This is a genomic window from Corynebacterium sp. HMSC074A01, from assembly GCF_001831515.1.
Classification (GTDB): Bacteria; Actinomycetota; Actinomycetes; order Mycobacteriales; family Mycobacteriaceae; genus Corynebacterium.
In genome coordinates this window covers 1-44654 of record NZ_KV825596.1, presented here as the reverse complement: position 1 = coordinate 44654, position 44654 = coordinate 1, and the positions used below count along the sequence as shown (strand labels likewise).

40 protein-coding genes, 1 other RNA gene, 2 pseudogenes and 1 riboswitch are annotated in these 44654 nt (G+C 63.5%); of the genes and pseudogenes, 24 read left to right on the top strand and 19 right to left on the bottom strand.

Annotated features, from left to right (window positions below; translation table 11 throughout):
- Window positions 1-160 precede the first annotated feature (160 nt).
- Window positions 161-589 (bottom strand): annotated as a pseudogene (locus HMPREF2550_RS00275) (ATP-binding protein); the annotation flags it as partial.
- Window positions 583-892: pseudogene (locus HMPREF2550_RS11715) on the bottom strand (glutathione S-transferase family protein); the annotation flags it as partial. The pseudogenes HMPREF2550_RS00275 and HMPREF2550_RS11715, both read right to left, overlap by 7 nt.
- Window positions 893-2151: 1259 nt before the next feature.
- On the opposite strand from HMPREF2550_RS11715, the gene HMPREF2550_RS12410 reads away from it, so the two are divergent.
- Genes HMPREF2550_RS12410 through HMPREF2550_RS00255 form a run of 3 tightly spaced genes read left to right on the top strand, consistent with a single transcriptional unit; the run spans window position 2152 to window position 5863 of the window.
- The gene (locus tag HMPREF2550_RS12410; RefSeq protein ID WP_246819706.1) at window positions 2152-2358 is read left to right on the top strand and encodes a hypothetical protein; all 207 of its coding nucleotides are present in this window, start codon (window positions 2152-2154) and stop codon (window positions 2356-2358) included.
- A complete protein-coding gene (locus tag HMPREF2550_RS00260; protein WP_070788954.1) occupies window positions 2355-4133 on the top strand; it encodes an ABC transporter ATP-binding protein in 1779 nt (592 codons plus the stop codon). The genes HMPREF2550_RS12410 and HMPREF2550_RS00260 overlap by 4 nt, the downstream gene beginning before the upstream one ends.
- Window positions 4130-5863 carry an ABC transporter ATP-binding protein gene (locus tag HMPREF2550_RS00255; RefSeq protein WP_070788953.1) on the top strand — a complete coding sequence of 578 codons (1734 nt, stop codon included), beginning with the start codon at window positions 4130-4132 and terminating at the stop codon, window positions 5861-5863. Before HMPREF2550_RS00260 ends, HMPREF2550_RS00255 begins: the two co-directional genes overlap by 4 nt.
- 60 nt (window positions 5864-5923) lie before the next feature.
- On the opposite strand, the gene HMPREF2550_RS00250 is transcribed toward HMPREF2550_RS00255, so the two are convergent.
- The 7 genes from HMPREF2550_RS00250 to HMPREF2550_RS00220 all read right to left on the bottom strand — a co-directional run bounded on the left by HMPREF2550_RS00250 (window position 5924) and on the right by HMPREF2550_RS00220 (window position 13782).
- Entirely contained in the window at window positions 5924-6667 is a 744-nt protein-coding gene (locus HMPREF2550_RS00250) for a TDT family transporter (protein WP_246819705.1), read from the bottom strand.
- Window positions 6668-6759: 92 nt separating this feature from the next.
- A complete protein-coding gene (locus tag HMPREF2550_RS00245; protein WP_070788952.1) occupies window positions 6760-7236 on the bottom strand; it encodes a response regulator in 477 nt (158 codons plus the stop codon).
- Window positions 7233-9146, bottom strand: coding sequence for a sensor histidine kinase (locus HMPREF2550_RS00240; protein WP_083319693.1), 1914 nt, complete (start codon window positions 9144-9146; stop codon window positions 7233-7235). Before HMPREF2550_RS00240 ends, HMPREF2550_RS00245 begins: the two co-directional genes overlap by 4 nt.
- The gene (locus tag HMPREF2550_RS00235) at window positions 9147-10607 is read right to left on the bottom strand and encodes an SLC13 family permease (RefSeq protein ID WP_070788951.1); all 1461 of its coding nucleotides are present in this window, start codon (window positions 10605-10607) and stop codon (window positions 9147-9149) included.
- Between the two features lie 39 nt (window positions 10608-10646).
- Window positions 10647-12428, bottom strand: a complete 1782-nt coding sequence (gene thiC, locus HMPREF2550_RS00230) for a phosphomethylpyrimidine synthase ThiC (protein ID WP_070788950.1) — start codon at window positions 12426-12428, stop codon at window positions 10647-10649.
- Window positions 12426-12538: riboswitch (TPP riboswitch) on the bottom strand. It overlaps the preceding gene by 3 nt.
- A gap of 18 nt (window positions 12539-12556) precedes the next feature.
- Window positions 12557-12793, bottom strand: a complete 237-nt coding sequence (locus HMPREF2550_RS00225; RefSeq protein ID WP_070788948.1) for a hypothetical protein — start codon at window positions 12791-12793, stop codon at window positions 12557-12559.
- A gap of 44 nt (window positions 12794-12837) precedes the next feature.
- Window positions 12838-13782 (bottom strand): cation diffusion facilitator family transporter, encoded by a 945-nt coding sequence (locus HMPREF2550_RS00220; protein WP_246819704.1) that lies wholly within the window; start codon window positions 13780-13782, stop codon window positions 12838-12840.
- A gap of 239 nt (window positions 13783-14021) precedes the next feature.
- Between HMPREF2550_RS00220 and HMPREF2550_RS00215 the strand changes: the two genes are divergently transcribed.
- Window positions 14022-15794 carry a BCCT family transporter gene (locus tag HMPREF2550_RS00215; protein ID WP_070788947.1) on the top strand — a complete coding sequence of 591 codons (1773 nt, stop codon included), beginning with the start codon at window positions 14022-14024 and terminating at the stop codon, window positions 15792-15794.
- 3 nt (window positions 15795-15797) lie between these two features.
- On the opposite strand, the gene HMPREF2550_RS00210 is transcribed toward HMPREF2550_RS00215, so the two are convergent.
- From HMPREF2550_RS00210 to HMPREF2550_RS00190, 5 genes are read right to left on the bottom strand one after another with little or no spacing between them, the layout of a single operon-like run.
- Complete coding sequence (locus HMPREF2550_RS00210; RefSeq protein WP_083319692.1) at window positions 15798-16658, bottom strand: GDSL-type esterase/lipase family protein; 861 nt, start codon at window positions 16656-16658, stop codon at window positions 15798-15800.
- 33 nt (window positions 16659-16691) lie between these two features.
- Entirely contained in the window at window positions 16692-16973 is a 282-nt protein-coding gene (locus tag HMPREF2550_RS00205; protein ID WP_070788944.1) for a hypothetical protein, read from the bottom strand.
- 24 nt (window positions 16974-16997) lie between these two features.
- Window positions 16998-17435 carry a GNAT family N-acetyltransferase gene (locus tag HMPREF2550_RS00200; RefSeq protein ID WP_083319691.1) on the bottom strand — a complete coding sequence of 146 codons (438 nt, stop codon included), beginning with the start codon at window positions 17433-17435 and terminating at the stop codon, window positions 16998-17000.
- Window positions 17410-18630, bottom strand: coding sequence for a DUF418 domain-containing protein (locus HMPREF2550_RS00195; protein ID WP_070788942.1), 1221 nt, complete (start codon window positions 18628-18630; stop codon window positions 17410-17412). The genes HMPREF2550_RS00200 and HMPREF2550_RS00195 overlap by 26 nt, the downstream gene beginning before the upstream one ends.
- A 22-nt stretch (window positions 18631-18652) precedes the next feature.
- The gene (locus HMPREF2550_RS00190; RefSeq protein ID WP_070788941.1) at window positions 18653-19864 is read right to left on the bottom strand and encodes an amidohydrolase; all 1212 of its coding nucleotides are present in this window, start codon (window positions 19862-19864) and stop codon (window positions 18653-18655) included.
- 107 nt (window positions 19865-19971) lie between these two features.
- Here HMPREF2550_RS00190 and HMPREF2550_RS00185 point away from each other — a divergent pair, with 107 nt between their 5' ends.
- On the top strand, window positions 19972-20796 hold the full coding sequence (locus HMPREF2550_RS00185; RefSeq protein ID WP_070788939.1) for a S1 family peptidase: 825 nt from the start codon (window positions 19972-19974) through the stop codon (window positions 20794-20796).
- Window positions 20797-20801: 5 nt separating this feature from the next.
- Here the strand turns inward: HMPREF2550_RS00185 and hisN are convergent, their stop codons facing one another.
- The 3 genes from hisN to HMPREF2550_RS00170 are packed head-to-tail and all read right to left on the bottom strand — an operon-like array spanning window position 20802 to window position 22716.
- A complete protein-coding gene (gene hisN / locus HMPREF2550_RS00180; RefSeq protein WP_070788937.1) occupies window positions 20802-21584 on the bottom strand; it encodes a histidinol-phosphatase in 783 nt (260 codons plus the stop codon).
- The gene (locus HMPREF2550_RS00175; protein ID WP_246819703.1) at window positions 21577-22383 is read right to left on the bottom strand and encodes an inositol monophosphatase family protein; all 807 of its coding nucleotides are present in this window, start codon (window positions 22381-22383) and stop codon (window positions 21577-21579) included. Before HMPREF2550_RS00175 ends, hisN begins: the two co-directional genes overlap by 8 nt.
- Before the next feature lie 18 nt (window positions 22384-22401).
- Entirely contained in the window at window positions 22402-22716 is a 315-nt protein-coding gene (locus tag HMPREF2550_RS00170; RefSeq protein WP_070762307.1) for a DMT family transporter, read from the bottom strand.
- 66 nt (window positions 22717-22782) lie between these two features.
- On the opposite strand from HMPREF2550_RS00170, the gene prfB reads away from it, so the two are divergent.
- Window positions 22783-23886, top strand: coding sequence for a peptide chain release factor 2 (gene prfB / locus HMPREF2550_RS00165; RefSeq protein ID WP_038588965.1), 1104 nt, complete (start codon window positions 22783-22785; stop codon window positions 23884-23886).
- 46 nt (window positions 23887-23932) lie between these two features.
- Here the strand turns inward: prfB and HMPREF2550_RS00160 are convergent, their stop codons facing one another.
- The gene (locus tag HMPREF2550_RS00160) at window positions 23933-25267 is read right to left on the bottom strand and encodes an MFS transporter (RefSeq protein WP_070788934.1); all 1335 of its coding nucleotides are present in this window, start codon (window positions 25265-25267) and stop codon (window positions 23933-23935) included.
- Window positions 25268-25656: 389 nt separating this feature from the next.
- On the opposite strand from HMPREF2550_RS00160, the gene HMPREF2550_RS00155 reads away from it, so the two are divergent.
- The 5 genes from HMPREF2550_RS00155 (at window position 25657) to HMPREF2550_RS00135 (ending at window position 30674) form a co-directional block, all read left to right on the top strand.
- Window positions 25657-27219, top strand: coding sequence for a pyruvate carboxylase subunit B (locus tag HMPREF2550_RS00155; protein WP_070788932.1), 1563 nt, complete (start codon window positions 25657-25659; stop codon window positions 27217-27219).
- Between the two features lie 2 nt (window positions 27220-27221).
- Window positions 27222-27764 (top strand): acetyl-CoA carboxylase biotin carboxyl carrier protein, encoded by a 543-nt coding sequence (gene accB, locus HMPREF2550_RS00150; RefSeq protein WP_070788930.1) that lies wholly within the window; start codon window positions 27222-27224, stop codon window positions 27762-27764.
- Window positions 27765-27803: 39 nt separating this feature from the next.
- Window positions 27804-29180: an acetyl-CoA carboxylase biotin carboxylase subunit gene (accC, locus tag HMPREF2550_RS00145; protein ID WP_070788928.1), complete on the top strand. Its 1377-nt coding sequence runs from the start codon at window positions 27804-27806 to the stop codon at window positions 29178-29180.
- Between the two features lie 31 nt (window positions 29181-29211).
- Window positions 29212-30132 carry a DMT family transporter gene (locus HMPREF2550_RS00140; protein ID WP_070788927.1) on the top strand — a complete coding sequence of 307 codons (921 nt, stop codon included), beginning with the start codon at window positions 29212-29214 and terminating at the stop codon, window positions 30130-30132.
- A 101-nt stretch (window positions 30133-30233) separates the two neighbouring features.
- Complete coding sequence (locus tag HMPREF2550_RS00135) at window positions 30234-30674, top strand: hypothetical protein (RefSeq protein WP_070788925.1); 441 nt, start codon at window positions 30234-30236, stop codon at window positions 30672-30674.
- A 75-nt stretch (window positions 30675-30749) separates the two neighbouring features.
- On the opposite strand, the gene HMPREF2550_RS00130 is transcribed toward HMPREF2550_RS00135, so the two are convergent.
- Window positions 30750-31952, bottom strand: a complete 1203-nt coding sequence (locus HMPREF2550_RS00130; RefSeq protein WP_083319689.1) for a PDR/VanB family oxidoreductase — start codon at window positions 31950-31952, stop codon at window positions 30750-30752.
- A gap of 204 nt (window positions 31953-32156) precedes the next feature.
- Here HMPREF2550_RS00130 and HMPREF2550_RS00125 point away from each other — a divergent pair, with 204 nt between their 5' ends.
- The 13 genes from HMPREF2550_RS00125 (at window position 32157) to HMPREF2550_RS00065 (ending at window position 44558) form a co-directional block, all read left to right on the top strand.
- Window positions 32157-33536: an oxygenase MpaB family protein gene (locus HMPREF2550_RS00125; protein WP_246819702.1), complete on the top strand. Its 1380-nt coding sequence runs from the start codon at window positions 32157-32159 to the stop codon at window positions 33534-33536.
- Between the two features lie 72 nt (window positions 33537-33608).
- On the top strand, window positions 33609-34835 hold the full coding sequence (locus HMPREF2550_RS00120; protein WP_070788923.1) for an oxygenase MpaB family protein: 1227 nt from the start codon (window positions 33609-33611) through the stop codon (window positions 34833-34835).
- A 43-nt stretch (window positions 34836-34878) separates the two neighbouring features.
- Window positions 34879-36252 carry an NAD-dependent succinate-semialdehyde dehydrogenase gene (locus HMPREF2550_RS00115; RefSeq protein WP_070788921.1) on the top strand — a complete coding sequence of 458 codons (1374 nt, stop codon included), beginning with the start codon at window positions 34879-34881 and terminating at the stop codon, window positions 36250-36252.
- Between the two features lie 139 nt (window positions 36253-36391).
- Complete coding sequence (gene ftsE / locus HMPREF2550_RS00110; RefSeq protein ID WP_038588990.1) at window positions 36392-37084, top strand: cell division ATP-binding protein FtsE; 693 nt, start codon at window positions 36392-36394, stop codon at window positions 37082-37084.
- Between the two features lie 2 nt (window positions 37085-37086).
- Window positions 37087-37989 (top strand): permease-like cell division protein FtsX, encoded by a 903-nt coding sequence (gene ftsX / locus HMPREF2550_RS00105; RefSeq protein ID WP_070762297.1) that lies wholly within the window; start codon window positions 37087-37089, stop codon window positions 37987-37989.
- 16 nt (window positions 37990-38005) lie between these two features.
- Window positions 38006-38503 (top strand): SsrA-binding protein SmpB, encoded by a 498-nt coding sequence (smpB, locus tag HMPREF2550_RS00100; protein WP_070788920.1) that lies wholly within the window; start codon window positions 38006-38008, stop codon window positions 38501-38503.
- 26 nt (window positions 38504-38529) lie between these two features.
- Entirely contained in the window at window positions 38530-39186 is a 657-nt protein-coding gene (locus HMPREF2550_RS00095; protein ID WP_070788918.1) for an SDR family oxidoreductase, read from the top strand.
- A gap of 69 nt (window positions 39187-39255) precedes the next feature.
- Window positions 39256-39639, top strand: a transfer-messenger RNA (tmRNA) gene (gene ssrA, locus HMPREF2550_RS00090).
- A 241-nt stretch (window positions 39640-39880) separates the two neighbouring features.
- Entirely contained in the window at window positions 39881-40201 is a 321-nt protein-coding gene (locus HMPREF2550_RS00085) for a hypothetical protein (RefSeq protein ID WP_070788916.1), read from the top strand.
- A gap of 577 nt (window positions 40202-40778) precedes the next feature.
- On the top strand, window positions 40779-41795 hold the full coding sequence (locus HMPREF2550_RS00080; RefSeq protein WP_070788915.1) for a siderophore ABC transporter substrate-binding protein: 1017 nt from the start codon (window positions 40779-40781) through the stop codon (window positions 41793-41795).
- A gap of 3 nt (window positions 41796-41798) precedes the next feature.
- On the top strand, window positions 41799-42782 hold the full coding sequence (locus tag HMPREF2550_RS00075) for an ABC transporter permease (RefSeq protein WP_070788913.1): 984 nt from the start codon (window positions 41799-41801) through the stop codon (window positions 42780-42782).
- The gene (locus HMPREF2550_RS00070; RefSeq protein WP_070788911.1) at window positions 42775-43806 is read left to right on the top strand and encodes an iron chelate uptake ABC transporter family permease subunit; all 1032 of its coding nucleotides are present in this window, start codon (window positions 42775-42777) and stop codon (window positions 43804-43806) included. The genes HMPREF2550_RS00075 and HMPREF2550_RS00070 overlap by 8 nt, the downstream gene beginning before the upstream one ends.
- Complete coding sequence (locus tag HMPREF2550_RS00065) at window positions 43803-44558, top strand: iron ABC transporter ATP-binding protein (protein ID WP_070788909.1); 756 nt, start codon at window positions 43803-43805, stop codon at window positions 44556-44558. Before HMPREF2550_RS00070 ends, HMPREF2550_RS00065 begins: the two co-directional genes overlap by 4 nt.
- Window positions 44559-44654: the final 96 nt, after the last annotated feature.

Here is a 44654-nt window from a genome sequence, read left to right as displayed (position 1 = left end):
TTGGCGGGGTTGGTGATGACATGGGCTTTAGTTTCCGCTACCGCCCACTGGCGTTGTCAGATGCGGGTTTTTGGTACAGGTGTTCCGGAGACCCGGTACTGCCGTGTTCCGGGTAGTTGGTACTGGGGCCGGGTCGACGGAGTCGGCCCGGTTGTTTGCTTTATTCGTCCGGTTCTATTGGGGTGGTGGCCTTGCGCATATCGAAGTCTCCGATGCGGATTCGGTGGCCGTTGTTGAGGCGGCTAACGAGTGAATCGGCTCCGACTCTGTCGGGGAGGGCTTCGACCCAATAGGCGGCGGCCGATTGGGAGGAGATCAGTGTTGGGAGCCGACCGTCGCGGTCGAATATGATCTTGCTCAGGTCTTCTTGCCCGCGCTGGTTGATGCTCATGGTCATAAAATCGTCGATGATAAGGACATCGACATTGATCAGTTTCCGCATCTTATCGAGGTAGTTTTGGTCAGTCGGTGAGAAGACCGCCAACATGTCTACGAGTTGGTCTAGCCGGTAGTAGGCCACGGAGTATCCGGCTTGACATGCGGCGACGCCGATGGCGCAGACTATGTATGTTTTCCCTGTTCCGGTAGGGTGCCGCCCGGATCCAGGTCGAAGGTCTCAGGAGCGCTTGTCGTGGGTCGGGGCAGCCAAGCCCATGGAGATTACATCTTCCAGCCCTATCGGACGCCGCACGATGACAGCGCGATGTGCCCAGGGGTAGGCACGTGCTGCGATGAGGCGGTAGCGGTGCGGTTGCACGGGCTAGTGCAGAGCCTCGTTGCTTATCGACGCAAAAATGCGGTCACCGACGTAGTTCGTATCCCGCTTGAACTCGCCGTCCTTTGACGCATTCTGGGCGTCGCCTGCCCAATCCTTCTGTGTCTCTGCAGTCATCGTGTCCTCCCTTATCGCGTAAAAAATTTATGACACGTCAACTATAGGCCGTTTCTGATTATGAGCGCAGAAATCAGCTGGGCTGCCTCACGTCATGGCGAAACCTAGGATGCGGTGCATAAACGACCGGGATGTCCGCCTCAACTCCGTCGCGGCGCTTGTCTTGGGCCTGTTGGGCGTGGCGTTCTTTGCCCTGGAGTGGGTCATGTTTGGGGTGGTCGGACGGCGGGAATCCTGGGCTTTCTTTGCGGTAGCCATGTTTCTCTTCCCGGCTGGCTTCTTTATGGTCGATGGCGGTGAAAGGGTGCCGGAGTCCCTTGACCGAGCGCCGGATCCATAGCTGTGCCATTTTGGGACACGCCCGCACCTTCGGTTTCGGGCCATTGCCAGAGCGCTTATCCGGAGAAGCCTTCTGCTCCCACTCCAACGGGATAGTGATCGTCCCCTGAGTACGGGGATTTCCCGGTTTTACAGGCTGATTCACCGAGAAGATTGTTAACAACGCCTACGGATTCTTACGCCCATCCTTGGTTTTCGTCCACGCGCCACTCAATGGTGTGCTGGTTTTGCGCGATCTCGGTTTCAGCAATGTCCATCAAACGCACGAGACGGGACTTGAGCCGCAAGAGAGGTTAGGCTAACCTAACGCACGAATGGTTATTATCTTCTGAGAGGGCAACACAGTGCCGCTTGTGACTGATGAACCCACCACAGCGACCGATGAGTCGACGAGTCGGCCGAGAGGGGGCGACGCGAACGCGGGAACCCCGTTTGGCACATCCTCCGGCCGGTGTCCGTCCCCTCCTGCGCGGAATCGCCGGGCACACCCCGTATCCGCAGCCGGCGAGGCCGTCAACGGCGCCGGAGCTGCGGGTTTGGTGGTCTGCGCGGCCTGGTTCTTAGGCATCGCCGTGAAAACGAGGCCGGGGGAGTCTGCATGACAGGTACGTCCACGGGGGCGGCACCGCCGACGACGGCCCGCGAACCCGATCACCTAACCCGAAACCGCCGCGTGGACGCGGCCCACACACCCGGAGACAGAACCAGATGAAGTCGATTGCCCAGATCGTCCAGAACAACCGCAGACTCCTCGCGGCCTACGAGGACAAGGTCCAGCTGAGGTTCCCCAGTCGCTATGCGCGTGAACCGATGGACGCCGCCGTCGAAGGGCTCGGGGCCGGACGGAATTCCACGTCGCCGACGTCCTCGCGCCGCTCGGCAGGGTCGCCGGGCTGCTCGCCGATGGAGGCATCGCTTACGTGCAGACGTTCGCCGAGGATCCCGACGTGAACGAGCAGGTGGACATGACCGTCGTTGCGAAGATGGGCCACCGGGTGCTCCCGGGCAGCGAGGTCGAGGACCTCGCCGAAGCCAACGGACTGAAGCTGGGCGGAGCCTCACACGCCGGCATGGTGTACTTCTGCACTCTCACGAAGAAAAGCGCGATCGGGGAGGCGGGCAAGTGAGCGCCGTGGACGAGACCGTAGGCCCGTGGTCGTTGCTCGCCCCGATTCGGACCCGGATGCGTGCGGTGGTCGCGTTATCCGTCCTGTCGTCGGTGGCTACCGTCGCTTCGCTGGTCGGCATCATCGACATCGCGATGACGTACCCGGAGGCCCCGGAGCATCGGACGTGGTTGGCCGTGGTTATCATCGTCGTCGCCGCAACGGTGCGCATGGCCGCGGACGGCGCCGCCGGCATGCTCTCGCACCGGGCGGATAACGACCTGCAGCTCCACCTCCGGCGCCGGCTGGTCGCCCAAATCCGGAAGTTACCGCTGGGCTGGCTGGACGCCCGGCGCTCGTCGGGAATCATCGAGTCGGTTGAGAAGGACGTCGCGGCTGTCCACCAGCTCATGGGCCACACCGTCGGTGAGACCGTGGTGGCGGTGCTGGTTCCCCTGCTTTCCCTCATCGCGCTCGTCGCGGTGGATTGGCGGATCGCGGCGGTGGCGGTCGTCCCCGTGCTGGTCACCTTCGCCCTGATGGGCGTGATGATTTCGCGCGGAGCCGGTCTTCAGCGCGACTACGAGCGAGCCTCCGAAGGAGTGACGGCCGCGGTCATCGAGTTGGTGCGCGGTATCCCGGTGATGAAGTCCTTCGGACGCGCCAACCAGGGCGCGGGTCGCTACGATGCCGCGGCGTTGTCGTTCGTCCGCGCGTGGTCCGCCTGGTCCCGGCAGTCGAACATCTATCTCGGGCTCATCGACGTGGTGACGTCCCCGACCACAGTCCTCGCAGTGGTGTGCGGGGCCGGCCTCGCTCTGAGAGACGCCGCGGGCGGCATACCGGAGGGGCTCGTCGCCGGGCTGGTTCTCAGCCTTGGACTCTCCGCGGCGATCGTGCGGGTGGCTATGAACTCCGAACCCATCATCGCGGGGATCGCCGCCCTGAAGTCCATCGCGGAGGTGCTGAGCACGCCGCCGATCGCCGAGCCCGCCGATCCGGTGCCCGCACGCGAAGGCGCGCTCGAGGTCCGGAACCTGGTCTTCTCCTACGGCGATGGGCCGCGGGTTCTCGACGGGATGTGCGCGACGTTCGAACCAGGGACCCTCACTGCGCTGGTGGGGTCCTCCGGTTCCGGAAAGTCCACCGTCGCCCGGCTGTTGGCGCGTTTCCACGACCCCGTTGAAGGCTCGGTGCTGCTGGGCGGCGTCGATCTTCGCGACATCGCCGTGCGCGACGTGCACCGCTCGGTGTCGGTGGTGTTCCAAGATCCGCAGTTGTTCACGCTGCCGTTGCGGGAGAACATCCGGCTGGCCAGGAGAGACGCCACCGACGACGAAATCATGGCGGCCGCGAAGCTCGCGAACCTCGATGCGGTCATCGCGGCGCTGCCGAAGCGCCTGGATTCGGTGGTCAACGTCGATGTGACCTTTTCCGGTGGTGAGGCGCAGCGCGTAGCCATCGCGAGGTCGATCGTCACGGACGCGCCGGTGCTCATCTTCGACGAGGCAACCGCTTACGCGGATCCGGCTTCCGAGGCCCTCATCCAGTCCGCAATCGAGCGTTTGGCCCGTTCGCGGACGGTGATTGTGATCGCGCACAGGTTGAGCACGATCCGCAACGCCGACCGCATCCTCGTTCTCGATGGGGGAGCGGTCGCGGAGGCGGGTACCCACGACGAGTTGCTTGCGCGCGGTGGCCGCTACCGGGATTTGTGGCGCGCGTTCGCGCTCGACGACGAACCATCCGCCCCGCGGGGCGCTGAATCAGACGATGAAAAGGCGGGGAACCGATGATTCGAGACTTGTGGTCGATGACGGATCGGCGCTCGAGAATGACGCTGGTGTGGCTCATTGCGTTGGCCACGCTTGCCGCGCTGGCCCAGGGAGCGGCGTTCGTCGCGCTGCTGCCGCTGTTGTCGGCTCTGGCCGAGGGAGATGATGCGACGGCGTGGCGTTTCACCGGCGTCATCGCCGGTCTCGCGGCCGCCCATGCGGTGCTGTCCCTCGCCGCGGGGACGGTCGGCAGGGTGAATTCCGCAGCGGTGCTGTCGTCCCTGCTGCGTTCCCTGGGCGAACGCGTGCTGACGTTGCCACTCGGGTACGTCACCAAGTCCACGGCCGGCCGCTTTTCGGAGATGGCGTCGTCGGGTATCGCGTTCGCGGCGTCCGTGCCGCACGTGATCCTGCGGCCCGTCATCGCCGCGGTGGTTACGCCGACCGTCATCGCCTTCGGAATTCTGGCGGTGGATTGGCGCGTCGGTTTGGTTCTTGTCGCGTCGGCGCCGGTGCTCTTCTTCGCCTACCGGGCCATTGGCCGGGTCGGCGGGGAGTCGGACGAAGCGCATGCTGAGGCCGTCGCTGCCGTCTCCGGCAGGCTGATCGAGTTCACCCACGGTCAGCAGGCGATTCGCGCCGCGGGCGACGGTTCGGCGGCGGACGTGATGGTGGATGAGGCTATCCAGGCCCAACACGATGCGTTCGCGAAGGCGACGTCGACGCAGGGGGCGGCCATTGGACGGTTGGGTTCGATCGTCCATGCGGTGTTCACGGCGGCGGTGATCGTCGCCGTGGCAGTCGCCGCGACGGGCGGGATGGCGCCGGCGCATTTGGTGCCGATACTCATCGTGCTCGTCCAGTTCACCGGACCGATCACCACGGCGGGAGCGTTGTCCGGCGGTTTCGGTGCGGGCCGCAACACGTTAGCCGCGTTGCGTGACCTGCGGGCAATCCCCGCCCTTCCCGAACCTGTCGCACCGGAGCTGCCCGACGGGCATGACGTGGAGTTCCGCGGCGTGAGCTTCGGGTACGGAGATAAGAAGGTTCTCGACGGCGTCAGCTTCCGTGCACCTCAGGGAGCGCTGGTTGCCGTAGTGGGACCGTCGGGGGCGGGCAAGACGACGGTCATGCGGCTGCTGTCGCGTTTTCATGATCCGGACTCGGGGGAGATCCTCATCGGCGGGGTGCCCTTGCCTCGGATCGGCACCGACGGCGTGAACTTGCTGGTGACCCCGGTGTTCCAGGAGACGTTCCTTTTCGACGCGTCCGTGCGGGACAACGTGGTCTTCGCCGACCCCGGATTCGGTTCCAGGCCCGGTGACGGGGACCGCTTGCGCGAGGCCGCCCGGCGTTCCGGGGTGGACCGCATCGTGGAGCTGCTGCCTTCCGGGTGGGATACCCCGGTGGGGGAGGAGGGGACGCTGCTGTCGGGAGGTGAGCGGCAGCGCCTCGCCATCGCCCGGGCGCTTCTGAAGGATTCCCCGGTGGTGCTTCTCGACGAGCCGACGTCCTCGCTGGATGCGGCCACTGAGCGGGCGATCGTCGGCACGATTGAGGCGTTGCGCGGCGATCACACTGTGATCGTCGTCGCCCATCGCTTGCACACCATCCGCGATGCCGACCTCATCGTCGTGCTTTCGGAGGACGGGACGGTCGCAGAACGGGGCACGCACGATGAATTGCTGGCGAAGGGCGGCCGCTATGCCGAGTCGTGGGCGTGCCGGACGGGGAGTTCCCCGGGCGCCTGATCCAGCTTGTCGTGGACCACCACGACGACGGCATCGGAGAAGCGCGGATAGCTAGTTCATCTAGCACCAGATTGGCTTAGTTCCCAGGCTTAGTTCCCAGGTGTTAGTTCCCAGGCTTAGTTCCCAGGAGCCAAAGCGCACCGCGCAGACACCCCAGCGGAGGACAGCCTCGTAGAAGCAGTACATGGCGTAGAGGACGCACGGTACGCCGAGGGTGAACATGATGAGGCCGTACAGGTGGGCGTCGAAAAGCAATGTCGATGCTGCCGTCGACTGGCCGACAACACCGAGGGGAATCCACGCTGTACCCGCGGCGGTGCCACGCGGGCGCGTGCGGGACCAGTAGCAGTAGAGGAAGAGTGGGATCGCGGTGAAGAACGTGAGGAAGAAGCACAGCTCACCCGCGTAGTGATAAAACTCGCCGTGATGGGTGGCCAGCTGCTCGCCGGATGTCGCGGCGACCATCGGGGACACGAGCGCCAAGCCCCACGGGAACGCTGGCTCGGTGTAGTGCCACAAACCCCAGAGTTGCCACACGCACACGATGATGGTCAGTGGCGCGCCGATCCACCAGCTGATCAGCTGGAACGCATCGTTGCCCGTGAGTGCCGTCCACGCCGAGCCGCACGCGAGAAGCCCCATCGTGTACATGCCCCACGCCGCCATGTTCTGGTGCTGGGGAGGCGCATTGCGCGCGCCTGCGGTGAAGATCAGCAGCAACAATGCCGCGATGAGGGCGAACACGAGCTGGCCTACGTGCAGACCGTGGAGGCGATAGAAGTGCCCATCAAGGCGCCGGCCCACGCGGGGCCAAACTTTGGCAACTGCATAGCCACCACGCTAGGCTTGTCACCAGCGATTTTGACAATCTCACCCCGTATGGGGTGGAACGTCCCCTAGCGTCGGCGGACAAGCTCCATCGCGCGCGCGGTGTCGAGCACGTCGAGGTAGGGTAGGGGGTCGATGTCCATGTCCTCGACGTAGTCCGTGAGCATGGTGCGCACCACGTCGTGCAGCTCGTCGACGTCCCAGGGCTTGGCAATGTAGTGGTCCAGGTGGGCCTCGTTGACCGCGCGCACCGTGTCGCGTAGCTGCGCCTGGCCGGTGACCAGGACTTTGCGGGTGGCGGCGGTGCGGTCGTCGTCCATCATCTGGACTAGGAATTCGACGCCGGTGGTGCCGGGCATGCGGTGGTCGCACAGCGCGAGCGCGAGCACGTCGCCGTCTTCGGTGAGCTCGTCGATCACCTCCCACGCTTCCCCCACGTCGGAGGCCACCTCCACTCGGATGAGCTCGGCAAAGGGCAAAAGGTCGCGCTCGACGGCGGCGCGGACTTCCGCCTCGTCCTCAAGGATCAGGATGGCAAGGTTCATGGTGTGTCTCCTTCGTCGTGTGCGTGCGGGCCGTCGATGGGCAGGCCCACGGTGGCGCAGGTGCCGTTGGTAGAAGAGGTCAGTTCGATCGTGCCGTGGTGCGCGCTGACGATGCCGCGGCAGATACTCAGCCCGATGCCCATGCCGAAGCGGACCTCCCCGTTTTTCGTGGTGAAGCGGGGCTCGAAGAGCTTATCGATGCGCTCAGGCGGGATGCCCGGTCCGTCGTCGATGACCTCGACGCGCACCCACCCGGTCTTCGGCACGCTCGTGCGAATGGTGATGGTGGAGCCTTTCCCGGACTCCTCGATCGCCTCGGCGGCGTTGGTGATCAGGTTTGTCCACACCTGCGCGATCTGCCCTGGCGTACACGTCACGTGCGGTAGTTCGGCGAAGTCCCGTTTGACCTCCACGCCGCGCAGTTTGTGGGCGATCAGCTGCAGGGTGTCTTCGATGCTCTGGTGCACGTCCACGTCGGTGACCGGGTCGCCGTCAGGCCGCGCGTAGGCGCGCAGGGAGGCCACCAGCTGCGTAATGCGCGTCGATGCGGTGGAGAGGTTGCGTAGGGCAGTGCCTATCGACGCCGCGTGCTCCACCGTCTCGTAGTCCAAGCGTCGATTCGCGCGCACCTGCTTGGCAAAGTCCACGTCGTGCAAGCCCGCAAGCACCCAGCGCTGGGCGAGCGCCCTATCGCCGGTGACTTCGGTCAGCTCGCGCCGCAGCGCACGGGCCTCCTTGGTGCTCACCGCATGCGAGCTGCGCGCCGCCTCCAGTGCGTGGCTGGTCGCCTCCCGCCACCTGCGGTTTGGGCTGGAGGTGATGAGTCCTTCGACGTCTTCGGCGAGGTGGTCCGCGGTGCGCTCGATCGCCGCCATTGGGTTGTTCAGCTCGTGGGCCACACCGGCAGCCAGCTCGCCGAGCGAGGCGAAGCGCGCCTGGCTCATCAGCTCGCGGCGCGCCGCCTCGAGGTTGTGCAGCGCCGTGGTCAGCCGCGCCCGTTCTTCTTCCAACTGCGCAGTGAGCTCGTGCTGCTCGATCTGGATGTCCTCGGCACGGCGCAGGCGGCGGTCGTAGGAGCGCACAAACAGGATATTGAACAGGCGCGAAAGCTCCGGTTCCTGCCGGATCAGGTAGTCCACCTGCTCGGTGGGCAACTGGACTGCGACCACCTCGGTGGTGGTACGGGCGGTGAAGAAGCCGACCCTGTTGCTCGCAAGCGCGAGCAGACCGATGACGTGGCCGGTGGAGGCGTGGTGCATGACGATATCGCCGGCGTCGGTAAAGCGCTGCAGCAGCACTTGACCGGAGAGCGCGAAGATGACCTCTTCGACGTAGTGGCCCTCCTTCGTCAGGTACACCCCGGGCGGGAAGGTCAGGCGCGGTTGGTAGCCCAAGTGCTTGTCTGCGGCCTCGATGATGCGGGTGATGATCTCCTGGTCCGTCAGCCCGACGTCCAGCTCGGTGACCTCTGGCAAGTCGAAGGTGCCGGCGATCGAGGGGTCGCGCTTGGCGCGCATGTACCAGTAGCGGTTGAGCTGCTGCTGGATGTTGTGCAGGAGTGCTTCTGGCTTGATCGCCGGGGTGAACACGAGCATGTCGAGCCGACCCATGTCCGTGAGCGCGTCCAGGCCCGCGATCTCGGGTGCGGTGGTGAGCACCATCACGCGGGTGTACTCAAAACCGGGCTCGGAGATTAGCTCGAGCAGCGGGTGGTCGGCGGCCAGGCCGTCCTCGTGGACGGTGACGGTGACAAGGGCGAGCGGGTCGCCGTCGAGAAGCGAGCGCAGGTGCTCCACATTATCGGCGGCGAGGATGTCGTGCGTGCCGCCGAGCGCCTCGTTGACCACCTGCTGCACGGCGCGTGTGGCCTGGGACTTGCCCACGATGGCGAGGGTGGAGCGTGGCAGCATTTAGGACACCAGCCCCATCAGCTGCCAGACGGGCGGCAGGGCGAAGATCAGCAATAGGGTGGCCGCGGTGCCGACCACGAGCCCGACCAGCGCCATCTGTGGGATGGAGATTTCCTTGGTGGCGTACGCAATCGCGTTCGGTGGCGTGGAGATCGGCAGTGCCATGCCCAGCGAGCAGGCGATCGCCACCACCGCGGCGACAACGAGCGCGTTGATGCCGTCGAGTGAGAGCGCGAGCGAGACCGCCAGCGGGACGAGTAGGTTGGCCGCCGCGGAGTGCGAGATGACGTTCGCCATGCCGAAGCCGATCAGGCCGAGGACCGCGAGGATCGCAAGCGCGCCCATAACCTCCCAGCTGACAGAGCCGACCAGCCACTCGTCCAACCCGCTGGCACCCACGCCCGTGCCGAGTGCGATACCGCCGGAGACCAGCCACAGCACCGGCCAGTCGAGCGCCTGGACGTCCTTGCCCTTCATCACCTGCAGACAGAGCAGCGCCACGACGGGGATGAAACCGACCGTGTTGGAGGAAATCCCGTGGAGCGGCTCGCTCATCCACAAAAGGATGGTGAGACCGGCGACGGCGTAGAAGAGCTTCGCGTCGGTAGAGGTGTTCCACTTCGAGCGCATCTCGATGGAAATGCGGGTTTCGGCGGGGATGAAGACCAGGCAGAGGAACACCCAGGCAAAGGCCAAAACAACAAACATGAAGGGCACCGCCATGAGCATCCAGTCGGTAAAGGAGACGCGGATGCCGTGCTCGGCGAGCGCGCCGATCGCGATCGCGTTCGGGGGTGTGCCAACCGGCGTGCCGATCCCGCCGACGTTTGCGGCGAGCGGGATTGAGAGTGCCACGCCGGCGCGTGTCTTGCCCGCGGGCAGCGTCTTCAGGATTGGGATGACCACCGCGAACATCGTCGCTGTGGTGGCTGTATTCGACATGAACATGCTGAGCACAGCGGTAATGAGCATGATCCCCAGCACCGTGAGCCGTGCCTTGTCCGGGAAGGGGCGCAGCATAATGGCCGCAAGGTTGCGGTCCAGGCCGAACTTCTCCGCCCCGTGCGCAATCATGAACCCGCCCAAGAAGAGAATGATCACCGGGTGGGCCAGCGCGGAGAAATAGGCGGAGGCAGGCAAAAGCTGCTCGGCAAGCGTGGGGTCCCCGCCGGTGGGGTCGACCAGCGCGCCGTCGGAAAGCAAAAGGACTTCGAGCAGGATGACCAGCACCGCCGTCGCCGTCAGCGGGACCGGCTCAAGCACCCAGAAGACGATGGCGAGCAAGAAGATCGACAGCATCCGGTGCCCGGGGGTGGACAAGGCCGGAATCTGCACGAAGAAGGGGATGAGAAAACAGATGAGGCCCAGGCCCAGGCCCACCAGCTGCTTTGTGCTCAGCTGGGGGCCTTTGGCTGCGAGCGCGGGCGGGCGTTGTTTCGAGCGGCGTTGTGTCTCCACCATGTGTCGAAGTCTACCCGGTCTCACCTGGTATTACTTGCCTTATTCTGCGGAGTCGGCGCGTAGATAGACTTGGGAGCCTTCCTCGCGGAACTTCTCCGCCATCTGCTCCTCCCCGACGGCGAGCGAGGGGATACCGAGGTTCTGGATGGTCTGCTGCGTGTTCGCATCTAGGGCCGCATCAATCTTGTCACCGAACTCGTCGCGGATGTCTTGGGAGATGCGCATGGAGCAGAACTTCGGCCCGCACATCGAGCAGAAATGCGCCGTCTTCGCGGGCTCTGCGGGCAGCGTCTCGTCGTGGAAGGTCTGCGCCGTGTCCGGGTCGAGCGAGAGCGCGAACTGATCCTCCCAGCGGAACTCGAAGCGGGCCTTACTCATCGCGTCGTCCCAGTCGCTCGCGCCCGGGTGGCCCTTCGCCACGTCGGCGGCGTGTGCGGCAACCTTGTAGGTAATCACACCGGTCTTCACGTCGTCCTTGTTCGGCAGCCCCAGGTGCTCCTTCGGGGTGACGTAGCACAGCATCGCGGTGCCGCCGGCGGCGATGTGGGCCGCGCCGATCGCGGAAGTGATGTGGTCGTAGCCGGGCGCGATGTCGGTCACCAGGGGGCCAAGCGTGTAGAAGGGCGCGCCGCCGCACCACTGTTCTTCCTTCTCGTTGTTCAGCTGGATCTTGTCCAGCGGCACGTGGCCGGGGCCCTCGATCATCACTTGCACGTCATAGTCCCAGGCGCGCTTGCACAGCTCGCCGATGGTCTTCAGCTCGGCGAACTGCGCGGCGTCGTTCGCGTCGGCGATGGAGCCGGGGCGCAGGCCGTCGCCAAGCGAGAAGGCGACATCGTATTGGGCAAAGATCTCGCACAACTCGTCGAAGTTCTCGTAGAGGAAGCTCTCCTTGTGATGCGCCAGGCACCAGCCTGCCATGATCGAGCCGCCGCGGGAGACGATACCGGTCACGCGCTTGGAGGTCAGCGGCACGAACGGCAGGCGTACGCCGGCGTGTACGGTCATGTAGTCCACGCCCTGCTCGCACTGCTCGATGACCGTGTCGCGGAAGATCTCCCAGGTCAGGTCCTCGGCGATGCCGTTTACCTTCTCCAGTGCCTGGTAGATCGGCACCGTGCCGATGGGCACAGGGGAGTTGCGCAGGATCCACTCGCGGGTGGTGTGGATGTCGTTGCCGGTGGACAAGTCCATCACGGTGTCCGCGCCCCAGCGGGTGGCCCAACGCAGCTTGTCCACCTCCTCGCGGATGGAGGAGGTGACCGCGGAGTTGCCGATGTTGGCGTTGATCTTGGTCAAAAACGCGTTGCCGATGATCATCGGCTCGCTCTCCGGGTGGTTGATGTTGTTGGGGATGATCGCGCGGCCCGCGGCGACCTCGGCGCGGACTTTTTCCACGTCGCAGTGCTCGCGCAGGGCTACGAACTCCATCTCGCGGGTGATCTCGCCGCGCCGGGCGTAGGCCATCTGGGTGACGCGTTTGCCAGCCTTTGCGCGCAGCGGCGTGCGGCTTTCGCCGCGCCACTCCTCGGAGGCAGCGCCGCGCTTGGCGGCACGCGTGCCGTCGTCAAGCAGATTGCGCTGGCGGCCTGAGTACTCCTCAACGTCGCCGCGGGAGTGGACCCACTCGCTGCGCAGCGCGGGTAGGCCCTCCTCCGGTTCGGCCCAGGGGCCGCGCGTGCGGTAGAGCTTGAACGGCGCGTTCGGGCCGGTGGGGGAGTCATCCAGGTGGACTGCGGTTTCGGGGACCTCGAGCCCGTTCTTCCGCAGCGGCGCGTATGTGTGTTTGCGGTGGATTTCTTGCGCGTAGGCGTCAGTCATGACACTCCTTCAACTTCCTTCGCTGGTGCTAACCAGACAGGTTCGGACGGTGCCCGCGCGGCGTACAGCGCGGTCTCAGCCCCTACCGTGGGGCGCCCGTGTGGGATTGCGTCACAAAGTGTAGTGGCTTACAGTGCCGCCCCGCCATTGAGGTAGTTCACGTACCGGACTGCGTCGTCTTTTGCGTAGAGGTAGCAGAAATCGGGGTCGCTGGCGTCCTCGTCAACGTTGCGTGGATTGAGCCTTAAGGACTCGGGAGGCAGCGGTGCATCGCGCCACGTCCCGTTCGGGGTGAAAAACCCGACAACGTAACCGCGGCAGTGGTTGCCCTGGGGGTAGGTGTCCATCGATTGCGTGACCCACATGATCGGTCATCCTTTCACTGACTACACCCTCAAGAATATCGCGTTTACCTGGGCTTTGTCAGCGATTCGTCAAAGAGGGGGCCCGTGCGGGTGGTGTATCCGAAGGGCTCGACGTGGATGATGGTTTCCGCCGCGCCAAGTGTGTTCGCGATGCCGGCTTCCACCTCGTCGGCGTGCGCATGCGCATAGGAGACGGTCCACTCGCCCGGCACCTGCATGACCAGGCTGATCAGGCGTTCACGCCCGAAAGCTGCGGTGCGCACGGAGGTAAACGTCACCCCGTTTTTGGCGGCAAAGTCATCGAGGAAGGCGTTGAGTTTGCTCAGCTCATCATCGGGCAGCACCTCCGCCAGCAGGCTCAAAATGGCGCTGCGAAGCAACTTGAAGCCGGTGAACAAAATGTTGGCACCAACAAGCAGCGCCACGATCGGGTCCAGGATCTCCCACCCGGTGATGGCTACGAGCGCCATGCCCACGATGACACCTACGGTGGTCAGCACGTCGGTAAGCAGGTGCTTGCCGTCAGCCTCGAGCGTGATGGAGCGGTAGCGCTTGCCCGCGCGCACCAGGGCGTAGCCGACGGCGGCGTTGAGCAGCGCGGCAATCACGGAGAACACCAGGCCGATGCCGAGCTGCTCCAGCGGCTGTGGGTTGAGCAACCGGTCGATAGAGGTGTAAATGATGGCCACCGCTGCCACCAAAATAAGCGAGCCCTCCACTTGTGCGGAAAAATATTCAGCCTTAGAGTGGCCAAAATTGTGGTTCTCGTCCGCTGGTTTTGCCGACAGCTTCAGGGCCCACAGGCCCACCACCGCGGCGACGAAGTTGATCACCGTCTCGATGGCGTCGGAAAGAAAGCCCACCGAGCCAGTGACCCAGGCGGCGATCATCTTCAGCACGATGGTGGCCACGGAAACAGCGATGGACAGCCACATGAAGCGTTCCAGAATCTGCTGCTCTTTGCGGAGTGACGGGGGCATGTCAGACATGCAAACCTCCCAAAATAGGGGCGCTTCGGCGCCGCGTGTAGATACGGTCCGAAGGTCTCGCTCACTCGGCCAGCGAAGTGTTGAAATGGTCGAGCCGGTTGCCCGGGCGCAGGCGCCAGTATGTCGAACAACCGATTGCGGGCTACTCCCCTTCAAGTGCTACCTGATTGTAGCAGGTCAAAGATTGTCGGAATGTCACGTAGACTGGCAATCATTTTGTCCCCAAGGATTGGATATCAATGGCGCGCAAACGCAGCCTGCAAACCGACCCGCTCATCTTCGGCGCCTCGCTTGGCTTCGTCGTAGTCTTCGTGGCCGCGACGATCGCATTCGGCGACCGCGCGCGAGCCCTCTACGCGGATGTTTCCGGCTTCCTCATGGATAACTTCGCCTGGATGTACATCGGCGGCATCTCGGCGGTGCTCATCTTCCTCATCGTCATCTTCGTCTCCCGCTACGGCAACATGCGGCTTGGCGACGACGAGGACGAGCCCGAATACAGCTACCCAGTCTGGTTCGCCATGCTCTTCGCGGCCGGGATGGGCGCGACCCTGCTGTTCTGGGGCGCGGCCGAGCCACTGCACCACGCCTACAACCCGCCCCGTGGCGACATGGACTCGATGAGCCGCGAGGCCATCATCCAGGCCTTCGAATACACCTACTACCACTTCGGCATTCACATGTGGGTGATCTTCACCCTGCCCGGCCTGGCCATCGGCTACTTCGTCTACAAACGGAAGATGCCCGCGCGCATGTCGTCCATGTTCGCCCCGCTGCTCGGCCGCCGCGTCTACGAGACGCCCGGCAAGCTTCTCGACGCCCTTGGCATCATCGGCACTATCTTCGGCCTCGGCGTCTCCGTGGGGCTCGGTGTACTGCAGATCTCCGCAGGCCTGAACATCCTGTGGGACGTGCCGCTGATTACCCCGGTTCAGCTGGGCATCATCCTGTTCATCACCGTCGCAGCGTCGATCTCCGTGGCCACTGGCCTGGACAAGGGCGTGAAAATCCTGTCCAATCTCAACATCGCCGGGACGATCCTGTTGATGCTCTTCGTCCTGATCACCGGACCAACGCTCGCGCTGATGGGGCAGATCACCGAATCCTTCGGTATCTACGCCAACTCGCTTCCCGAGCTGATGTTCTGGGTGGACTCCTACAACGACAACCCGGGCTGGCACGCCACCTGGACCGCCTTCTACTGGGCCTGGACCATTTGCTGGTCGCCCTTTGTTGGCATGTTCTTCGCCCGCATCTCCCGCGGCCGCACCGTCCGCGAATTCATCGGGGGCACCATCATGCTGCCCACCGCGTTCGACCTCATCTGGTTCTCCATCTTCGGCCGCGCGGCCATGGAGATGGAGGCAGAAAAGCCCGGCGTGCTGACCCGGCCGGTGGTGGAGGAGGGCGACACTCCGCGCGCCCTGTTCACTCTGCTCGGCGAGTACCCGCTTTATGCCATCACCGGCGCGGTCGCCCTCTTCGTCATCGTCATGTACTTCGTCACCTCGATGGACTCCGCGGCACTCGTCATGGACATGTTCGCCAGCGGTGAGGAAAACAAGTCGCCCGTGTACTACCGCATCGGCTGGGTAGTCGCCGTCGGCCTGGTCACCGCCGCGCTGCTGTTTATCAACGACTCCGGCATCGCCGCCCTGCAGGAGGTGGTGATCATCATCGCCTTCCCGTTCTTCATCACCTACTTCATCATGATGTGGTCGTTGGTCAAGGCGATGACTGACGACTCCGCCGCCGCGCGCCGCTACCGCTCCCGCCAGTGGGAGAAGACCGACACCGCCGAGAAGCTGGAGGAGGGCGAGAACAAGCCCGCGCCGGGCTACGACTCGGAGGGCAACCCGGTCGACCGCCCCGAGCTGGAGTACGACGCGGAGGAGGGCACTTGGCGCCTGGAAGACTCGGTCATCCTGGGCGAGGACGTGCAGGTCTCCAGCGACGGCCAGCCCAGGGCCGGCTCCAAGGTCAACTGGGTGGAACAGGAAGACCCGAAGTAGGCGCTAGAGCACTCGTGCAACCTGGTCTGCCACGAAGGCAGACCCGGCGTTGGCGGGGTGCAGCACCATGTTGTAGCCGGGGGTGGTGGTGTCGAAGATACCCGCCACCCAGCGGTCCGCGTCCCTGGCGCACGTGCTGTGGCCGGCGGACAGCGCCCGAATATCAATGAACGTGGCGCCGATGAGCCGCGCAGCCTCGCGTTGATCGTTTTGCGCCCGCTGCTCCCACTCCGCCACGCGCGACGCCGGCACCCCGAGCGGGGAGTTCGGCACCACGTTGAGCAAGCAGAGCCGACCGCCGCCGGTGATGGAGAGCAAGCCAGGGATAATGATCTTGGCGTCGGGCGCGACCGCCCTAACCTTTGCCGCCGCATCCTTGATGTTCTGGAAATACCGTGCGCGAATGTGTTGCGGGTCTGAACTCTCGCCGTCGATAAATGGCCGCCACTGGTCATTAATCCCGACGGCAAACGTCACCGCTCGGGTGTTTCGGTTCAGCGCACCGGCGCGAATCGCGTGATCCACATGGCCCGGCAGATCCTTCGAGCGGTGGCCCGTGCACGACCAGTCCGCCACCGCGCTGTGCGTGCGCGCATCGAGCTGGCTAGGCCAGTTGTTTGGCCCCTGTAGACAACCCGCCTGGCTGCGGGTCGACTCGTAGATCCGCGTCGAAGACGTCGACGAGCCCCACCGGTTGAAGAACTTCAGCGTGGTGTCCCGGTACTGGTCCGGGTTCGAGGCAAAGGAGTCGCCGAAGACGACAACATTGCCCCCGGGTTGCGCGCTTGCAGGGGGAGCGGTTGCAGAGGTGGCAGTAACAATCGCGGCAGCTGTCAGTGCGGCCACGCGGGCGAGAGTGCTCATAGACGTTGAGGTTACCTGGGAGATGCTGTGGCCCTAGGGTCGGTCGGGTGGGCGCGTTGTGATTCGCCACAGGGCGCTGATGAGTACCGCGGTAATGAGGTAACCGCTGACCGCATAGTTGAAGAGACCGCTAGGCATCCCATCGCTCAGCACGTCGTAGAGCAGAAAAACCGGTGCGAGTGACACCATCACCACTAAGAAGCGGTATGGAGAAAGCACCTTCCGCTTCGTAGCAACGTGGATGAGGCAGCCCACGACCACGATGCAGAAGGAGATGAAGAACGCGACCACTGCACCAAACACCACGTAGATCATGTTGCTCCCTGACTCTTCAGTGCGTCAGGCTCGCGCGAGCCGCATGCGGCGATGCGGCACGACCGTGTCTAAGAACTCCTCACCCTCGGCAACCAGCCCGAAGCGGGAGTAGTAGCCGACTAGGCCGGACTGGGCCTCGACGATGAGGTCGCCGGGCCAGCGGGTGGTGTACTCGATGCCGGCGCGCACAATGTCTGGCCCGATGCCGGAGCCGCGGTGCGAAGGGTGGACGACGAAGCGTCCGAAGCGTGAGCCGCTGTCGGTGGGGAAGACGCGTGCACAGCCTGCAAGCGTGCCGTCGTCGGCAAGCGCAAGGATGTGCTTGGTCTCCGGGTCAGCGTCCTGGTCGTCGATCTCATTGAACGGGCACTGTTGCTCGCCGACGAAGACGTCAACGCGCAGCTTGTACAGCGCGTGGAGCTCACGCGGCGTCATTTCATCCAGCGATTTCAGCACGATCACGGTGCGGTTCAATCCTTCCTGTTTTGCCGTAGGAGACGTGGCGGTGCGCCCACTCAAACGGCCCCTGTTTGCCAGCCGCCTCGAGCGCGGTCGCAATGAGTACGGTAGCCAGCCACACTCCGGCGCTAAGCGCGAGCTTGCCGCTGACGGTCCAGTCCTGTCCCAACCCCAAGCTAAACGGGTAGACCAGCGCGAGGAAGAAGAAGGTCTGCGCCAGGTACCCGGACATGGAGCGCTTGCCCAGCGCAACCAGCGGGTAGGTCCACTTCGGCGTCGCGTTGTGCAGGTGCGCGGTGGCGAGCGCGAGCGCAGCGAGGATGCCCGGGCCGGTCAGGCTACCGACGGCGGTGTTGAGCAGGAACAGGCCTACCTCCAGCTCGGGGTTGAGCACGCCGATAGCAGAGAGGCCCCACGGTAAGCCGACGCAGAGGATGATTGCTGCGGTGATGAAGGTCCATGTCCACAGGGTGCGCCTGTGTGCTTGTGGGTTCACCAGCACGCCCTCTTTTGCCCAGACATAGCCGATCGCGGCGAGCGGGACGAGCTCTAACAGGATGAACGGGGTAGAGATGAGCATTTCCCCGGCCCCGCCAAGGTTGTCCGCAAAGTAGGCACCGAAGGTCGTGGCCTCGGCATTCATCGTCGGAATGCTGCTTTCGGCCATCTCGTGCGCGAACTCAGGAAGAAACAGCGAGGTCACGCCGATGAGTGAGGTCAACAGGACGTAGATCCCGAGGCAGGTATAGGCAATAATGCGTAGCACCTTCGTCGACAGCGCAAACATCGCGGCGAGGATCAGCCCGACGAAGCCGTACATGGTCATGATGTCGCCGTAAAACAGCAAGACCATGTGGGCAAGGCCGAAGAGCGCGAGCGCCCCGTAGCGGCGCGCGAGGACCCGCCGCGCCTGTGCCGCCGGGTAGTCCTTGCGGTAGAGGCTGGCGACGACGAGACCGAAGCCGAAGCCGAGCAGCGTGGCGAACATGGGCAGGCCGCGGGTGTGGACGAAAAGGGCTGCGAAGAGAGCCAGCGCGGCGTCGATAAGCGAGCCCTCCGCAACGCCACCCAGGGTCCACCCGGGGGCGGACCCGGGCTGTGAGGCGTCGTTGACCATCCAGATGAGCGAGCCGTTGGCAAGTGCGATGCCGAGGAGCGCGGTGCCGCGGGCGAGGTCTGGGACGATGAGTCGTTGCATGCGCCTAACTTTTACCAGAGGGCTAGCGCATGAGCCAGGGGGAGGAAGAGACGATGATGGCGCGGGTGGCCTGATCGAGCGTGGGTTGCAGGTCAGGGGCGAAGTGGGGTGAGTGGTTCGACGGGGCGGTGTCGATGTCGGCGCTGCTGCCCACGAACCAGTAGAAGTACGGCGCGCCGAAGGCGTTGGCGATGGTGGGGAAGTCCTCCGAGCCGCAGAGACGGCCGAAATCGCCGACCCGATCGCCGAACTGCTCGCGGAACGCGGCCATGACGGTCTCCGCGGTGGCCTCGTCGTTGTGGAACTCGGGCGCGCCGCCGAGGTGGGTGAAGGTCGGCTCGGGGGCACCGGCGGCGGCGCACTCGGCGCGGGTGATGCGGCGGATGGCCTCGTTGAGCTGGTCGCTCACCGCAGTGGTGAACGCGCGGGTGCTCACGGACAGCTCCGCGGTCTCGGGGATGGTGTTGGGCGAGTCCCCGGCGTGGATTGCGCCGACGGTGACCACGCCCATCTCCTGTGGTGCGAGCTCGCGTGCCACGATCGTCTGTAGGCGAGTGATCACGTGCGCGGCGATGACCACCGGGTCCACGCCCTTCTCCGGCATGGAGCCGTGCGCGCCTGTGCCGTGGATGGTGATCTTGGTCTGCACACACGTCGTGCAGATCGGACCCGACAGCGCGCCTACGCCGTAGTTGGGGATCATGGGGCCAACGTGCTGGCCCAAGACCACCTCGGGCGTGGGCACCTTCTCGGCGAGCCCGTTATCCGCCATGTCTTGCGCGCCCGCGCCGTTTTCCTCCGCGGGCTGGAACAGGGCGAGAAAGGTGCCGGACCAGGCGTCTTTGTGCTCGACGAGTAGCTTCGTTGCGCCGAGGAGTGCTGCGGTGTGCATGTCGTGGCCGCAGGCGTGGAAAAGGCCGAGTGCTGGGTCGGCGGAGTATTCCAGTCCGGTGTCCTCGGTAATCGGCAGGGCGTCGAAGTCGGCGCGGAAGCAGACGGTAGGCCCGTCACCATTGCGCAGCACGCCGACCTTGCCGGTGACACCGACGGGGATGACCTCCATCCCCAGGTTGGCAAGTTCTTCGCTGATGCGGGCGCTAGTTTGGAACTCTTCGAGCGCGAGCTCCGGGTGCTGGTGGAACCACGTGTAGAGTTCCTCGCGCTCGGCGCGGGTGTGGTCGAGGGAACGTTCAAAGGGCGTGAATCGGCCGGTGAGAGCGAGTACGTCAGTCATGACACCACTCTAGCTACCTAATCGGGTGTGGCGGATGAGGAAAATGTGACAAAAACATGGCAATGTATAGGGGAGTTTCTGCTGGGGCCAACTAAGGGAGCGTGTCCATGTTTCGTCGCCGTCTCGTCGCCTTCGCCGCCGCCGCGCTGGCTACCGTCGCCTGCGTAGCCGCACCGGCGCAGGCGCAAGTCGACCCGAACTACAACTTCCGCACCGACATGCCCTCGAAGGTGCTCGCCGGCAAGCCTTTCGCCGACCGCGTGCTGCACCGCGTGCCGGGCTCGCTTCACGACGCCCCGCGCACCCCCCAAGCCGCCAAAGAAGCCCAGCAGCGCGGCAAGTCACTCTACGGGCCCGGCACCCCGATCTATGTAGGCAAGGGCCCAACCGAGGTGATGTGCACGGTGACCGTTGCGGGCTACGGCGAGCACGGCAACAAGTATGCGCTCACCGCCGGCCACTGCGGCAAGGAAGGAGACCCGGTGACTTCCGCCGACGCCTGGCAACTCGGCCCGTCCGGCACCATCGTGAAGGTCAACCGCGAGCTGGACTACGCGCTCATCGAGCTTGGCTCCAACGCCGAGGTCACCCGCTCCTACGATGGCGTGACCATCAACCACCTAGGCTCGAAGCCGCTCCCGCGTGGGCAGAACGTGTGCAAGAAGGGCGTGGCCTCCGGTACGACCTGCGGCATGACGCTTTCGGACTGGGGCACGATGAACGTCAACCACGCCTGCGCCATGCAGGGCGACTCCGGCGCACCGCTGTTTACCGGCGACCGCCTCGTTGGCCTAATCAACGGGGGCATGTTCCCGGCGCCTTTCGACGTCCAGTGCGCCTCCCCGCTGCAGGGCCCGATCCACGCGCCGACCGGGTCGGCGCGCATGGACGCGGTCTTAAGCGACCTGAACAACGGCTTCCGCCTGCCGTAAAGGGGCTAGTTCAGCGCCTTCAGCACGTCTTCGTGCAGCAGTCCGTTGGTGGCCACTGCGTCGCCGCCGTGCGGGCCGTCCTCGCCAGACAGCGAACTAAAGCGCCCGCCGGCCTCTTGCACCAGCACGGACAAGGCTGCGAGGTCCCACAGCGAGACCTCCGGTTCGGCCGCAATGTCGACCGCACCTTCGGCCACGAAGCAGTAGCCCAAAAAATCGCCGTAGCCGCGCAGGCGCCAGGTCTGCTCGGTCAGCCCAATGAACTTCTCCTGCAGGCCGCGCTCCTTCCAGCCGGCGAGCGAGGACATGGCCAGCGAGGCGTCGGCAAGCGAGTTGACGCCCGAGGCCTCCAGCTTCTTCAGCTCCCCGCCGTTGAAGCTGCGCCAGGCGCCGCCGCCTTTCGATGCGTACCAGCGGCGCGCGAGTGCGGGCGCGGAGATGACACCGACGACCGGCTCGCCGTCCACAAGCAGCGCGATGAGCGTGGCCCACACCGGCACGCCGCGCACGAAGTTCTTCGTCCCGTCGATCGGGTCGATGACCCATTGGCGGCCGGAAAAGACTGCCTCGCCGCCGAATTCCTCACCCAGCACCGCGTCCGCGGGACGCGACTGCGAAAGCGTGGCCCGCAGCGCCTCCTCCACTGCGAGGTCCGCGTCGGAAACAGGGGTCATGTCCGGCTTCGATTCGACCTTCAGGTCGGCGGATTCGAAGCGGTCGAGGGTGAGCGCGTCCGCGGCGTCGGCGAGTTCGAGTGCGAGCGCGAGGTCATCGGCGTAGTTACTCATGGCCCTCAAGTCTAGACGTGATCTCCTCCACAATCTGCGCGCCACCCGCCACGCACCATGTCACCCCGCCCGCGTCCACCTTGCGCGCGAGCCCGCCGGCGGCCTCCACCAGCGCTTTGCCGGGCAGCCAATCCCAGTCCGCCACCGAGTGCTGCAGCCACGCGCCCGCCTGCCCCGCGGCGATCGTGGCCAGATCGACCGAGCCCGCGCCGCACATCCGCACCGTCGCAGCATCTCGCACCGCGCGCAGCCACACCTCGCGCACCGCATCCTCGCGCATGAAAGCCGGGTGCAAGTACGTCAGCAGAGCCTCGTTGCTTAGCGACGCCCCGCTCACCCCACCCGCACGCTCACCGTTGACCGTGAACTCGCCCGCGTTCGCCAGCCACGTCGTGTCGAGTGCGGGGCGGTGGACGGCGCCGACGAGGGTGGTGCCCGCGGCGCTGTCGTCGGTAAGCGCGAGCGCGGAGCAGAAGTAGTCCGAGCCGCGGGAGAAGTTATAGGTGCCGTCGACCGGGTCGACCACCCAAGTCCTCCCGGTGGAGGAGGCGCGTGAGGCCCCCTCCTCGCCGAGCACGCCATCCTCGCCGCGCAGCGCCTCGAGCACCTCCGTGACGAAGGCTTCCGCTGTGCGGTCCGCCTCCGTGACCACGTCGGAGACCGAGGTCTTGTAATCCGTGGTCAGGCCTGCCTCGCGCATGTGAAGCGCGAGTTGGCCGGCGTGGGTGACCAGTGCGGCGGCGAGCGTGGCGTCGTCGGATGCGCGGTGGGCCTCGATGAATTCAGCAGTGGACGTCATGCGGCCCATTATCCACCTTTAGACAGTCATTTTCAGACCGACGATCCCGCCGATAATCATCAGCAGGCACAGGATCTTCGCCAGTGTTACGGGTTCCTGGCCGGTCGCGAAGGAAAAGAGGACCGCGATGCCTGCGCCTACGCCTACCCACACCGCGTAGCCGCTGCCCACTGGCAGCGTGCGCAGGGCGTAGGCGAGCCCGCCCATAGAAATACAGAGGGCGACAAAGAAGATGACCGAGGGCCACAGGCGTGTAAAGCCCTGGGAGCGGTCGAGCGCGATCGCCCACACCGCTTCGAACGTGCCGGAGACAATGAGTACGAGCCAATCCATGGTGACCCACAGTATTGTGCGCACGCGTTCGCCCGGCGAAGACCCGCTGGACTAGACTTCGCTGGTATGCAACCGGAGACTCAGACGCGCATTACGGACCTCGATTCGAAGCTCACCACCATTGAAAAGGTGATGGACCTCGAGGAGATGGCCGCGCGCATCCGGGAATTAGAGCAGCAGGCCGCTGACCCTTCGCTGTGGGACGACCCCGCGCACGCGCAGACGGTGACCTCCGAGCTGTCTAACGTGCAGGCCCGTCTGCGCAAAGTGACCTCCCTGCGCGAGCGTATCGACGACCTGCCGGTGATGGTCGAGCTCGCAGAAGAAGAAGGCGCGCCCGACATGGCCGCCGAGGAGCTCGCGGACGTTGAGGCGAAGGTGGAGTCACTCGAGGTGCAGACCATGCTCTCGGGCGAGTACGACGCGCGCGAGGCCGTGGTGAACATCCGCTCCGGTGCTGGCGGTGTGGACGCGGCCGATTGGGCCGAGATGCTCATGCGCATGTACACGCGCTGGGCGGAAAAGCACGGGCACAAGGTCGATGTCTACGACATTTCCTACGCGGAGGAGGCGGGCATCAAATCTGCCACCTTCGTCGTCCACGGTGACTACATGTACGGGCAGCTCTCGGTCGAGCAGGGCGCGCACCGGCTGGTCCGGATCAGCCCCTTTGACAACCAGGGCCGCCGCCAAACCTCGTTTGCGGAGGTGGAGGTGCTGCCGGTGGTGGAGCGTACCGACCACATCGACATCCCGGACTCAGACATCCGCGTCGACGTATACCGTTCCTCTGGCCCCGGCGGGCAGAGTGTGAACACGACGGACTCCGCGGTCCGCATTACTCACGTGCCGACAGGCATCGTGGTGACCTGCCAGAACGAGAAGTCCCAGATTCAGAACAAGGCCTCTGCGCTCAACGTTTTGCAGTCCAAGCTGCTGGAGAAGAAGCGGCAGGAAGAAAAGGCAGAGCTCGACGCACTCGGCGCGGGCGGCAACGCCTCCTGGGGCAACCAGATGCGCTCCTATGTGCTGCACCCGTATCAGATGGTGAAGGACCTGCGCACTAATTACGAGGTCGGCGACCCGCAGAAGGTGCTCGACGGCGACCTCGACGGCTTCCTCGAAGCCGGCATTCGCTGGCGCAAAGCAGAAGCGCAGGGCGAGAACTAACGTCTCGGCCCTGCGCCTCATTCTGCGTTGCGCAAGCTTAAGCAGTTTATGCGTGGCGCAGATCGATGCCCTTCGTCTCCGGCAGGATGAACATACTGATCAGGGTCAGGATGGCCATTGCGATGACGTAGGTGCCGGATGCCCATGCCATGTCGTGGGCAATGAACCACTGGAAGATGTACGGCGCGGTACCACCGAAGACTGCCACCGAGATGGAGTAGGCAAGGCCGATGGAGCGGGTGCGCTGGTCGGTGGGGAAGACCTCGGACATGATCGAGGAGAGCAGCGCGCCGCCGGCAGCGACCACGATGATGGCCAGGGTGGAGGCAACCAGCAGGGTCCACGGTCGATCGTCGATAAGACCCATGAGCGGCAGCTGCAGGATCGCCAGCAGGATGGCAAAGATGTACATCACCGGCTTGCGGCCGATCTTGTCGGACAGGGCGCCCCACAGCGGCAGGGCGATCAGGCCGGCGGACTGGGCGAACACGGTGACCCAGTACGCGCCCTGGGTGGACATGCCCTGCTGCGAGATGGCGTAGGTGGAAACGTAAGACGTCCAGGTGTAGTGGGACGCGGTGACACCGGAGACCATGCCGATGACCAGCAGAATGTTCAGCAGCGGGGAACGGCGGTTGACGCTCTGGTCCACGGCCTCGTGGGCGCGACGGTCATCGTCCTCGTTGGCCACGGCCTCGTCGAGCTCGGTGAAGTGGTCGGACTCCTTCATGTTGCGGCGCATGTAGAGAGCGAAGACCGCAGCGAAAGCGCTGAGCCAGAACGGGATGCGCCAGCCCCAGGCCGCGATCTGATCGTCGGAAAGCACGAGCGAGATGCAGCCGCCGATGATGTAGGCGATGACCGAGCCGCCGAAGATGGAGAAGTAGACCATCGAGCCCCACTTGCCGCGCTTGGACGGCGGGGCGATCTCCGGGATGTAGCTGTTTGCCGCAGCGGACTCGCCGCCGTGGGCGAAGCCCTGGATGACGCGGATGAGCAGCAGGCCGACGGAAGCCCAGATGCCGACCGTTTCGTAGGAGGGCAGCAGGCCGATCGCGACGGAGGCGACCGCCATCATGATGATGGTGGTCATCAGGACCGACTTGCGGCCCTTGCGGTCTGCGATGTGGCCGAAGATGATGCCGCCGAGTGGGCGGACAAGGAAGCCGACGGCGAAGACGCCGAAGGTGGCCAGAAGCGCAGAGGTCTGGTCGGCCTTGTGGAACATCGCGGCGGCGATGAACGGTGCGAACACCGCGTACGAGCTCCACTCAAACCATTCCAGGATCTGGCCAACGAGGCTGGCACCGAGGGACTTTCTGTCCGCTGGGTACTCGTGGTGATGCTCCGCCGTGGCGGGCTGGGTCGAAGTTGTAGACACGGGGCCTCCCTTTGTATGAGTCGGGGTGTGTTGAACGGAAACTATAATGTGCATCACGATTTTCGGAATGTGATTGGGGGATCACGCGAAACGTTTTTGTGCGCTAGATAACGGGAACGGCGTTTTTGCAGGTGGTTGGGGGTGCAGTACGAAATCGTATTGTCGGCAGGCGTGCGCATAGCGAACCCGCGTGCATAATGCGTACCTAATTCGGGGGAAGTGACCTAGGGGTCGACTACGGGAAATAGTGGCGCTTTTAAGGTGCGACTTACAATTTGTCGCACGTCACATGGATGGGTGCTTACAATGAGTCCATCGGAGACACGCGCACTTGAGCGGGTCATAAGTTCAAAAGCTGTCCCGACGCTGGTGTTTTAAAGGAGGAAAATATGGTTGCTCTCAAACCAGAGGAACTAAGCACAGAAAGTCTCGCCGAGATTTTTGCTGCGGGTGGTCGCCCGGAGAACAGCGAGCGTGAAATTAAGATCATCGACACCACACTGCGTGATGCGCACCAGTCCATCTGGGCTACCCGTATGCGTACCGAGCACATGATGGATCTGCTCGACGACATCACCAACGCGGGCTTCGAGCACGTAGACCTCGTCGCTCCGATTCAGTTCGATGTGCCGGTGCGTTACCTCAGGGAGGACCCTTGGGAGCGTGTCCGCAAGGTGCACGAGAACGCCGCGCCGGGTACGAAGTTTCGCGCCATGGTGCGTTCGCGCAACCTGGCGTCCTTCGATTTCCTGCCGGACGATGTCATCCACGCATGGGTCGAGCGTCTCTACGCCAACGGCTTCCGCGTGATCGGTGCCTTCGACGGCCTGAACGACATTGACAACATTGCGGACACGCTGATCCTGGCCAAGGAGCTGGGTGCTGAGACCTACGGTTGCCTGTCCTACTGCCTGAGCCCGGTACATACCGACCAGCTCTACATTGACAAGGCGCAGGAGCTGGTCGAGCGCACGGACGTCGACCGCATCATGCTCAAGGACGCCGGTGGCCTGCTCACCCCGGACCGCATGAAGACGCTGATCCCGGCGATCCGCAGCGCGATCGGCGAGGACCTCCCGCTCGAGGTGCACACCCACTCCTTGACCGGTCTGTCCCCGTTGACCTACATCTACGCCGCCGAGCTGGGCGTGGACTCCATCCACACCTCCATCGCGCCCCTGGCAAACGGTCAGGGTCAGCCGGCAACCCAGGCGCTTGCACGCGACCTGCGCGCACTGGGCTACAAGGTCAATATCGACGACGAGCGCGTGGATAACGTCAGCAAGAAGCTGCAGGAGATCGCGGACCGCGAGGACAAGCCCGTCGGCAAGCCGCGCGCCTACGACGGCGTGCACTACATGCACCAGTTGCCGGGCGGCATGCTGACCAACTTTGAGTCCCAGCTGGCAACCGCGGGCCTGTCGGACCGTTTCGAGGACCTGCTCTACGAGACCGCGCGCGTGCGCGAAGAGCTCGCGTACCCGATCATGATCACGCCTTTCGCCCAGTTCGTGGGCACCCAGGCCGTGATGAACGTGATCTCGGGCGAGCGCTACTCCGTCGTGCCGAACGAGATCAAGAAGTACGCGCTCGGCCACTATGGCGAGCCGCTCGCACCGATCGACCCGGACGCGCTGGAGAAGATCAAGAAGAACGGCTCCCACGAGATCCAGGAGGGCCGCCCCGAGCTCGAGCCCGCGCTGCCCGGCCTGAAGGAGCAGTACCCGGACGACGACATCGATACGATCCTGTTGCGCGCGAACATCCCGGGTAACAACGTCGATGAGATGAAGCGCTTCGTCGCCGAAGGCCGCGCTGGCCAGGGCGAAGGCATCGCCGGCGGCGAGCTGACCAAGCTGGTCCAGAAGATCTACGAAACCACCACGACGGGCGAGTTCCACCTCAAGTCCGACGACCTTGAAATCAACCTCACCAAAAAAGGAGACAAGTAACCATGTCTGATACCAACTTCAACGAGCTGAAGTCCCTCCTCGAGTGGGTCAACCAGTCCGGCGACATCGAAGAGCTGTCCATTAAGTACGGCGACATCGAGCTTGCCTTGTCCAAGACCCCGGGTGGCCTGAGCCACCTCAAGGCTGCTCCGGCCCCAGCCCCGCAGGCTGCACCGGCACCGGCCGCACCGGAAGCTGCCCCGGCTCCGCAGGCCGCACCGGCACCGGCTGCTCCGGAAGCTGCTCCGGCACCGGAGGCCGCGCCTGAGGCTGCCCCGGCTCCCGCCGCTGAGGCTCCGGCCGACGGCGTCGAGGTGAAGGCCCCGATGGTGGGTACCTTCTACGCTGCGCCGAAGCCCGGCGCTGACCCGTTCGTCAAGGTCGGCGACGAGGTTGAGGTGGGCCAGGTGCTCTGCATCGTCGAGGTCATGAAGCTGATGAACAACATTGAGGCCAAGGTTGCCGGTACCGTCAAGCAGATCCTCGTGGACAACGAGGACGCTGTCGAGCACGGCCAGCCGCTCATGATCATCGAGCCGAAGTAGGTACACCCCTAAACCCCTAGAAAGGTGAGGAGTCCCGCAATGACTGATTTGTTGGGGAGCTTGCTCATCGCTAACCGCGGTGAGATCGCACTTCGCATCATCCGTGCTTGCAAGGAGCTCGGTATCAAGTCCGTGTTGGCCTACTCGGAGGGCGATCGTGATTCGCTGCCGGTGAAGGAGGCGGACAAGGCCGTCTGCATCGGCCCGGCCAACGCAGCCAAGAGCTACAACAGCCCCGAGCTGGTTGTTTCCGCGGCGATGGCCTACAAGGTCGACGCCATCCACCCCGGCTACGGCTTCCTGTCCGAGAAGGCTGACTTTGTCAAGATGGTCGAGGACGAAGGCATCGGCTTCGTTGGCCCCTCGTCCGAGCACATCCGCCGGATGGGCGACAAGATCGAGGCAAAGCGCATCGCACAAAGCGCCGGCGTGCCCACGGTGCCCGGCTCGGACGGCGTGGTCACCGAGTTCGACGAGGCGCTGGAGGTAGCCAAGGAAACCGGCTTCCCGCTGCTGATCAAGGCCGCTGCCGGTGGCGGTGGCCGCGGTATGCGCGTGGTGGAGTCCGAGGAGACGCTGGAAAAGGACCTCAACGAGATCATGAACGAGGCACAGTCCGCGTTCAATGATTCGTCGGTCTACATCGAGCGCTACCTTACCGACATTCGCCACATCGAGATCCAGGTGCTTGCCGACGGCGAGAACGCCATCGCACTGGGGGAGCGCGACTGCACCTCGCAGCGCCGCAACCAGAAGCTCATCGAGGAAGCGCCTTCCCCGGCGATCGACGATGAGCTGCGCGAGGGCCTCCAGCAGGCAGCGATCAACCTGTGCAAGGAGGTCGGCTACAAGAACGCCGGCACGGTGGAGTTCGTGTTCGACAACATCGAGCGCAAGTACTACTTCATCGAGATGAACACCCGTATCCAGGTGGAGCACCCGGTCACCGAAATGATCACTGGCGTGGACCTGATCCAGGAGCAGCTGCGTATCGCCTCCGGGCAGAAGCTGCGTCTGACCCAGGACGATGTGGAGATTCGTGGCCACGCTATCGAGTGCCGCATCAACGCGGAGGACCCGAACGAGAACTTCGCGCCGCGCCCGGGCACAATCGAGCACTTCCGTGCTCCCGGCGGCTTCGGTGTCCGCATGGATTCGCACATCGAATCCGGCTACACCATCCCGCCGTTCTACGACTCGATGGTGGGCAAGCTCATCTGCTGGGCAGAGGATCGCGACGCCGCGATCGAGCGCACCCTGCGCGCGCTCGGCGAGCTGACCACCGACGGCGTGGTGACCACCGGCCCGTTCCAGGCCTTCCTGCTCAACAGCGAGCAGTTCCGGAGCGGTGACATCAACACCGGTTACGTCGCCAAGATGCTCGAGTCAGCAGGCGAGATCCCGACCGAGGAGTAGCCACCCAACGTCACTGTAAGGAGATCGAGGAATGCTGGTCGCCGTGGCCATGCTGGTCGGGGCGATCGTTCCCGTCCAGACCGCGATTAACACCCGCTTTCGCCAAAGCGTGGGTTCGCCGATCGGGGCGACCTTTATCTCCTTCATCCTTGCAGTGGCAGCTTCTTCCATCATTGCCGCCATAGCCACACACACCCTGGTCCCGGACCTGGCGCTTGTCGCCTCCGAACCTTGGTGGGTGTGGCTTGGCGGCTTTATGGGCGTGATGTTCATCGCCGGCAACATCGTGCTCTTCCCAGAGCTCGGCGCGGTGCAGACCACGATCCTGCCCATCTTGGGGCAAGTGATCATGGGGCTGCTTGTCGACGCCACGGGGCTCTTTCATTACCCACCCACCCCAGTCGGGCCACTCCGGCTACTCGGTGCTCTCATCGTGCTCATCGGCATTGCGATGGTGCTGGAGGTTGGTCGTGGGGTGCCGCTGCACGGCACTGCCCGCGGCTCACGCGCCTGGGCGCTGCGCGGTTTCGGTGTGTTGATGGGGATGGGGTCCGCGACGCAGACCGCCGTCAACGGATACCTGGGCAGGGTGCTGCATAGCCCGATTCAGGCCGGTCAGATTTCGCTCGCCGTGGGCTTGATTGTGCTTTTGGTTTTGGTGCTCGTGCTGCCCGCACCTCGCGCCGCGGTGGCCTCCGGCGTTGCGCCGGGACCATGGTGGATGTGGCTGGGCGGCCTGCTCGGTGCCGTCTTCGTCTTCGGCGGCGCGACCCTTTCGCCCATCCTGGGCACAGGCACCACCGTGATCGGTTCGCTCGTCGGCATGATTATCTGCGGCCAGCTGCTCGAATCTTTCGGTATCGGCGGCGGTAAGAAGGGGCTGCCCACGCCATTTAGGCTCGCGGGCCTGGCAATCGTGCTGGTAGGCGTGGCCATGGTGCGTCTGCTCTGATGGGGATGGCAGCGGTCTGGCGATTTTAGAGAATATCAAGGGAGCGGCTAGGATATATTAATGTATCTGAATATTCCCTGTCACGTCTGAAAGGTTTTGCCGTGAAGAAGTTTGCTGCCGCAGCGCTTGCCGCCGCGATGTCCCTGTCCGTTGTTGCCCCGGCTGCGGATGCTGCGTCGAACAAGATGGAGAACTACGGCGCGGTGTGCCGCATCTCCTTGGACGGCGATCTGAAGGGTAAGAGCGGGCGTTGGGACCGTTCGAAGGTCAACCGTTCGCAGGAACTCGGTAAGCTTACCGAGGACAATGTTGGCGCGGTGCGCGCTTCTGCCGATCTGGGCCAGGCTTTTGGCTCCTCTGATGCGGATGCCATTGCTGCGGCCAACAACGCTGAAGCGATCCAGGCCTGCAAGGAGGGCAAGAACTACGTCTCCGAGGAGATGGACGGCTGGAAGCAGGCCGGCATCATCATCGGCGTCATCCTCGTCGCGCTGAGCGGCCTCGCATCTGTTGCAGGCCCTGCGCTGCAGCAGTTCCTCTAGACCTGCAAAGCCGTTGTAGCCCGTACCGTGCATTGCGCGGTGCGGGCTTTGTGCTGTGCGGGGTGAACTGTGGTCCTAGAGCTTGGTGCGCCAGCGCTCGAGCGTGAGCGTGGGGGACAGCGCACGTGAGACACAGGTAGCGAAGGCGCCGTTTTCGTGGCGCTCCTCGGTGAAGATACTGTCTCGGTGGTCGGGAGTGCCGTCGACAACCCGCATGATGCAGGTGCCGCAGGTGCCTTCGCTGCACTGGGACAGGATCGGCACATCCTCGTCTTCGAACACGTCGAGGACGGATTCGCCCTCGGGGATGTGGTAGGTCTCGCCGTTGAAGATCACGTCGAAGGCACCGTCGGCCTCGTGGTTGCCCGCGAGTACCTCCTCGGTCGCCCGGAACGCTTCGAAGTGGATGTTTTCCTTAGGGAGCACCTTGCTCGCAGTGGCAATGACGCTGTCCATGAATCCCTGCGGCCCACACACATACAGGTGCGTGTCCTCCGGCGGCACGTTGGACTCCGCGAGCGCCTCCTCGATGTACCCGGACTGCTTCTCGCGCTCGCCGGTGGCGAAGATGCTCTTCGTCTGGCCCTGCAGGTAGGTGTCGATGAGGTGGCGCATCAGCGCACGCTCCTCGCTAGAAGCGAAGTAGAGCACGGAATAGTCCGCCTCCTGGATCTGCAGCTCTCGCGCAAGCGAGAAGATCGGAGCGATACCCACGCCAGCACCGACGAGGACCGAACGCTTGGCTCCTTCGGCCAGTGCAAAATTGTTTCGCGGCGGGTGGATACGAACGGTGTCGCCGGGCTCGATATTGTGCGCCGCGATCGATCCGCCGCGCGAATTGTCCTCCAGCTTGACCTCGATGCCGTAGGTAGCGCGCTGCGTGCCGGGCTCCTTCCCGAGGTAATGCGTGGGGTAGAGGGAGAACTGCCGGACAAGCTCTTCCCCTTCCGGCGTGCGGAGCAGGAAGTCGGCGTGGCAGCCGGGCTCGTACCCGGGCAGCGGGGAACCGTCCTGCGTTTCAAGCGTGATCAGCGCAATGCCGTGGGCACGCTCGACGTCGGTGGCGACTAGCTCGATGATTTCTTCGGAGTCTGTTTGGGCAGGGGCTTGGGTCGGGGGTGCGGCTGGGGGTGGGGAAGCGGGTTTCCGGCTATTAAACGCGGCTTCTCGGTCTGCCGCATTCGGGTCGTTCTGCTTCTTCTTGCCTCCAAAGAGTGCGGAAAAACCGCCCATACCCTTGCCGTATCCCATCGCGACCTCCATTGCGAAATTCTTCATCCAAAAAGCGGTACGAATCAGTTGCCGAGCAACCTTGTAATGGATAGTATAAAGCCACGCAAAAAGTGATCGACAATACACCTAAGTGTGACTATTAGTTAAATAACACTCGTTGGTCGTTGTTGATCGCCTTCACTGGTTTTGCTGTAAGCCATATTCACCAGCCGCTGCCGCGGCCCCCTAATTAAAGGGAAGGGAACGTAAATGACTGCCAGTACAGAAGCCCGCGAGGAGCAGGGCTACCAGAACCCGGTGCGTCCGGAGGTTCTGCCGATGTCGGACAATCCCTACGAGGATTTCCGTTACTTCTACCGCGACGGAATGCCGCTGCGCCCGGCCCCGAAGCGCCGGACGAGCCGCCCGGGCTGGTCCAAGCTGCGCCACAACCTCTTTGACCGTTGGCACACCGTGGCCGACGACTGGGACGGCTACGACAGCTTCCAGACCAAGCTGCTGGATGACCACATGTGGCAGACCGATGAGACGGGCGCGAAGCTGGCCGAGGCCTTCAAGCGTGACGGGGCGGAGAAGTCCCGCGCCGACTTTGAAACGGCGCTGAACGAGGGCATCGACAAGGTCGCGGACCCGGCACCGGAGCTCGTCGACTTCTTCGCGGAAGTGGACAATGTGCCGGACTGGATCGACCTTGAAGCCGCAGAACGCGGCCGCATTGCCTACTACAACGTCACCCCGTCCTCGGAGTTGCTGTCCATCGCTTTTGCCTACTGGGCCACCACGATGGAGGACCGCACCTCGGCAGCAACCGGCGAGACCGCCATGTTCGAAATTGAGTCCTTCACCCGCATCATTGAGACGGTGAAGTTCTTCGTCGACCTGGGTAAGAAGGGCGTGTTCGACCGCTACAGCGACGGCCTGAAGGCCGCGGTCCGCGTCCGTCTGCTCCACGCCCAGGCGAACCGCGGCCTGGAGAAGCTCTGGGGGCCCGACCACTACAACGAGTTCGGCCGCCCGATCGGTTCCTCCTTCCTCGTCTCCGGCGAAGGCTGGTTCGCGCTCATGCCGATCGGCGTGGACGAGTTCTTCGGTCGCCCCCACACCGGCGAGGAGTGGGACGACGTTGCCATGTACTGGGCCTGGGTGCTCTACTTCATGGGCGCGGAGGAGCGTCTCATCCCCAAGACGGGCGATGAGATGCGCAAGATGACCGACTTCATCTACGCCAACGGCGGGTACTCCTCGATGTACCACGTGCGCGTGGCCACCGCTCTGATGGGGATCCTCGAGGACCTGGACCCGCAGATGCCGGGCCAGGTGCTGGGTGCCCTGTCGCTGATTATCGGCGACGAGGAGACGCAGTTCATGGTGAAGGGCTCCCGCTTCGAGGGCACCCGCTACCTGCACTGGAAGATCGCGTTCCTGCTCAAGGCGAAGGCGGAAGCGGTGATCTACCGCGTACTCGACAAGCTCCCCGGAGCGAATGCGAGGAAGGTGAAGAAGGCTGCGGACGGCAACCCGCCGTGGTCTGACGTGCTCAAGCAGATCGAGGACTACATCGCGGAGAAGGCCCCGGACGTCAAGGCCGAATACAAGCTGCACGACACCTCGAAAGAAGGCCTGCGCTAAACCGGCGCAGGGCACCTTCGAACCCATCCCTCACCCCTAGATACAACGACATCCTTAAAAAGGAGCACACTCATGACTCAGACATTCACTGATAACCCGTTGGCCGCAGACCACTACGACCGTTCTGACTGGCCGGCGGCGCGCGGCGACCGGGAGGCATTCGTCGCAAAGTTCGGCGAAGCCCGCGCCAAGCGCTTCGAGCAGGCGCTGTGGGCGATGGACCCCATCGCCGATGCGCTCTACACCAGCGGCAACAAAGCCAAGGACATCATGCCGAACCTGCGCGAGGCGCTTGCCCGCGGTGAGGCCGACGAGAATACCCTGCCCGAGGTCAAGGCGCTTATCGACGATATGAACGCGGCCCTCGACGGCGTGGACTGGGAGCGCCTGGAGCGCGGCCAGCGCGCGGCACTGTCTATCCCGGTGCTTGCGCAGAATCTCTCGCTCGGCCCTGGCGCGCTGGTCCACACCTACGCCACCCCGTCGATTGCCAACATCCTGGTCAACACCGGCGAGCTCACCGAGGGTGCGGTACACCGCCTGGCGTACACCACCAACTGGATCTACTCCGTCTACCTGAAGGACGGCCTGAAGCCGGGCAACGTCAGCTACATCCACACCGGCATGGTGCGCGCGATGCACGCACACGTGCGCCGCGTGCAGACTCAGCTGGGCCTGGACACCTCTGACTGGGGTGCGCCGATCAGCGAGTTCGACATGTTCCGCACCTGGTTCGACTTTACCTACATCGCCTTTACCTACCTGCGTAACCTGGGCTACCGCCTCACGCTGGAGGAGGAGCAGGACCTCTTCTACCTGTGGCGCGTCGTCGGTGTCATGCTCGGTATTCCGCGCGACATTCTGGAGCCGGAGACCGACATCGACGCTTCCCAGGAAAGCATCGACGCGATCCACTTCATCGACGGCGAACCGAACGAGGCCTCCCACGCGCTTGTGGAGGCGCTGTTCAGCGGGTTCCGCACCAACGTTAAGCAGCTGCTGCCGTTCCCGGACGAGTCCATCGACGACTGGATGTACGCCGCCACCCGCATCATGCACGGCGATGAGGTGGCCGATATCTATGACGTGCCGCACGCGGCCTCGCGTCCCTTCGTCGAGCTCGACCTGCCGCTCGTCCAGCAACGCTTTGACCTGCTGCGCGCGAACCCGGAGGCGCTGGAGCAGGAGGTCAAGCAGAACCACCAGACGCTGCTAGACGCCCTGACCGAAGAAACCTCCTACATGGGCCAGGACGAAGGCATCAAAATGAGCGATGGCGCTTACAGGCCAGGCGCGTAGTGCTATAGTTCACAACCGAGATAAAAACCAAGAAAGGAACACAATGGCAAATCAGTATCGCGTCCAGAACCCGGTCAACAACGAGGTCGTGGAGACCTTCGACTACGCAACTGACCAGGAGATCAAGGACATCCTGGACCGCTCCGAAGAAGCGTTCAAGACCTGGCGTCACACTACCTACGAGGAGCGCGCCGCGATCGTTTCCAAGGCAGCTCAGCTGCTGAAGGAGCGCGCGGAAGAGCTGGGCAAGATCATGGCTCAGGAGATGGGTAAGTCCGTGCCGGAGGGCGCATGGGAGGCCGACTTCTCCGGCGACATCATGCAGTTTTACGCAGACCACGCCGCCGAGCACTCGGCTGATCAGAAGGTCGACGTCCCGGGCGGTAAGGCAGTGGTGCGCCGCCTGCCGCTGGGTACGCTGCTCGGCATCATGCCGTGGAACTTCCCCGTTTACCAGGTCGCTCGTTTCGCGGGCCCGAACCTGATGAACGGCAACTGCATCATCCTCAAGCACGCGGAGATCACCCCGAAGTCCGCTGCGGCCTTCGAGGAGATTCTCAAGGAGGCAGGCCTGCCGGACGGCGTGTTCATCAACGTCTACGCCACCCACGACCAGATCGCGGACATCATCGCTGACCCGCGTGTGCAGGGTGTCTCGCTCACCGGTTCCGAGCGCGCTGGCGCGAAGATCGCGGAGACCGCGGGCAGGAACCTGAAGAAGGTTGTGCTCGAGCTCGGCGGCACTGACCCGTACGTCATCCTGGACTCCGCCGACATCAAGACCGCGGCGCAGGACGCATGGGCAAAGCGCGTGCAGAACGCCGGCCAGGTGTGCACCTCCAACAAGCGCATCATCGTCATGGACGACATCTACGACGAGTTCGTCGACGAGATGGTCAAGATCGCGGAATCCTTCAAGAAGGGCGATCCGTCCAACCCGGGCGAAAACGAGTACTACCCGATGTCCTCCCGCCAGGCTGCGGAGCTGATCGACGACCAGGTCAAGCGTGCAGTTGCCAAGGGTGCGAACCTGCGCACCGGTGGCGTGCTGGAAGACAACTCGGCGTACTACTCCCCGGCAGTGCTGACCGACCTGCCGGTGGGCTCCGACGAGTACTACGAGGAGTTCTTCGGCCCAGTCGCGGAGATCTACAAGGTATCTTCCGAGGAAGAGGCCGTCGAGCTGGCGAACAACTCCTACCAGGGTCTCGGCGGTGCGGTCTTCTCCGAGGACACTGAGCGTGCGATCAAGGTCGCTGACCAGATTGACACCGGCATGATCCACGTCAACCTCGGCCAGTACTTCTCCGCAGTGCTGCCCTTCGGTGGCGTGAAGCGCTCCGGCTTCGGCCGTGAGCTGTCCGTGTTTGCGCTCGACGAGTTCGTGAACAAGCAGTACCTCTACGTGAACGACTAAGAAGTTCACAGGCGCTCGCGTCTTCGCACTGAAGGCGGCGCGATGCACCTACTGCCTGCGGGAAAGCCCCGGGCCGTGCCTTTGATACGCGCGGCCCGGGGCTTCACCTGTCACACCAGTAACAGGTAGAGTCGGAGCGGTGATCAAATTCTCGAATGTCACCAAGGTTTACCCCACGTCGACCCGGCCTGCGCTGGACAACGTGTCCTTCACCATCAATGACGGGGACTTCGTCTTTCTCATCGGCCCGTCCGGGTCCGGTAAGTCCACGTTTCTGCAGTTGATGATCCGTGAGGAAAACGTCACTTCGGGCGACATCTACTTCAACGACTTTCACGTCAACGCGCTGCGCGGCAAAGACGTCAACCTGCTGCGCCAGTCCATTGGCTACGTCTTCCAGGACTTCCGGCTGCTGCCGAAGCTCAGCGTGTACGACAACGTTGCATTTGCGCTTGAGGTGATTGGCAAGTCGAAGTCGCGCATCCAGAAGCTCGTGCCGGAGGCCCTCGAGCTCGTCGGCCTCGACGCGAAGGCGAACCGCATGCCGAACGAGCTGTCGGGCGGTGAGCAGCAGCGTGTAGCGATTGCGCGTGCGTTCGTCGATAAGCCTGCGCTCATGCTTGCCGACGAGCCGACGGGCAACCTCGACCCCGCCACCGCCGACGAGATTCTCGCGCTCCTTGGGCGCATCAACCGGATGGGCACCACCGTGGTGATGTCCACGCACAACGCGCGCGCGGTCAACGACATGCGCAAGCGCGTGATGGAACTCGATTTGGGCAGGCTCGTGCGCGACGACGAGCACGGCGTCTACGGAAACGTGAGGGGATAGCAATGAACTGGAACTTTATCTTCCGCGAGGGGTTCCGCGGACTGGGCCGCAACATCACGATGACGATCGCGCTGGTGATCACCACCGCGCTGTCTCTCGTGCTCGTCGGAGCCGGCATTTTGATTTCCCAGGCGACCTCGGACACGAAGGACCTGTACCTGGATCGCGTCGAGGTGATGATCGAGCTGGACGAGGAGATCTCGGCCAACGATAAGGACTGCTCCTCGGAGGCCTGCAAGGAAGTGCGCGACACGCTGCAGGCCGACAGTGGGGTAGAGCAGGTGACGTTCCGCTCCCGCGAGCAGTCCTTTGAGCGCTTCAAGGAGCTCTTTGAGGAATCCGAGCCGGAGCTGGTGCGCGAGACCACGGCCGAAGCGCTGCCGGCCGCACTCCACGTGCGTCTGACGGACCCGGCCGACACCACCCCGATTGAGAAGGTGGCGGATATGCCGCAGGTCACGGTGGTGACTGACCAGGCCGACACCGTGCGCGAGGCCGCCGGGACGATGGACACCTTCCGCAACGTTACGTTTACGGTGGCGGCCGCGCAGGCGCTCGCGGCGATCTTCCTGATCGTGAACATGGTGCAGCTGGCCGCGTTTAACCGCCGCGACCAGATCGGCATCATGCGCATGGTGGGTGCCTCCCGCTGGTTTACGCAGGCCCCGTTCGTGCTTGAGGCGCTGATCTCGGTGTTCATCGGCGCGGTGCTGGCCACCGTGCTGACCTGGGTGGGCAAGCGCTCGATTGTCGACCCGATGCTGGGTGACCTCTACGCCTCCGCGCTAATCGCCCGCGTACCGGACTCCGCGGTGTGGACCGTCATGCCGCTCGTGGGGCTGGGCGCGATGGTCGTCGGCGCGATCGCGGCGCAGGTGGCGCTTCGCTCCTACGTGCGCAAGTAGTAGACTGGTCTTCCTTATGGCCAAGAAGAGTAAAAAGAAGAAGCTGAGCAACACCGGGGTTTTGGCGACCAACCGGAAAGCTCGGCATGACTACAACATCTTGGACACCTGGGAAGCCGGCATCGTGCTGCAAGGCACGGAAATCAAGGCGCTGCGCGAGGGCAAGGTGTCGCTGGTCGAGGCCTTCGCCACCATCGACAACGGTGAAGTCTGGCTGCGCAACATGCACATCCCCGAGTACTCGCGCGGCCACTGGACCAACCACCCGCCGCGACGCACCCGCAAACTCTTGCTGCACCGCCGCGAGATCGACTCGCTAGCGGGCAAACTTCGCGACGGCAACAAGACGCTTATCCCCCTGTCGCTCTACCTGAAGGACGGCCGAGCGAAGCTCGAGCTCGGCCTGGGGCAGGGCAAGCAGGACTACGACAAGCGCCGCGCGATCAAGCGCCGCACCGAGGATCGCGAAATCGCCCGCGACATGGGCCGCAAGTTCAAGGGGATCAAGGCTTAAAGGCGTTTCCCGCTACGGTGGGGCGCATGAAGACTGCATTGATTACCGGCGCGTCGCGTGGCATTGGTCGCGCGATCGCCGACGAGCTAGGCAAAGACCACCACATCATCGCCGGAGCGTCGAAGGATGCCTCCGAGATCGTCGCCGCGCTGCCGAGCGCCGAGCCCTTCGAGGTTGACCTCACCGATTCTGCGGCGCTGTGCCGCGCAGCCGCACGCATCGAGCAGGTCGACGTGCTCATCCACGCCGCGGGCGTGCTGCACAAGGCACCCTTCGACCAGCTCACCGAGGCCCAGTGGCGCGAGACTATGGAGGTCAATGTCCACGCCCCCGTCACCCTGACCCGCGAGCTTCTGCCCGCTTTACGACGCTCACGTGGCCTCCTTGTCACCATCAACTCCGGTGCCGGCTTCTTCGGAGTCCCCGAGAACTCCGCCTACTGCGCCTCCAAATTCGCACTGCGGGGCTTCACCGATGCCCTCCGCCTCGAAGAGGCAGGCAGCATCCGGATCACCTCGCTGCACCCGGGGCGTACAAACACAGACATGATCTCCGCCCCGACCCACGGCGATGCGCTGAAGATGGACGCGGCGTCGGTAGCCAAGGCCGCCCGCCTTGCCGTCGACGCGGGCCCCGACGCCGTGGTGGACTTCCTACGCATCACGCCGACCGGGATGGAATAGTCCTTGGTCCTTGCGGTTGGAATAGGGGAGAGGTAAAGTAATCTCTCCTACGGTTCCCGTAGTTGAAATGGGGTCGATTCAGGTTTCGACTTCATCGACTAAGCCAGGGGAAGCGTGCCGGTGCAGGCTGGAGACCACCGTAAGCGTCGCAGCAACCAATAAACGCAGAGAAGAACTCTCAGCGTGACTTCGCCCTCGCTGCCTAAGAGCTAGCGACCGCGAGTCTGTCAGGCCGGGGCCGTCCCCGACCCGGTACCTGGCATCGACTTAGGGGACTTGCCTTCCCGGCCTGTGAGTGGGCCGCGGAAGGGACTCCTTTTCACTCACTGGGCTCATCATCCGGACATGTCCGCCTGATCCGGAGGGCCGAGCAGAGGTAGCGTGCGGACTGCGCACGGAGAAGCCCTGGCGCGGTGATGAAGGACCCGGGTTCAATTCCCGGCGGCTCCACCTAGTGCGATTTCCCCCGGTCTGTTTGGCCGGGGGATTTCTTTTGTTTGGGCAGGTAGCATCGGTAAATGAAAGAGCGGGAACGTGCAACAAGGCGCGATAGTGATCACCCTGTAGACCACGTCTAGACCACGGGACCTGGGAGATGATTTACATCATCATGAAGCCTTTGAAGTTGGGGAATTCTGTTCGTCGAGCCTGAAACTGAAATGACACCAGCAGTAACAGGGTGAGGAGGGAATAGATGGATTTCGACGATGCTATCGATCAGCTGAATAATGAAACTGGAGTAGTCGATAATGACTACCTCTCTCCTCAGCGTGAAGAGCGCCTTCTGCGGGCTTACCTCGACGCGGTTCGATCAGGGAAAACTGTTACGAATGCAGAGGCTAAAAGGGAGTTTCTTGAGATTTTCGAAGAGCCGATCTATTTCGAGGAGAACTTCTATTCCGAACAAGGTGTCTTGGACGCCTTTGAGTTGGCGCGGACGTTTGGAGCAATGAAGCCTGTGGTTTCGTTAAACTTCCCGAGCCTTGAAGACATGGACCTTTATCGCAGGCACTAGCCGACCACTAAAGAACAACCCACCCATCACTGCACGTGGTGGGTTTTTCATGCCCACCTGTCGGTGGGTTTTCGTGATTTAAGGAGATACCAATATCAAGAACCGTGTACGACCGTGGGTATGCAAGTTCGCCGCCGAGGCTGCTAGCTAGCGCCGGGCAGGGAAGCATACCCAGCCAGCATGCTCCACAAGAGCTTGCCGATGCCGAAGGCCGGGAAGGCGGCGTCGATAGGCCTGCGGAGTCCGCGCCGTGTTCAAGGATCTCGCACCAAGGCGAGACAAGCGCCAGGCCGCGAGAGCCGCTCGCGACGATCTTCAGGGACGGTGTGACGCGATCAACCGGGAAGTCCCTCCGGTGTTGTCTGTAGTTGATCCACGGCGGGGAATGGGAGGGTGCGACGCTCTCGTGCGAACCGGATCCCGTGTGAGCCGCCTACCCCCGCCAGAGAATTAGGAAACATGCGTGTAGTGTAATTATGCAATCGCATGGGGGCGAGGGTTGCCTAACCTTGGTCACTGATCTAGGTTTCTTTGAGGTAACCCTATCCTTACTTTTACGACACAAGGAGTTTTCTACATGCTTCGTCACCCACGTACCGCCCTCGCAGCGGCCATCACCGCTGCGGCCCTCGCTATTACTGGCTGCACGGCGGCTGAAGAGTCTACGGGCGGCGAGGAGACCGCGACGTCGGCAAGCGATGCGACGCAGGCGGAAAGCGCCGAAGGTACCGTGACCGTCGAGGACAACTACGGCTCCAAGGAGGTGCCGAACCCGCCGAAGCGCGTGGTGGCGCTGGATAACCGCTCCTTCGAGCTGCTGGACGAGTGGGGCGTTAAGCCGGTGGCGGCGGCGCGTGCGCTCGTGCCGGTGACGATCCCGGGTATTGCTGATGATGAGGACATCGTTGACATCGGCAACCACCGCGAGCCGAACCTCGAGGCGATCGTCGCTGCCGAGCCGGACGTGGTTGTCTCCGGGCAGCGCTTCGAAAAGTACGACGAGGATATTGAGAAGCTCGTCCCCGACGCAGTACTTGTGGACTTCGAGCCGCGCGATGGCGAGAGCCTGGACGCGGAGCTGATCCGCCAGACCGAGGCGCTGGGCACCATCTTCGGCAAGGAAGCTGAAGCGGAGAAGACCATCCAGGACTTCAAGGACGCGCTCGAGCGCGCGAAGAAGGCCTACAACCCGGAGCAGAAGGTCATGGCCGTGAACGTTTCCGGTGGTGAGATCGGTTACGTCGCTCCGGGCATCGGCCGCGTGTGGGGCCCGCTGTTTGATCTGATCGGCATGACCCCTGCACTCGAGGTGGACAACGCATCCGACGATCACCAGGGCGATGACATCTCCGTCGAGGCGATCGCCAGCGCCAACCCGGACTGGATCCTCGCACTCGACCGCGACGCCGCGATCAAGACCCAGGACTCGCCGGCTGCGCTGACCGTGCTCTCTGACTCCGCCGCGCTGCAGAACGTGAAGGCTATTCAGGAGGACCATGTGTATGTTGCGCCGAACGACACGTACACTAATGAGTCGATCATCACATACACCGAGATCCTGAACGAGCTCGCCGAGAAGTTTGAGAACGCTTAGTCAATGACAGCACCGCTCCAGACCGACACCCCCACCCGCCCCGCGCTCCTGAACTGGAAGCTCGGGGTGGGTGTGGGTGTTGTGCTGTGTCTGCTTGTAGCCTCGCTGGCGGTCGGCCAGTACGACATCCTCGGCACCGACGACGGGTGGGCCATGTTCCAAACCACCCGCGTGCCGCGCACAATCGCGCTCGTGCTCGCCGGTGCCGCGATGGCGATGAGCGGGCTGATCATGCAGATGCTCACGCAAAATCGCTTCGTCGAACCGACGACCACTGGTACCACCGAGTGGGCGGGGCTGGGGCTGCTGGCGTCGTACGTGTTCATGCCGGACGCGTCGATAATTGCCCGCATGCTGCTCTCCGTGATTTTTGCCTTCGTGGGCACCATGGTGTTCTTCGCGTTTCTGCGCAAAGTGACGCTGCGCTCGAGCCTGATCGTGCCGATCGTGGGCATCATGCTCGGTGCGGTGGTCAGTTCGATTTCGACGTTTTGGGCGCTGCAGACCGACCTTTTGCAATCGCTCGGAGTCTGGTTTGCTGGCTCGTTTACCAGCGTGATCGCCGGGCAGTACGAAGTGCTGTGGGTCGTACTGCTGGTGGTGATCGCCGTGTTCTTCTACGCCGACCGGCTCACCGCCGCAGGACTTGGCGAGGACATCGCGACCAACATCGGGCTGAACTACAACCGCATCGTCTTCGTCGGTACTGGGCTCGTCGCCATCGCCGCCGGTGTCGTAACTGTGGTGGTAGGCAACCTGCCGTTTCTGGGGCTGATCGTGCCGAATATTGTGAGTATGGTGCGTGGCGACGACCTGCGCTCCAACCTGCCCTGGGTCTGTCTGCTGGGCATAGGCATTGTCACTGTCTGTGACTTGCTCGGGCGTACGATCATCGCGCCTTTCGAAATGCCGGTATCTGTGATCCTGGGCGTCGTCGGAGCTGTAGTCTTCGTCGCGCTGATTGTGAGGCAGACTCGTCGTGGCTAATACAACGATCGAAGCTGGGACTGACCGGTTCGTCGGTGCGTTCCAAACCTCCAAGAGCAAGCGGCGCTACTGGCTGGTGCTCTCCGTGCTCCTGGCAGCGGCTGTGCTGTTTACCTTCGGGCTGATCGGCTACGAAAACCCGATGGAGTTCGGGTCTCGTGGCTACTGGCTCATCGCGGAGCGTCGGTCAACCGCAGTGGTAGCGATGCTGATCGTGGCCGTATGCCAGGCCGCCGCAACAGTGTCTTTCCAGACGGTGACGAACAACCGCATCCTCACGCCCTCGATCATGGGCTTTGAGTCGCTATATATCGCGATTCATACGGCGACGGTCTACTTTCTTGGTGCGGCGGGGCTGGCGCAAGCGCACACCACGCAGATGTTTGTGCTCCAACTGGTGCTCATGGTGGGTTTGAGCTTGCTGCTGTATTCCTGGCTTCTCGTCGGGGAGGGCAACAACATGCACGCCATGCTGCTCGTCGGCATCGTCATCGGCGGGGGACTGGGCAGTGTGTCGACGTTCATGCAGCGCATGCTGACCCCGAGCGAGTTCGACGTGCTCACCGCGCGTCTCTTTGGCTCGGTCAACAACGCCGATCCTGCCTACTACCCGCTGGCGGTGCCGCTCGTGGTGGTGTCGGTCGCGCTACTCGCGTGGAATGCGCAAAGGCTGAACGTGCTTGCCCTGGGCCGCGATGTGGCGATTAATCTCGGCGTGCAGCACAAGAAGCACGCAGTCTTTACGCTCGTGCTGGTCTCCGTGCTCATGGCGGTCTCCACCGCGCTGGTCGGCCCGATGACTTTCCTCGGTTTCTTGGTGGCCACGCTGGCTTACCAATTCACCGATACCTACGACCATCGCTACATCTTCCCCATGGCAATGCTGTTGGGGTACTGCATCTTGGCAGGCGCATACTTTGTCATGAATCATGTCTTCTACGCGCAGGGCGTAGTGTCCATCATCATCGAACTGGTAGGAGGGATCACCTTCTTGGTGGTCATCCTCAGGAAGGGACGACTGTGATCACGCTGAGCAATGTAAGCAAGGCTTACACCGAGGACGTGGCCATCGGACCGGTCAACATGCAGATCCCAGCGGGTGGTATCACCGCTCTCGTGGGGCCGAACGGTGCCGGGAAATCGACGCTGCTCACCATGATCGGCCGACTGCTGTCTATCGACTCCGGCACCGTCGAAATCGGCAGCATGGATGTCACCAGCGCAAAATCCAAGGACCTGGCCAAAATCATCTCGATCCTGCGCCAGGAAAACCACTTTGTCACCCGCCTGACTGTGCGCCAACTCGTTGGCTTCGGCCGCTTCCCGTACACGCAGGGCCGCCTCAACGCGGAGGACGAGGAGATCATCTCCAAGTACATCGACTTCCTCGGGCTGCGCGGCCTCGAGGGCCGCTACCTCGACCAACTCTCGGGTGGGCAGCGCCAGCGCGCCTACGTCGCGATGGTGTTGTGTCAGGAAACGGACTATGTGCTTCTCGACGAGCCACTGAACAACCTCGACATCGCCCACTCCGTGGAGATGATGAAGCACCTGTACTCCGCGGCCAAGGAATTCGGACGCACGATCATCATCGTGCTGCACGACATCAACTTCGCCGCCCGCTACGCGGACTACATCTGCGCGGCCAAAGACGGCCAGATCGCCGCCTTCGGCACGCCGGACGAGATCATGCGAGATGAGTTGTTAACCAAGATTTTCAATACGCCGGTGAAAGTCATCGAGGGCCCACACGGGCCATTAGCGACGTACCACTAACGCTTATTGATCACTTTGCTCGCTTGAAAACCCCCACTGCGCTGGGGGTTTGCGTGTTTGTTGTGAAGATGGTTAAGTATTTTCTCGTTGCCGCGA

Bases quoted from the DNA above. Each gene is read 5' to 3' on its own strand.
- HMPREF2550_RS00255 (WP_070788953.1), top strand. From the start codon at position 4,130: ATGATTCGAGACTTGTGGTCGATGACGGATCGGCGCTCGAGAATGACG.
- HMPREF2550_RS00245 (WP_070788952.1), bottom strand. From the start codon at position 7,236: ATGAACCTTGCCATCCTGATCCTTGAGGACGAGGCGGAAGTCCGCGCC.
- HMPREF2550_RS00240 (WP_083319693.1), bottom strand. From the start codon at position 9,146: ATGCTGCCACGCTCCACCCTCGCCATCGTGGGCAAGTCCCAGGCCACA.
- HMPREF2550_RS00235 (WP_070788951.1), bottom strand. From the start codon at position 10,607: ATGGTGGAGACACAACGCCGCTCGAAACAACGCCCGCCCGCGCTCGCA.
- thiC (WP_070788950.1), bottom strand. From the start codon at position 12,428: ATGACTGACGCCTACGCGCAAGAAATCCACCGCAAACACACATACGCG.
- HMPREF2550_RS00225 (WP_070788948.1), bottom strand. From the start codon at position 12,793: ATGTGGGTCACGCAATCGATGGACACCTACCCCCAGGGCAACCACTGC.
- HMPREF2550_RS00220 (WP_246819704.1), bottom strand. From the start codon at position 13,782: ATGTCTGACATGCCCCCGTCACTCCGCAAAGAGCAGCAGATTCTGGAA.
- HMPREF2550_RS00215 (WP_070788947.1), top strand. From the start codon at position 14,022: ATGGCGCGCAAACGCAGCCTGCAAACCGACCCGCTCATCTTCGGCGCC.
- HMPREF2550_RS00210 (WP_083319692.1), bottom strand. From the start codon at position 16,658: ATGAGCACTCTCGCCCGCGTGGCCGCACTGACAGCTGCCGCGATTGTT.
- HMPREF2550_RS00205 (WP_070788944.1), bottom strand. From the start codon at position 16,973: ATGATCTACGTGGTGTTTGGTGCAGTGGTCGCGTTCTTCATCTCCTTC.
- HMPREF2550_RS00195 (WP_070788942.1), bottom strand. From the start codon at position 18,630: ATGCAACGACTCATCGTCCCAGACCTCGCCCGCGGCACCGCGCTCCTC.
- HMPREF2550_RS00190 (WP_070788941.1), bottom strand. From the start codon at position 19,864: ATGACTGACGTACTCGCTCTCACCGGCCGATTCACGCCCTTTGAACGT.
- HMPREF2550_RS00185 (WP_070788939.1), top strand. From the start codon at position 19,972: ATGTTTCGTCGCCGTCTCGTCGCCTTCGCCGCCGCCGCGCTGGCTACC.
- hisN (WP_070788937.1), bottom strand. From the start codon at position 21,584: ATGAGTAACTACGCCGATGACCTCGCGCTCGCACTCGAACTCGCCGAC.
- HMPREF2550_RS00175 (WP_246819703.1), bottom strand. From the start codon at position 22,383: ATGACGTCCACTGCTGAATTCATCGAGGCCCACCGCGCATCCGACGAC.
- HMPREF2550_RS00170 (WP_070762307.1), bottom strand. From the start codon at position 22,716: ATGGATTGGCTCGTACTCATTGTCTCCGGCACGTTCGAAGCGGTGTGG.
- prfB (WP_038588965.1), top strand. From the start codon at position 22,783: ATGCAACCGGAGACTCAGACGCGCATTACGGACCTCGATTCGAAGCTC.
- HMPREF2550_RS00155 (WP_070788932.1), top strand. From the start codon at position 25,657: ATGGTTGCTCTCAAACCAGAGGAACTAAGCACAGAAAGTCTCGCCGAG.
- accB (WP_070788930.1), top strand. From the start codon at position 27,222: ATGTCTGATACCAACTTCAACGAGCTGAAGTCCCTCCTCGAGTGGGTC.
- accC (WP_070788928.1), top strand. From the start codon at position 27,804: ATGACTGATTTGTTGGGGAGCTTGCTCATCGCTAACCGCGGTGAGATC.
- HMPREF2550_RS00140 (WP_070788927.1), top strand. From the start codon at position 29,212: ATGCTGGTCGCCGTGGCCATGCTGGTCGGGGCGATCGTTCCCGTCCAG.
- HMPREF2550_RS00130 (WP_083319689.1), bottom strand. From the start codon at position 31,952: ATGAAGAATTTCGCAATGGAGGTCGCGATGGGATACGGCAAGGGTATG.
- HMPREF2550_RS00125 (WP_246819702.1), top strand. From the start codon at position 32,157: ATGACTGCCAGTACAGAAGCCCGCGAGGAGCAGGGCTACCAGAACCCG.
- HMPREF2550_RS00120 (WP_070788923.1), top strand. From the start codon at position 33,609: ATGACTCAGACATTCACTGATAACCCGTTGGCCGCAGACCACTACGAC.
- HMPREF2550_RS00115 (WP_070788921.1), top strand. From the start codon at position 34,879: ATGGCAAATCAGTATCGCGTCCAGAACCCGGTCAACAACGAGGTCGTG.
- ftsX (WP_070762297.1), top strand. From the start codon at position 37,087: ATGAACTGGAACTTTATCTTCCGCGAGGGGTTCCGCGGACTGGGCCGC.
- smpB (WP_070788920.1), top strand. From the start codon at position 38,006: ATGGCCAAGAAGAGTAAAAAGAAGAAGCTGAGCAACACCGGGGTTTTG.
- HMPREF2550_RS00095 (WP_070788918.1), top strand. From the start codon at position 38,530: ATGAAGACTGCATTGATTACCGGCGCGTCGCGTGGCATTGGTCGCGCG.
- HMPREF2550_RS00085 (WP_070788916.1), top strand. From the start codon at position 39,881: ATGGATTTCGACGATGCTATCGATCAGCTGAATAATGAAACTGGAGTA.
- HMPREF2550_RS00080 (WP_070788915.1), top strand. From the start codon at position 40,779: ATGCTTCGTCACCCACGTACCGCCCTCGCAGCGGCCATCACCGCTGCG.
- HMPREF2550_RS00075 (WP_070788913.1), top strand. From the start codon at position 41,799: ATGACAGCACCGCTCCAGACCGACACCCCCACCCGCCCCGCGCTCCTG.